38 protein-coding genes and 1 pseudogene (1 of these 39 cut by a window edge) are annotated in these 43,980 nt (G+C 61.4%); 26 read left to right on the forward strand and 13 right to left on the reverse strand.

Annotated features, from left to right (window positions below; genetic code table 11):
* The 6 genes from AMM33_RS10935 to AMM33_RS10960 all read left to right on the forward strand — a co-directional run.
* A protein-coding gene (locus tag AMM33_RS10935) for a bifunctional 3-phosphoshikimate 1-carboxyvinyltransferase/cytidylate kinase (protein ID WP_090141234.1) crosses the window boundary here: on the forward strand, nucleotides 1-686 show its final stretch. Its footprint begins 1,306 nt before the window's first position; only the last 686 of its 1,992 coding nucleotides appear in the window; its start codon lies off the left edge, out of view; the stop codon is at nucleotides 684-686.
* 216 nt (nucleotides 687-902) lie between these two features.
* Entirely contained in the window at nucleotides 903-2,582 is a 1,680-nt protein-coding gene (gene rpsA, locus AMM33_RS10940) for a 30S ribosomal protein S1 (protein ID WP_090141236.1), read from the forward strand.
* 51 nt (nucleotides 2,583-2,633) lie between these two features.
* Nucleotides 2,634-3,011: an integration host factor subunit beta gene (locus tag AMM33_RS10945; protein ID WP_255350690.1), complete on the forward strand. Its 378-nt coding sequence runs from the start codon at nucleotides 2,634-2,636 to the stop codon at nucleotides 3,009-3,011.
* A gap of 135 nt (nucleotides 3,012-3,146) precedes the next feature.
* The gene (locus AMM33_RS10950; RefSeq protein ID WP_090141240.1) at nucleotides 3,147-3,425 is read left to right on the forward strand and encodes a LapA family protein; all 279 of its coding nucleotides are present in this window, start codon (nucleotides 3,147-3,149) and stop codon (nucleotides 3,423-3,425) included.
* The gene (gene lapB / locus AMM33_RS10955; protein WP_090141242.1) at nucleotides 3,415-4,572 is read left to right on the forward strand and encodes a lipopolysaccharide assembly protein LapB; all 1,158 of its coding nucleotides are present in this window, start codon (nucleotides 3,415-3,417) and stop codon (nucleotides 4,570-4,572) included. Before AMM33_RS10950 ends, lapB begins: the two co-directional genes overlap by 11 nt.
* A gap of 104 nt (nucleotides 4,573-4,676) precedes the next feature.
* Nucleotides 4,677-4,979: a ComEA family DNA-binding protein gene (locus tag AMM33_RS10960; RefSeq protein ID WP_090141245.1), complete on the forward strand. Its 303-nt coding sequence runs from the start codon at nucleotides 4,677-4,679 to the stop codon at nucleotides 4,977-4,979.
* 97 nt (nucleotides 4,980-5,076) lie between these two features.
* On the opposite strand, the gene AMM33_RS10965 is transcribed toward AMM33_RS10960, so the two are convergent.
* The gene (locus AMM33_RS10965) at nucleotides 5,077-8,754 is read right to left on the reverse strand and encodes a hydantoinase B/oxoprolinase family protein (protein WP_090141247.1); all 3,678 of its coding nucleotides are present in this window, start codon (nucleotides 8,752-8,754) and stop codon (nucleotides 5,077-5,079) included.
* A gap of 24 nt (nucleotides 8,755-8,778) precedes the next feature.
* Complete coding sequence (locus AMM33_RS10970; RefSeq protein WP_194945392.1) at nucleotides 8,779-9,321, reverse strand: winged helix DNA-binding protein; 543 nt, start codon at nucleotides 9,319-9,321, stop codon at nucleotides 8,779-8,781.
* 205 nt (nucleotides 9,322-9,526) lie between these two features.
* Here AMM33_RS10970 and AMM33_RS10975 point away from each other — a divergent pair, with 205 nt between their 5' ends.
* The 5 genes from AMM33_RS10975 to crcB all read left to right on the forward strand — a co-directional run bounded on the left by AMM33_RS10975 (nucleotide 9,527) and on the right by crcB (nucleotide 13,838).
* Nucleotides 9,527-10,501 (forward strand): TRAP transporter substrate-binding protein, encoded by a 975-nt coding sequence (locus tag AMM33_RS10975; RefSeq protein ID WP_090141249.1) that lies wholly within the window; start codon nucleotides 9,527-9,529, stop codon nucleotides 10,499-10,501.
* Between the two features lie 4 nt (nucleotides 10,502-10,505).
* Nucleotides 10,506-11,015, forward strand: coding sequence for a TRAP transporter small permease (locus AMM33_RS10980; RefSeq protein ID WP_090141251.1), 510 nt, complete (start codon nucleotides 10,506-10,508; stop codon nucleotides 11,013-11,015).
* Between the two features lie 6 nt (nucleotides 11,016-11,021).
* Nucleotides 11,022-12,323 carry a TRAP transporter large permease gene (locus tag AMM33_RS10985; protein ID WP_090141253.1) on the forward strand — a complete coding sequence of 434 codons (1,302 nt, stop codon included), beginning with the start codon at nucleotides 11,022-11,024 and terminating at the stop codon, nucleotides 12,321-12,323.
* Between the two features lie 79 nt (nucleotides 12,324-12,402).
* The gene (locus AMM33_RS10990) at nucleotides 12,403-13,419 is read left to right on the forward strand and encodes a recombination-associated protein RdgC (protein ID WP_255350686.1); all 1,017 of its coding nucleotides are present in this window, start codon (nucleotides 12,403-12,405) and stop codon (nucleotides 13,417-13,419) included.
* Between the two features lie 26 nt (nucleotides 13,420-13,445).
* Nucleotides 13,446-13,838 carry a fluoride efflux transporter CrcB gene (crcB, locus tag AMM33_RS10995; protein WP_090141255.1) on the forward strand — a complete coding sequence of 131 codons (393 nt, stop codon included), beginning with the start codon at nucleotides 13,446-13,448 and terminating at the stop codon, nucleotides 13,836-13,838.
* Here crcB and AMM33_RS21970 read toward each other — a convergent pair.
* The 6 genes from AMM33_RS21970 to xsc form a co-directional block, all read right to left on the reverse strand.
* Nucleotides 13,825-13,965, reverse strand: a complete 141-nt coding sequence (locus AMM33_RS21970; protein ID WP_194945393.1) for a hypothetical protein — start codon at nucleotides 13,963-13,965, stop codon at nucleotides 13,825-13,827. The two genes, crcB and AMM33_RS21970, sit on opposite strands and share 14 nt — an antisense overlap.
* Nucleotides 13,966-14,112: 147 nt before the next feature.
* The gene (locus tag AMM33_RS11000) at nucleotides 14,113-15,039 is read right to left on the reverse strand and encodes a dimethyl sulfoxide reductase anchor subunit family protein (RefSeq protein WP_090141257.1); all 927 of its coding nucleotides are present in this window, start codon (nucleotides 15,037-15,039) and stop codon (nucleotides 14,113-14,115) included.
* A 7-nt stretch (nucleotides 15,040-15,046) separates the two neighbouring features.
* Nucleotides 15,047-15,778 (reverse strand): 4Fe-4S dicluster domain-containing protein, encoded by a 732-nt coding sequence (locus AMM33_RS11005; RefSeq protein WP_369802433.1) that lies wholly within the window; start codon nucleotides 15,776-15,778, stop codon nucleotides 15,047-15,049.
* A 59-nt stretch (nucleotides 15,779-15,837) separates the two neighbouring features.
* A complete protein-coding gene (locus AMM33_RS11010) occupies nucleotides 15,838-18,786 on the reverse strand; it encodes a molybdopterin oxidoreductase family protein (protein ID WP_194945398.1) in 2,949 nt (982 codons plus the stop codon).
* A 34-nt stretch (nucleotides 18,787-18,820) separates the two neighbouring features.
* A complete protein-coding gene (locus AMM33_RS11015; RefSeq protein WP_090141337.1) occupies nucleotides 18,821-20,107 on the reverse strand; it encodes an acetate/propionate family kinase in 1,287 nt (428 codons plus the stop codon).
* A gap of 20 nt (nucleotides 20,108-20,127) precedes the next feature.
* The gene (xsc, locus tag AMM33_RS11020) at nucleotides 20,128-21,948 is read right to left on the reverse strand and encodes a sulfoacetaldehyde acetyltransferase (protein WP_090141261.1); all 1,821 of its coding nucleotides are present in this window, start codon (nucleotides 21,946-21,948) and stop codon (nucleotides 20,128-20,130) included.
* A gap of 164 nt (nucleotides 21,949-22,112) precedes the next feature.
* Here xsc and AMM33_RS11025 point away from each other — a divergent pair, with 164 nt between their 5' ends.
* Genes AMM33_RS11025 through AMM33_RS11040 form a run of 4 tightly spaced genes read left to right on the forward strand, consistent with a single transcriptional unit; the run spans nucleotide 22,113 to nucleotide 26,459 of the window.
* A complete protein-coding gene (locus tag AMM33_RS11025) occupies nucleotides 22,113-22,919 on the forward strand; it encodes an IclR family transcriptional regulator (protein WP_090141263.1) in 807 nt (268 codons plus the stop codon).
* A complete protein-coding gene (locus AMM33_RS11030) occupies nucleotides 22,916-23,863 on the forward strand; it encodes an AAA family ATPase (protein ID WP_090141265.1) in 948 nt (315 codons plus the stop codon). Before AMM33_RS11025 ends, AMM33_RS11030 begins: the two co-directional genes overlap by 4 nt.
* Complete coding sequence (locus tag AMM33_RS11035) at nucleotides 23,860-25,644, forward strand: cobaltochelatase CobT-related protein (RefSeq protein WP_090141267.1); 1,785 nt, start codon at nucleotides 23,860-23,862, stop codon at nucleotides 25,642-25,644. Before AMM33_RS11030 ends, AMM33_RS11035 begins: the two co-directional genes overlap by 4 nt.
* A gap of 8 nt (nucleotides 25,645-25,652) precedes the next feature.
* Nucleotides 25,653-26,459, forward strand: a complete 807-nt coding sequence (locus AMM33_RS11040; protein ID WP_194945394.1) for a sulfite exporter TauE/SafE family protein — start codon at nucleotides 25,653-25,655, stop codon at nucleotides 26,457-26,459.
* Nucleotides 26,460-26,622: 163 nt separating this feature from the next.
* On the opposite strand, the gene AMM33_RS11045 is transcribed toward AMM33_RS11040, so the two are convergent.
* Nucleotides 26,623-26,856 carry a DUF6429 family protein gene (locus AMM33_RS11045; protein ID WP_369802430.1) on the reverse strand — a complete coding sequence of 78 codons (234 nt, stop codon included), beginning with the start codon at nucleotides 26,854-26,856 and terminating at the stop codon, nucleotides 26,623-26,625.
* Between the two features lie 258 nt (nucleotides 26,857-27,114).
* On the opposite strand from AMM33_RS11045, the gene AMM33_RS11050 reads away from it, so the two are divergent.
* The 7 genes from AMM33_RS11050 (at nucleotide 27,115) to bktB (ending at nucleotide 35,023) form a co-directional block, all read left to right on the forward strand.
* A complete protein-coding gene (locus AMM33_RS11050) occupies nucleotides 27,115-27,567 on the forward strand; it encodes a DUF1345 domain-containing protein (protein WP_228768076.1) in 453 nt (150 codons plus the stop codon).
* Between the two features lie 12 nt (nucleotides 27,568-27,579).
* Complete coding sequence (gene argH, locus AMM33_RS11055; RefSeq protein WP_090141271.1) at nucleotides 27,580-29,028, forward strand: argininosuccinate lyase; 1,449 nt, start codon at nucleotides 27,580-27,582, stop codon at nucleotides 29,026-29,028.
* A 184-nt stretch (nucleotides 29,029-29,212) separates the two neighbouring features.
* Nucleotides 29,213-30,826, forward strand: a complete 1,614-nt coding sequence (locus tag AMM33_RS11060; RefSeq protein ID WP_090141273.1) for a DUF4139 domain-containing protein — start codon at nucleotides 29,213-29,215, stop codon at nucleotides 30,824-30,826.
* A gap of 439 nt (nucleotides 30,827-31,265) precedes the next feature.
* Nucleotides 31,266-32,105 (forward strand): class I SAM-dependent methyltransferase, encoded by an 840-nt coding sequence (locus AMM33_RS11065; protein ID WP_090141275.1) that lies wholly within the window; start codon nucleotides 31,266-31,268, stop codon nucleotides 32,103-32,105.
* 102 nt (nucleotides 32,106-32,207) lie between these two features.
* Complete coding sequence (locus AMM33_RS11070) at nucleotides 32,208-32,696, forward strand: bacteriohemerythrin (protein WP_090141277.1); 489 nt, start codon at nucleotides 32,208-32,210, stop codon at nucleotides 32,694-32,696.
* 280 nt (nucleotides 32,697-32,976) lie between these two features.
* Nucleotides 32,977-33,732: an SDR family NAD(P)-dependent oxidoreductase gene (locus AMM33_RS11075; RefSeq protein ID WP_090141279.1), complete on the forward strand. Its 756-nt coding sequence runs from the start codon at nucleotides 32,977-32,979 to the stop codon at nucleotides 33,730-33,732.
* Between the two features lie 106 nt (nucleotides 33,733-33,838).
* On the forward strand, nucleotides 33,839-35,023 hold the full coding sequence (gene bktB / locus AMM33_RS11080; protein WP_090141281.1) for a beta-ketothiolase BktB: 1,185 nt from the start codon (nucleotides 33,839-33,841) through the stop codon (nucleotides 35,021-35,023).
* 157 nt (nucleotides 35,024-35,180) lie between these two features.
* On the opposite strand, the gene AMM33_RS11085 is transcribed toward bktB, so the two are convergent.
* The 3 genes from AMM33_RS11085 to AMM33_RS11095 form a co-directional block, all read right to left on the reverse strand.
* The gene (locus AMM33_RS11085; RefSeq protein WP_090141340.1) at nucleotides 35,181-35,933 is read right to left on the reverse strand and encodes a 2OG-Fe dioxygenase family protein; all 753 of its coding nucleotides are present in this window, start codon (nucleotides 35,931-35,933) and stop codon (nucleotides 35,181-35,183) included.
* Nucleotides 35,934-36,159: 226 nt separating this feature from the next.
* The gene (locus AMM33_RS11090) at nucleotides 36,160-36,636 is read right to left on the reverse strand and encodes an FKBP-type peptidyl-prolyl cis-trans isomerase (protein ID WP_090141283.1); all 477 of its coding nucleotides are present in this window, start codon (nucleotides 36,634-36,636) and stop codon (nucleotides 36,160-36,162) included.
* A gap of 235 nt (nucleotides 36,637-36,871) precedes the next feature.
* Nucleotides 36,872-39,295 carry a UvrD-helicase domain-containing protein gene (locus AMM33_RS11095; protein WP_090141286.1) on the reverse strand — a complete coding sequence of 808 codons (2,424 nt, stop codon included), beginning with the start codon at nucleotides 39,293-39,295 and terminating at the stop codon, nucleotides 36,872-36,874.
* A gap of 413 nt (nucleotides 39,296-39,708) precedes the next feature.
* Here AMM33_RS11095 and AMM33_RS11105 point away from each other — a divergent pair.
* The 4 genes and pseudogenes from AMM33_RS11105 to AMM33_RS11120 form a co-directional block, all read left to right on the forward strand.
* Nucleotides 39,709-41,030, forward strand: a pseudogene (locus tag AMM33_RS11105) (IS1634 family transposase); the annotation flags it as partial.
* A gap of 139 nt (nucleotides 41,031-41,169) precedes the next feature.
* Nucleotides 41,170-41,436 (forward strand): helix-turn-helix domain-containing protein, encoded by a 267-nt coding sequence (locus AMM33_RS11110; protein ID WP_090141290.1) that lies wholly within the window; start codon nucleotides 41,170-41,172, stop codon nucleotides 41,434-41,436.
* Nucleotides 41,437-41,441: 5 nt separating this feature from the next.
* Nucleotides 41,442-42,761, forward strand: coding sequence for a type II toxin-antitoxin system HipA family toxin (locus AMM33_RS11115; RefSeq protein WP_228768077.1), 1,320 nt, complete (start codon nucleotides 41,442-41,444; stop codon nucleotides 42,759-42,761).
* 93 nt (nucleotides 42,762-42,854) lie between these two features.
* A complete protein-coding gene (locus AMM33_RS11120) occupies nucleotides 42,855-43,691 on the forward strand; it encodes a DUF445 domain-containing protein (protein WP_194945395.1) in 837 nt (278 codons plus the stop codon).
* Here the strand turns inward: AMM33_RS11120 and AMM33_RS11125 are convergent.
* The coding region (locus AMM33_RS11125) for a transposase (RefSeq protein WP_194945396.1) at nucleotides 43,663-43,980 on the reverse strand (318 nt) is incomplete at its 5' end. The two genes, AMM33_RS11120 and AMM33_RS11125, sit on opposite strands and share 29 nt — an antisense overlap.

The following is a 43,980-nucleotide window of genomic DNA, read 5'->3' on the forward strand; positions in this document are numbered from 1 at the left end:
CGCACACGGCGGCCTCCAACATTCCAGTGATTTGCATCGACGGCCCCACGGCCTCGGGCAAGGGCACGCTGGCCAGCCGTGTGGCCGCTGCTTTGGGCTACCACTACCTCGACTCGGGCGCACTCTACCGCGTGACCGCCCACGCCGCTTTGCAAGCGGGCTTAACGCTCGAGGCCACCGACGAAGCCAAGATCGCCGACCTTGCCCGCAGCCTGCCCGTGCACTTTGAAGGCGAGCAGGTGTTGTTGAACAATGTGGACGTGACCGATGCCATCCGCAGCGAACAAGGCGGCATGAACGCCTCCAAAGTCTCGGTTTATCCCGCCGTGCGCGAGGCGCTGGTGCAGTTGCAGCACAGTTTTCAGCGACTGCCCGGCCTCTTGGCCGATGGCCGCGACATGGGCACGGTGATCTTTCCAGAAGCCCCTTTGAAGGTGTTTTTGACCGCCAGCGCGGCCCAAAGGGCCGAAAGACGGCATAAGCAATTGATTTCTAAGGGTTTTTCGGCTAACATCGACGCTCTTCGCGCTGACTTGGAAGCGCGCGACGCCCGGGACATGTCCCGCAGCGTGGCGCCTCTGAAGTCCGCACAAGATGCCTTGCAACTGGACAACTCGTCCTTGACCATCGAAGCCTCGGTGGAACAGGTGATGGTCTGGTGGCAAAGTCGGCAGGTTTTCAGTTAACCAACCTGAGTCAATTAACTGAACACAGCCAACCCAGCTTGCCCCCTCGCAGGCTGACCTGAAGTTCCACCCGGCTCTCCTCGTGCAGCTTGCACACTGGCCAGGTGGTTTTTTATCAACTAACCGCGGTTCACACCGCCAAGCAATCGCCACAGTCAGCTCCTGGAAACGACGCATGTCGCGCTCGTCAGTCCTGTTTGTGGATGAGGAAATCACATGTCTGAATCTTTTGCCGCCCTCTTTGAGGAATCCCTGCAACGTACCGAAATGCGCCCTGGTGAAGTCATCACCGCTGAAGTGGTGCGCATCGAACACAACTTCGTGGTCGTCAACGCCGGTCTCAAGTCCGAGTCCTACGTGCCCCTCGAAGAATTCAAGAACGACCAGGGCGAAATCGAAGTCCAAGTGGGCGACTTTGTCTCTGTGGCCATTGGCTCGATCGAAAACGGCTACGGCGACACCATCTTGTCGCGCGACACCGCCAAGCGTCTGGCTTCGTGGATGTCTCTGGAAAAAGCCCTGGAATCCGGCGAGTTCGTCACTGGCGTGACCAGCGGCAAAGTCAAGGGTGGCCTCACGGTGCTCGTCAACGGCATCCGCGCTTTCTTGCCTGGCTCTTTGGTCGACACACGTCCTACCAAAGACCTGTCACCCTATGAGAACAAGACCCTGGAATTCAAGGTCATCAAGCTCGACCGCAAGCGCAACAACGTGGTGCTGAGCCGCCGCGCAGTGGTGGAAGCCTCCATGGGCGAAGAGCGCGCCAAGCTGATGGAAACATTGCGCGAAGGCTCCATCGTTCACGGTGTGGTCAAGAACATCACCGAATACGGTGCGTTCGTGGACTTGGGCGGCATCGATGGTTTGCTGCACATCACCGACATGGCATGGCGCCGTGTCCGTCACCCTTCCGAAGTGGTCACAGCCGGTCAGGAAATCACCGCCAAGATCCTCAAGTTCGACACCGAGAAAAACCGCGTGTCCTTGGGTCTCAAGCAAATGGGCGACGATCCTTGGATGGGCGTGAACCGCCGCTACCCACAGGGCACACGCATGTTCGGCAAGATCACCAACATCGCCGATTACGGCGCGTTTGTGGAACTCGAACCCGGCATCGAAGGCTTGGTGCACGTGTCTGAGATGGACTGGACCAACAAGAACGTTGCGCCTTCCAAGATCGTGGCTTTGGGTGACGAAGTCGAAGTCATGGTCCTCGAGATCGACGAAGACAAGCGCCGCATCAGCTTGGGCATGAAGCAGTGCCGTGCCAACCCCTGGCAAGAGTTTGCTCAAAACACCAAGCGCGGCGACCGCGTCAAGGGCCCGATCAAGTCGATCACCGACTTCGGCGTGTTCGTGGGCTTGGCTGCTGGCATCGACGGCTTGGTGCACCTGTCCGACCTGTCCTGGAACGAAACCGGCGAAAACGCTGTGCGCGAATTCAAGAAGGGTCAAGAAGTCGAGGCTTTGGTCTTGGCTGTGGACGTGGACCGCGAGCGCATCAGCTTGGGCATCAAACAGCTCGACTCCGATCCTTTCACCACCTTCACATCCATCAACGACAAAGGCCAGACCGTCACCGGCAAGGTCAAGACCGTGGATGCCAAGGGCGCTGAAATCGATCTGGGCGAAGACATCGTGGGTTATCTGCGCGTGTCCGAAATCTCGCGTGACCGCGTGGAAGACGCCAGCCACGTGCTCAAAGTCGGCGATGAAGTGACCGCTGTGGTGGTGAACGTGGATCGCAAGACCCGCAACATCCAGCTGTCGATCAAGGCCAAAGACCAAGCTGACCAGCAAGAAGCCATGGCTTCCCTGTCGCAGCAATCCAAGAGCGAAAACGCTGGCACCACCAGCCTGGGCGCTTTGCTGCGTGCCAAGCTCGATAACAACTGAAGTGACAGTTAAGCGTTGAGCGTTTGACGTTGAGCGAAGTGCATGGGTTAACTGCCCTTTTCGCTTAACGCTCAACGCTCAACGCTCAACGCCCAACGTCCAACGCACATGACCCGCTCCGATCTGGTTGAAGAACTTGCAGCGCGCTTTGCGCAACTGACCCACCGCGACGCGGAATTGGCGGTCAAAACCGTACTTGACGCCATGAGCGACGCCTTGGCCAAGGGCCACCGCATTGAAATTCGCGGCTTCGGCAGTTTCTCCATCAACCGTCGCCCCCCTCGTGTCGGACGCAACCCCCGCTCGGGTGAGAGCGTTCACATTCCCGAAAAACGGGTCCCCCATTTCAAACCTGGCAAAGCCTTGCGCGAAGCCGTTGACGCAGGCACCGCCGCCGCCAAAGCGGCATCATCCTCCGCTGTTTTGTAAAACCGCGGCTGAAGTCCCCGAAGAATGCATGCCCAGCCCCCATCGCCGTGGGCCACAGCACCAAAGCGGCACCTTTTGCCAGCCTCCACAGCACGCATGCCCCGTTAGAATGTTTGCAGCTTCCCGAGGTCATTCATGAAACGTCTGCTCAGGCTGCTTCAGTGGCTACTGAAAGCAGCTGTTTTTTTCACCCTGTTTGCTTTTGCGCTGAACAACCAGCAAGAAACACGCGTGAATTTCTTTTTTGGCACTTACTGGGCTGCACCCACCGTGTTGGTGGTCTTGTCGGCCTTCAGCCTCGGGGTGGTGATTGGCGTGCTGGGCATGGTGCCGCGCTGGTGGCGTCATCGCCAGGCTGCGCGTCAACAAATCGTCACCCAGACGCCCACCACCGAGGTACCCCGTGGAATTTGACCTGACCTGGATTTTGCTGGGCCTTCCAGCCGCCTTTGCCTTGGGCTGGGTGGCCTCACGGCTGGATTTGCGCCAGATGCGCATTGCCAACCGCCAAGCCCCACGCGCTTACTTCAAGGGCCTCAATTACCTGCTCAATGAACAGCAGGACCAGGCCATCGACGCGTTCATCGAAGCCGTTCAAAACGATCCTGACACCTCCGAACTGCACTTTGCCTTGGGCAACCTGTTTCGCCGCCGGGGCGAATACGACCGCGCTGTGCGCGTGCACGAACATCTGATCTCCCGCGCTGATTTAAGCGCTGCCGACCGACAACGCGCCCAGCACGGTCTGGCCCTCGATTTTCTGAAAGCCGGTCTGCTCGACCGCGCCGAAGAAGCCTTGCGCAAGCTCGAAGGCACCAGCTATGAAGGCCAGGCCCGCCTGGCTCGCCTGGCCATCTACGAACGTTCACGCGAATGGCCAGAAGCGACCAAGGTGGCCCGCTTGCTGGAAAACTCGGGCGAAGCCAACTTTGGCATCCGCATGGCGCATTACCAGTGCGAGCTGGCCCGCGAAGCGGTTCAACAAGGCGATGCGGTCAAAGCCCTGGACATATTGACGGCAGTCATTCAAAACACACCCACAGCGCCCAGACCCCGCATCCTGTTGGGTCAACTGCAACTGGCTCAAGGCCAGGCACAAGCCGCTTTTGACACCCTGTCAACCCTGTTTGAACGCGCCGATATCACCGCCCCCCTGGCCGCAGCCAGCTTGGCCAAGGCGGCACTATTGGCCCAGCAGACACAGGAAGCCCTGAAGCTGCTCAACGCCCACTACCTGCGCCAGCCCTGCATTGACGTGCTTGAAGCCATCACCACACTGCAAGCCAATGATCCGGATGGGGCCGCTCAAGCACAGCAGCTGTACTTGGATCATTTGCAAAAACAGCCCTCCCTGATGGCCGCCACACGCTGGCTGGCCGGTCAAAACCAGCAGCCTCAGCCCTTGCCCGCACCGGTGCAAAAGGCGCTGGAACAAGCCATACGGCCCCTGGCCCGCTACCGCTGCGCCGCTTGCGGCTTTGAGGCCAAAGAGCACTTTTGGCATTGCCCGGGCTGCCAGGCTTGGGACAGCTACCCGCCCAGAAGGGTGGAGGAACTGTGAAGCAGCCCTGCTCCTGAACAAAGGGTTTGCTCTCTATTTTTTGCGCATTTAAGTTCCCAAAATAAAAACGGCTGCACATTGCAGTCCGCTGAAGGAGAACAAGCATGTTGAAAATAATCGCCACTTTATGGCTGGCTTTTGCGTTTGCAGGACTCAGCATGGCGCAGTCAATTGATTTGAACAAAGCCACGGAAATTGAACTCGACGGCCTGAAAGGCGTTGGCCCCACCTTGACGCGCGAGGTGATGAGTGAGCGCAAAAAAGCCCCCTTTCGCGATTGGCCAGACGTGATGCAACGCGTCAAAGGCATCGGCCCCAAAAAAGCCACCAGCCTGTCTGAGCAAGGTGTCCGGGTGCAAGGCCAAGGCTATGCCCAGGCCCCTGCCAGCACGCCCCCCAAGCGCTGACATCGATGCCTTGGGCAAATTCGGCCATGTCGGACTCTGCGAGTGCCGACCTACAGACTCCCTCGTAGGTCGGTGGTCGCAGACCCCGACGTTGGGTTCAGGCCAGCTCAGGCTTGCCAAATCCGCCACCGCCCGGTGTGTGGATTTCAAACACATCGCCCACCTGCATCTCGACCTGGCCAATGTGACCCAGCTCCTGCACCGTGCCGTCGCTGCGCACCACGCGGTTGATGCCCGGCAGGCCACTGTGCCCACCTGCCATGCCAAAGGCAGGATGAATGCGCCCATTGGACAAAATGCCCGCCGTCATCGGCTCCAAGAAGCGCACGCGTCGCACACCCCCATCACCGCCATGCCAGCGCCCCGCGCCGCCCGAGCCTTGTCGAATGGCATAACTTTCCAGCCGCACCGGAAAGCGGAACTCCAGCACTTCGGGGTCCGTGAGACGTGAATTGGTCATGTGGGTTTGCACCACCGAGGTGCCGTCAAAACCACCGACCAACTGACCTTGCGCATCAAAGCGCCCACCCGCGCCGCTGCCGCCCGAAATCGTTTCGTAGTACTGCACCCGCGCATTGCCAAAAGTGAAGTTATTCATGGTCGGCTGGCTGCCCGCCATCACACCCAAAGCGCCAAACAGCGCGTTGGTGATGCACGTCGAGGTTTCCACATTGCCCGCCACCACCGAAGCAGGGGGGTTGGGGTTGAGCATGGAGCCTTGCGGAATGATGACCTTGAGCGGCTTCAAACAACCCGCGTTGAGCGGGATGTCGTCGTCCACCAGGCTGCGAAACACGTACAGGACAGCGGCCATGCACACCGCCCGGGGCGCATTGAAGTTGTTGGGCAGCTGAGCGCTGGTGCCAGTGAAGTCGATCTCGGCCGTGCGCTCAGCGGCGTTCACCCGCACCGCCACCTGGATCTGCGCGCCGTTGTCCAGCGGCAAGGTGAAAGCGCCGTCTTTCAGGCGCGTGATGACTCGGCGCACCGATTCTTCGGCGTTGTCCTGCACATGGCGCATGTAGGCCTGCACCACGTCCAGGCCGAATTGATCGACCATGCGGCGCAGCTCTTGAACACCTTTTTCGTTGGCGGCGATTTGCGCCTTCAGATCGGCCATGTTTTGCGCCGGGTTGCGCGAGGGGTATTCGCCGCTTTGCAGCAGCGCCACCATCTCGGCCTCACGCAGGTGTCCGGCATCGACCAGCTTGACGTTGTCGATCTGCACGCCCTCTTCTTCGATGCGCGTGGAAAACGGCGGCATGGAGCCCGGCGTCAAGCCGCCCACATCGGCGTGGTGCCCGCGTGAGCCGACATAAAACACGGGGTCTTTGTGGCCGTCTAAATACACCGGCGTGATCACGGTGATGTCAGGCAAATGCGTGCCGCCGTGGTACGGGTCGTTCAGCACGAACACATCGCCCGGCTGCATGCGGCCTTTGTTCTCGTGGATCACGGTCTGGATACTTTCGCCCATCGAACCCAAATGCACGGGCATATGTGGCGCGTTGGCAATCAAGTGCCCTTCGGCGCTGAACAGGGCGCACGAGAAGTCCAAGCGCTCCTTGATATTGACCGAGTAGGCCGTGTTTTGCAGCTGCAAGCCCATCTGCTCGGCGATGTTCATGAACAGGTTATTGAACACCTCCAGCAGCACCGGGTCGGCCTGCGTGCCTGCCGCGTGTTGCACTGCGCGCGCCTGCACGCGCACCAGCAGCAAATGGTCGAGTGACGTGAGGCGTGCTTGCCAACCGGGTTCGACCACGGTGGTGGCGTTTTTCTCGGCAATGATGGCCGGGCCGTCGATCACATCGCCGGGGCGCATGTCTTCGCGCACCACCAGCGCAGCGTCTTGCCACTCGGCCACGCCTTGTGCATTGGCAGCGTAGACACGCACCGTGTCGCGGCGCGGTACCTCGCGCTGCGGGTGCACGGCCAGCACGGCTTCTTCGGGGGCATCGCCGGGCAGCACCGCCTCGACCGACACCGCCTCGACCACCAGAGCCTTGCCCTGCATCAAAAAGGCAAAGCGCTGGCGATACGCCGCCTCAAAACCCGCCACCAATTGGGCCTGATCGCCCCAAGGCACGACCAGCGCCGAGTCGGTGCCTTCGTAGCGCAAATGCACGCGTTGGCGCAGCTCGATGCGGTCGGCATGGGCCGCGTCCACCGCCTGGCCCATTTGCGCCAACAGGGCTTGACGCGTGGTCTCACCCAAGGCTTGCAAGCGCTCGGCCATCAAGGGCATGGCTGCAGCCTCCAGTCGTCGCTCAACAGATTCCTCTCGCATCACGTTTTGGTCGGCCAGGCCCATGCCGTAAGCCGACAGCACGCCCGCCAACGGGTGCACCAGCACCTGCGACATGCCCAAAGCATCGGCCACCAAACAAGCATGCTGCCCGCCCGCACCGCCAAAGCACTGCAAGGTGTAACGCGTCACGTCGTAGCCGCGTGCCACCGAAATTTTCTTGATCGCATTGGCCATCTGCTGCACCGCGATCTGGATGAAACCGTGCGCCACATCTTCGGCGGCGCGGCCGGTTTGCGCGGCCAGTTGTTGGAAGTGCCCATGCACCACCTCAGCGTCCAGGGGCTGGTTCGCCTCCGGCCCGAACACCGACGGGAAAAATTGGGGCTGCACCTTGCCCACCATCACGTTCGCATCGGTCACGGCCAGCGGCCCGCCCCGGCGGTAACTGGCTGGGCCGGGGTCGGCCCCCGCGCTTTGCGGGCCCACCCTAAAACGCGCACCGTCATAGGCCAGCAAAGACCCTCCACCCGCCGCCACGGTGTGGATGCTCATCATCGGTGCACGCATGCGCACACCCGCCACCTGGGTTTCAAACTCACGTTCAAACTGCCCGGCAAAGTGCGACACATCGGTCGATGTGCCGCCCATGTCAAAACCAATCACCTTGTCGTGACCCGCCAGCTGCGCCGTGCGGGCCATGCCCACAATACCGCCCGCCGGGCCGCTCAAGATGGCGTCCTTACCTGCAAACACCTGTGCGTCGGTCAAGCCCCCCGAAGACTGCATGAACATCAGTTTCACACCCGGCATCTCGCTGGCCACCTGGTCCACATAGCGGCGCAAGATGGGCGACAAATAAGCATCCACCACCGTGGTGTCGCCCCGGCTGACCAGCTTCATCATCGGGCTGGTCTGGTGAGAAGTGCTGACCTGCGTGAAGCCCACTTCACGCGCCAGCCGCGCGGCTGCCAGCTCGTGCGCCGTGTGCCGCCAGCCGTGCATGAACACCACCGCCACCGAGCGCACACCTTGCGCAAAACTGTTCACCAATTGCGTGCGCAAATGCGCTTCGTCCAAAGGTTGCAAGACCTCACCATCCACCGCCACGCGCTCTTGCGCCTCAACCATCGCGCTGTAGAGCAACTCGGGCAGCACGATTTGACGGTCAAACAAACGCGGGCGGTTTTGGTAGGCGATGCGTAACGCGTCGCCAAAACCCTGCGTGGTCACCAGCAGGGTGGCCTCGCCCTTGCGCTCCAGCAAGGCGTTGGTGGCCACCGTGGTGCCCATCTTGACGCACTCCACCAATTCGGGCGTCACCGGCTCACCGGGCTTCAAGCCCAACAAATGCCGTATGCCCGCCACCGCCGCATCGCGGTATTGCTCGGGGTTTTCGCTCAGCAGTTTGTGCGTGACCAAGCTGCCGTCGGGCCTTTTGCCCACCACGTCGGTGAAGGTGCCGCCGCGGTCGATCCAGAACTGCCAGCGTTGTTGTCCAGTGAGGGGGCTTTTGGAATCGGTCATAGAGCGCTTGAAGAAAAAGAGACATCACAAAGAAGCAGCCGCACGCGCCGCCTGGTCATACATGCCCGAAAGCACACGCAGCAATCGGGCCAACTCGCCAATGTCGCGGTTCAGGCCATCGTCGGCTTTCAGGGCATCAATCAGGCAGCTTTCGCGGATTTCGCGGTAGCGCTGCACATAACCGCGCCCTTCATCGGTCGCCGCATAAGTCACGTCTTTGCCATTTTTTTGCGACACCACCACGCCCAGGCCTTGCAGCTTTTTCAGGGCGTAATTCACCAAATGCGTGTCTTCGATGTTCATGATGAAACAGATGTCGGCCAGGCGCTTGTCACGCGCACGGTGCGTGACGTGGTGCAACACCAGCACATCGAGTGGCGTCAGGTCTTTCAGGCCCGCTGCCGCCATGCAGTGGATGATCCAGCGGTGAAAGGCGTTGCCCGCCACGATCAGGCCGAACTCGAACTCGCTCATTTCGGCGCTGTCGGGCGAGACCAGATGGGCCGAGGACACGATGGGGCTGGCGGCAGACAAACTGAGGGAATTTTTGCGCGGCATGGGGTCCATCTGGGCAATTGAAGACAGAAAGTCTATGCCCGATGCCGACAATTTGCCAACAATTTGTTGACGTTAAGGGAAAACACCGATCACGAATCGTCAGCAGCATGCCTACAGTGAACACCTGCCAGATGCACCGGATGCGCGCTTGAAGCGGGCACGTCTCTTGCACTGCCCTTTGACCGCTTGTTTCACCACTTTCACAGGAGTTTTCATGCAACGTCGCACCCTTCACCTCAGCCTGCTGGCTGGCCTGCTCGCTGTTTCCGGTTTTGTCTCGGCCCAAACCAAGTGGGACCTGCCCGCCGCTTACCCAGCCACCAACTTCCATTCGGTCAACATGACCCAGTTTGCGGCCGACGTGGACAAAGCCACCGCAGGCAAGCTGAAGATCACGGTGCACGCCAACGCCTCCCTTTTCAAGGCCCCGGAAATCAAGCGTGCGGTGCAAGGCGGCCAAGCCCAGTTGGGCGAGATTTTGCTGGTCAACTTCCAGAACGAATGGCAACCCTTTGGTGCGGACGGCCTGCCCTTTTTGGCCGACAGCTATGACGAATCCATGAAGCTCTACAAGGCCCAAAAGCCGCTGCTGGAAAAGAAGCTCGCCGAGCAAGGCATGATGCTCTTGTACTCGGTGGCTTGGCCTCCGCAAGGCATTTTCAGCAAAAAACCGATCAACAGTGCGGCTGACCTCAAAGGCATCAAGTGGCGTGCTTACAGCCCCACCACCGCCAAGATCGCTGAACTGGTCGGTGCCCAACCTGTGACCGTGCAAGCGGCTGAGTTCTCGCAGGCCTTGGCCACAGGCGTGGTCGAATCGACCATGACCTCGGGCGCCACGGGCGTGGACAGCAAGCTGTTCGAGCACCTCAAGTACTACTACGACGTGCAGGCTTGGCTGCCCAAAAACGCGGTGATTGCCAACAAGAAAGCCTTTGACGCGCTGGACAAACCCACACAAGACGCCTTGCTCAAAGCCGCAGCCGATGCCGAAACACGGGGCTGGGCCGAGTCACGCAAAGTGAACACCACGACCCTGGAAACCCTCAAGGCCAACGGGATGACCATCGCTCCGCCTTCGGCTCAGCTGAAGGCAGACATGAAGAAGGTGGGCGACACCATCATGAAAGAATGGCTGGAGAAATCGGGCGCCGAGGGCAAGGCCATTGTGGACGCCTTCAAGCGTTGAGCCGATGCGCCGACTGCTGAATGCCATTTATGCCAGCACCGCTGCCTTGGCGGCGCTGTGCATGTGTGGCCTGCTGTTCATGGTGCTGCTGTCGGTGCTGAGCCGGCAGTTCCACTTCCATGTGCCCGGCACCGACGCCTATGCGGGTTACCTCATGGCCGGGGCGGGCTTTTTGGCGCTGGCCCACACCTTGAAGCGCGGCGAACACATCCGCGTGACCTTGGTGCTGGGCTTGTTCAAGGGGGCTGCACGCCGGGGCATGGAGGTGTTTAGCCTGTCGCTGGCCAGCCTGCTGGCTTGTTTGTTCGCCTTCTACAGCTGCCGCCTGGTGTGGCAGTCCATCGAGTTTCACGACATCTCCACGGGCAATGACGCCACGCCTTTGTGGATTCCGCAGCTGGTCATGGCCCTGGGCACGGTGATTTTTGCGCTGGCCTTTGTCGACGAGCTGGTGCTCGAAATCCAGGGTCGCCGCACCGCCACCGACAGCGGCGAGATGCTGCGCAACGAATGAACCGCCATGAATGACTTGATGATCACAGGGCTGTTGGTCCTGACCTTGTTTCTGATTTTGGGCAGTGGTGTTTGGATTGGCCTCACGCTCTCGGGTGTGGCCTGGATTGGCATGCAAATGTTTTCCGCCAGACCCGCTGGGGACGCCATGGCAGTGACCATCTGGGGCTCGGCCTCAAGCTGGACCCTCACCGCCCTGCCCCTGTTCATCTGGATGGGCGAAATTCTGTTTCGCACGCGCCTGAGCCAAGACATGTTCAAGGGCTTGGCCCCTTGGATGCAGGCCCTGCCAGGGCGCTTGCTTCACACCAATGTGGTGGGCTGCGCGATCTTTGCCGCGGTGTCGGGCTCGAGCGCGGCCACCTGCGCCACGATCGGCAAGATGACCTTGCCCGAGCTGCAAAAACGTGGCTACCCCGAAGACATGGTCATCGGCACCTTGTCCGGCTCTGGCACCTTGGGCCTTTTGATTCCGCCGTCCATCATCATGATCGTGTACGGCGTGGCGGCCGATGTGTCGATTGCCCAGCTCTTCATCGCCGGCGTCTTGCCCGGCTTGCTGCTGGCTGGGCTGTTTTCGGGCTACATCATTTACTGGTCACTGCGCCATCCGGACCAGATCCCGCCGCGTGACGCGCCCATGAGCTTCATGCAAAAGCTCGAAGCTTCCAGCAGCCTGATCCCGGTGGTCTTGCTGATTGCGGCGGTGCTGGGCTCCATTTACACCGGCTTTGCCACCGCCACCGAGGCGGCGGCTGTGGGCGTGGTGGGCTCCTTGGTGCTGTCGGCGCTGCAAGGCTCCATGAATTGGACCGTGTTCAAAGAGGCCTTGATGGGGGCCACACGCCTGTACTGCATGATCGCCCTGATCTTGGCGGGCGCTGCGTTTTTGACCTTGTCCATGGGCTACATCGGCCTGCCCCGCCACCTGGCCGAGTGGATCGGTGGCCTGGGCCTCAGCCCCTTTGCGCTCATCATGGCCTTGATGGTGTTTTTCATCCTGTTGGGCTGCTTTCTGGACGGCATCTCGATGGTGGTGCTGACCATGGGCGTGCTCATGCCCACAGTCCAAAAAGCCGGCATCGACCCGATCTGGTTTGGCATCTTCATCGTGTTTGTGGTCGAGATGGCGCAGATCACGCCACCCGTGGGCTTCAACCTGTTTGTGCTGCAAGGCATGACAGGCAAGCAACTGCCCTACATCGCCCGGGTGTCCATGCCCATGTTCTTTTTGATGATGGGTGCTGTGTTGTTGATTTACTTTGTGCCCGGCATCGTGACCTGGCTGCCCACCCAGATGAAACTCTGAGCTTGCAGGCAGGTTCATCCTCTATGATTCAACCCGTCCCCAAAGGACGGGTTGTTCATTTGGGCAGTAAGGATTGTTTGTGTTTAAAAATGTGATGGTTTACCGCATCGGCGAGGGCTTTGCGCCCACATTGGCCGATGTGCAGGCGGCCCTGGAGCCGGTGCAGTTTGTGGAATGTGGCGCCAGCCAGGAAAAATCCATTGGCTGGGTGCCCCCACGGGGTGAAGCCCATGGGCCGTTGGTCGAATCGGTGGCCGGGCAGTGGATCTTGAAACTCATGATCGAGTCCAAGGCGGTGCCGGGCAACGTGGTGCGCCGCAAAGCCGATGAACGCATCGCCGAAATCGAAGCAGCCACCGGCCGCAAACCCGGCAAAAAGGAAAAGCGCGACCTGATGGACGACGTGCTGCTGTCGCTGCTGCCTCAGGCCTTTGCCCGCCAATCCACCGTGCTGGTGTGGATGGACCTGGAAAACCGCCGCTTGGTGCTGAACGCGGGCAGCCAGGGCAAGGCCGATGAAGTCATGTCCGCATTGATGAACGTGATGGGTGGCCTGTCGGTCTCCCTGATCCAGACCGTGACCTCTCCGCAGGCCGCGATGACCCAGTGGCTGCTGGCCCCCACCCCAGACGAATGGCCGTCTGATTTGACCGTGGAGCGCGAAACCGTGCTCAAGTCCACAGGCGAAGACGCCGCCAGCGTGCGCTTTACCCGCCACCACCTGGCCAACGACGACGTGCGCAAGCATGTGATGGAAGGCAAGCTGCCCACGCAACTCGCGCTCAGCTGGGACGGCCGCGTGGCCTTTGTGCTGACCGAGACCCTGCAGCTGAAAAAAGTGCAATACCTCGACGGTGTCATGGACGAATCGGGCACCGACAAGAACGAAGACCGCTTTGACGCCGACGTGGCCTTGTCCACCGGCTTGCTGGGGCCGCTGATCGACAGCCTGATCGAAGCCCTGGGCGGCGAGATGGAACTGGGCGCAGCGGCTGCCGACCCAGCGCTTCCCAACCCCATTCCCAAACCGGTGAACTCGTCCGTCGTATCGGGCACAGCGGCAGAAACCGCTGACGACGAAGACCCGCCCTTCTGATGATCCGGCCATAAAGAACCCACACCATGCTGACCGTGATCGCCATTTGCATCGGTGCTTGTGTCGGCGCCTTGTCACGCTGGCAATTGGGCCTGTGGCTCAACCCCAGCACCGCCAGCGCAGGCCTCTTGCCCTGGGGAACGCTGGCCGCCAACCTGATCGGTGGCTATCTGGTGGGCGTGTGCGTGGGGGTGTTCCAGCAACTGCCCGAGCTTGACCCGGTCTGGCGGCTGGCCTTGGTCACCGGATTTCTGGGGGCACTGACCACGTTTTCCAGCTTCTCGGCCCAGGTGGTGGGCATGCTGCAGCAAGGGCGTTTTGCTCTGGCCCTGGGCACCGCCGCCCTGCACCTGTTGGGATCGCTCACACTGACCGTGCTGGGGCTGCAAACCGCCGCACTCTGGTTCAGCCGCAGCTGAAGGGCCACTCAAGCACCGTCATGGCAAGCGATGCACGGCACTCCAGGCCACTGTCCGTCATGGCGAGCGAAGCGTGGCCATCCAGTTCCACATAACCGTTGTAGCTCAGCGGCTTCAGCCCCGACATGAGCCTGTGCCAGAGCCAGAGCCAGAGCCAGAGCCAGAGCCAGAGCCAGCATTGTCGGAGCTCAAGCTCCGACCTACGGAGGACATCCTCCCCGCAGGTCGGCACTCGCAGAGTCCGACGTTGGCAAACTCGCCGCCACAGCGCGCTTCAAGACACGGTTTGGTAATACAGGTTTTGCGGATGGCGGGCCTGGGCGAAGAAGACCCAGCGTTCGGCCAGCAGGCCTACAAACTGCAGCAGCACAGCGCCCAGCCAGACAAACAGGGACTGTGCGCCAAGCAGGGCCAGCAACAACAAAGGCAGCGCAAACAGCAGCAGCTGAAACACCCAGGGCATGCGGCGCACGGTGCGGGCTGTGGCACCGTGGAAGAACTCGCGGGTGTTGAAGGAGCCGGCCGACATGCCCATGGATTTTTGCACCAGTTGTGGCTGGTGGATGCCGGTGGCCGATTGCAGGCTTGACATCGGGGACAGGCGGGCGTTGCGGCGCAAAGCCTGGCGACGCATGAACCAGGCCAGCAAGGTGCTGCCCAGCACCCAGGGCTGCAGCCAAGCCAGCAGCGCGGTTTGCCCCATGCCACTGGCCAGGGCGCACAGCAGCACGCTGCCCGAACTCATGCCCAGCAGGGTGAAGTTGATCACCGTGAGCGGGTGCGCCCACTCTTGCAAAAAGCGCAAGCAAGCGTAGATCATGGCGGTGCACACCCACAGCGCCAGCGTGACCACCACCACCGCCGCAGACAATGCCTGCAAGGCAAGGGTTGACGCGCCCAAGTACAAACCCAGCCACCACAGCGCCACCAACCCCATGAGCAGGGGCAGCACGATGACTTCGCGCGACATCCACGAGGTGCGCCACATGGCCGCCGCCCGCCAGGCGCGGGCTTTTTGACCCAGGTGAAAGAACGAGGCCAGCAGACCGCCGACCAGCAGCACTTCGGCCAACGCGATGGCCGTGAGGGCAAAGCCCGTGTCCAGGGGCATCAGCCAGCTGGCCACGGCCAGCGCCAGCAGCAAGCCCTGGGCCGTGCCGGACAGGGTGGTGAACAAAAGGATGGACCAGGCAGGACGCATGAAGACCTCAATGATGAGAAGTTTTGCCCGCAGGGCTTGGCAGGGGCGACACCGCTGCCGGGGTGACTCGGCGCGGCAGGTATTGGTTGGCCGGCCGGGTGTTCCATTCGGGCATCAGGGCATAACCACCCCGATCGCGGATGGCCTGGCTGACTTCGCTGTTCGGGTCTTTCACGTCGCCAAACAGGCGGGCGTTGGTCGGGCAGGCTTTGACGCAGGCGGGCTTGCGGTCGGCTTCGGGCAGCAGGGGGTTATGGATGCGGTCCACGCACAGGGTGCACTTGGTCATGACGCCGCTGGCTTCGTCAAACTCTCGCGCACCATAAGGGCAAGCCCAGGCGCAGTATTTGCAGCCGATGCATTTGTCGGCATCGACCAGCACAATGCCATCCGCCTCACGCTTGTAGCTCGCGCCCGTGGGGCAGACCGGCACGCAGGGCGGGTCTTCGCAGTGCAGGCAACTTTTGGGAAAGTGCACCGTGTCGGTGTTCGGAAAGCTGCCCGCTTCGTAGGTCTGCACGCGGTTGAAAAAGGTGCCGGTGGGCTCGGCCGCATAGGGATTGACGTCGCTCAGCGGCCCGGCCATGCCCGAGGTGTTCCACTGTTTGCAGGCCGTCACGCAGGCGTGGCAGCCCACGCAGACGTTGAGGTCGATCACCAGCGCCAGCTGACGCGCCAGCGTGGGCGTGTCGGTGTCCACCGCCTGCGCCGCGCCACCGCCACCACCGCCGGGCTCCATCAGATGGGGGCTGACAGGGGCCGGAGCATGGCCTTGCATGAGGTCTTTGAGCCACTGGATCATGGTTTGGATTTCCCTGCAAAAAAACGCATCACCTGGGCCACTCCACCGCGCACACCGGGCACGGGCTGCATGGTGTCCACTTGCGGAAAACTCTGGGCCGCCTCTTCAGGCTCGGCTGGGCGGATGCGCACCCGCACGTCGTACCAGCCCGCCTGGCCGGTGATGGGGTCGGAGTTGCTGACCTTCGCACCGGCTGGCGCGCCCGCACCTTGGGGAAGCGGCAATTCTTCCGAGATCAGGTGGTTGAGCAAAAAGCCTTTGCGCGCTTCGTCCGAGCCGGGTGCCAGATGCCAAGCGCCATCGCCTTTGCCAATCGCGTTCCAGGTCCAGACGGTGCCCGGCTCCACGGCTTCGCTGTAGCGCAGCATGCAGCGCACCTGGCCCCAATGGCTTTCCACCCAGGCCCAGCCACCGTCGGCCACGCCCGCCGCCTGCGCGGTGCTGGGGTGCACATGCAGGTAGTTGTGGCTGTGGATTTGCCGCAGCCAGGCATTTTGCGAGTCCCACGAGTGGTACATGGCCATGGGCCGCTGGGTGATGGCGTTGAGCGGGAAGGCCTTCAGGTCAATCGCTGCGTCTTCGAGTGGTGCATACCAAAAAGGCAAGGGGTCGAAATAGGTGTTGATGCGCTCGCGCAGATGCTCGGGCGGCTGACGCCCTTGGGTTTTGCCTTGCGCGGCCAGGCGAAAGGACTGCAGGGTGTCGGAATAAATGGCCAGTTGCACCGGGTCGTTGCGCTGACGCCAGCCTTTGTCTTTGGCAAAGTCCAGGTAGTCGCGGTTCCAGTTGCGCATGTAGTGCATGTTCTCGGGCAGGGTGTAATGGAACACGCAGTTGTTTTGCGCGTAGGCCTCCCACTGCTTGGGGTTGGGCGCGCCGCGCAGGTGCTGGTCACCGTTTTCGCCGCGCCAGCCCATCAAAAAGCCAATGCCCGGCTGGGGCTCGAAGTTCACGATGAAGTCGGTGTAGCCCTTGAACTTGCGCCCGCCTTCGGGCGTGGTGAAGGCCGGAAACTTCAGGCGCGAAGCCAGCTCCACCAGCACCTCCTGAAACGGCTTGCATTCGCCCAGGGGCTGCAGCACGGGCACACGCACCGAGTCCACCGGGCCGTCAAACTCGGAGATGGGCCGGTCCAGCATGCTCATGGTGTCGTGCCGCTCCAGGTAGGTGGTGTCGGGCAGCACCAGATCGGCAAAGGCCACCGTCTCGCTCTGGAAGGCGTCGCACACCACCAAAAACGGGATCATGTACTCGCCCTGCTCGTCCTTGCGGTTGAGCGATTCGCGCACGGCCATGGTGTTCATGCTGCTGTTCCACGCCATATTGGCCATGAACAGCAGCAAGGTGTCGATGCGGTAAGGGTCGCCCTTGACCGCGTTGGTGATGACGTTGTGCATCATGCCGTGGGCCGACAGCGGGTGTTCCCACGAAAACGCATGGTCGATGCGCATCGGCGTACCGTCGGCATGGATAGCCAACTCTTCAGGGCTGGCCGGAAAGCCCAGCGGCGCGGCGTTCAGCGGCGTGTTGGGTTTGACCATGTCCGGGTCGTTGAAGGCCCGGTAGTTGGGCACGATGTGGCGCGGGTAAGGCGCTTTGTGCCTGAACCCCCCGGGCGCGTCGATGGTGCCCAACAGACTCATGAGCACGGCCAGCGAGCGCACCGTCTGAAAGCCGTTGGAGTGCGCGGCAAGACCGCGCATGGCGTGAAAAGCCAGCGGACGCGCCTGGGTGGTGGGGTGTTTTTTGCCCCAAGCGTCGGTCCAGGGAATGGGCAGCTCAAAGGCCTGCGTGAGGGCGGCGTGGCCCAACTCTTGTGCCAGCAGGCGAATGCGATCTGCCGCAATGCCGGTGATGGCCTGCGCCCATTCGGGCGTGCAGCTTTGCACCCGCTGGCGCAGCAAGGCAAAGGCGGGCACCACCCGCGTGCCGTCGGCCAGGGTGTAGTGGCCTTCGGGCGGTGCGTCCAAAGCCGGGTCGCAGCCTTCGGCAATGCCCTCGGGGTAGGCATTCAGAATTCGGCCGCTTGTGCGGTCAAACACCAGTTTGTTGTGCGGGTTGCGGCCGTCACCGGGCGGGCCTTTGGCCGGGTCGGGATCAAAGGCAAACAGGCCTTCGCGCTCGCCTTCGTCCAGCACCACCAGTTGCGGCGCATTGGTGAAGCGCTTCAGAAAGGCATGGTCCAGCGTGTCGGTGCGGACCAGCTCGTGCAGCAAGGCCATGAGCAGTGCGCCGTCGGTGCCGGGCTTGATGGGAATCCACTCATCAGCAATGGCCGAGTAGCCCGTGCGCACCGGGTTGATGGAGATGAAGCGACCGCCTGCGCGCTTGAATTTGGACAGCGCGGTTTTCATGGGGTTGCTGTGGTGGTCTTCGGCCGTGCCCAGCATCACAAACAGTTTGGAGCGCTCCAGGTCTGGCCCGCCAAACTCCCAGAAGCTGCCGCCCACGCTGTAGATCATGCCGGCCGCCATGTTGACCGAGCAAAAGCCGCCATGCGCGGCGTAGTTGGGCGTGCCGAACTGGCGGGCAAACAGCCCGGTGAGGGCCTGCATCTGGTCGCGCCCGGTGAACAGCGCAAACTTTTTCGGGTCGGTGGCCCGGATGTGCGCCAGACGATCGCTCAGGATGTCAAAGGCGCGTTCCCAGGAGATGGGCTCAAACTCGCCCGCCCCGCGTTCGCTGCCCGGTTTGCGCAGCAGCGGCTGCGTCAGGCGTGCGGGCGAGTACTGCTTCATGATGCCCGCCGAGCCCTTGGCGCAGATCACGCCCTGGTTGAGCGGGTGATCCGGGTTGCCGTCGATGTAACGCACCTCGGGGCCTTTGTCACCCTCGACCAAATGCACCCGAATGCCGCAGCGGCAAGCGCACATGTAGCAGGTGGTGCATTTGACGGTGGTCTGCGCCGTGGGGTTGGGCTCGGACAAGGGGTCTTGCAAGGGCATCTGTTCAGAGGCCTTAGAAAACAGTTTCAGCATCTCATGAGTCTCCTGGGGCGAACGCCATACGCCAGGTGTGGCGGGCAATCACGGCTTCTTCGTTGGTGGCCAGCACATACACCGGCACACGGCTGGTGGGCGTGCTGATGAGGGTGCCGCCCGGGCTGGGGCGGCCACTTTGGCGGTTGCGCGCCTCGTCCAGTTCGCAGCCCAGCCATTGCAGGCCCTGCACGATCTCACCGCGCAAGGCATGGGCGTTTTCGCCAATGCCACCGGTGAAGACCAGCGCATCCAGACCCTGCAAGGCAGCGGCCATGCCCGCGATTTCGCGCCGGGTGTGTTCGGCAAAATAGTCCAGCGCCATGCGTGCTGCGGCGCTGTCTGACTGCGTCAGGCTGCGCACATCGCTGGAGGTGCCCGACAGGCCCAAAAGGCCTGACTGGCGGTAGAGCAGATCGGTGATAGCCTCGGCACCCAGGCCCTGGGCCAAGAGGTGCAACACCACGGCGGCATCGAGCCGACCACAGCGCGTGCCCATGGGCAGCCCATCGAGCGGCGAAAACCCCATGGTCGTGGCCACCGAGCGCAATCCGCGCAGGGCACACAGCGAAGCGCCGTTGCCCAGGTGCGCCACTACCACACGGGCGTCCGGCTGGGCCAGCTCGGGCCGCCCCTGACGCAACTGGGTGGCGATGGATTCATAAGACAGGCCATGAAAACCATAGCGGCGTATGCCTTGCTCAAAGCAATCCTCTGGCAAGGCGTAGCGCTGGTGCAGCTCGCTCTGGCTGCGGTGAAAAGCGGTGTCCGGACAGGCCACCTGCGGCACCTGGGCAAAAGCCTGCCGCGCCGCATGGACCCCCGCCAGGTTGTGCACCTGGTGCAGCGGCGCCAGGGGGGCCAGGGTCTGCAACTGGGCGATCAGCGCATCGTCCACCCGCACAGGCCCAGCCAGCTCGGGGCCGCCGTGCACGATGCGGTGGCCCACCGCCACCACCCGGGCGCTTTGGGCGTGCACCGAGAGCCACTGCAAGATGCTGTCCAGAGCTGCGGTGTGGGCCGAAGACTCAGGCTTGTCACCAGCGCTTGGGGCCGACACCAGCGGCACGCTGTGCTGCAAACCGCCCGGCCCCTGAATGTCCAGCCGCGCCAAGGCTTGCCCCAAGCCCTGGGCCTGGCCCCAGTACACCGGCACATCGTGGATGGCTGCAGCGTCAGGTGCATCGCCCGCTGCATCATCCCCATGGTCCGATGCATCCGCCACAGCAAACAAGGCGAACTTGAGCGAAGAAGACCCCGCGTTCAGCGTGAGCACATGGTCATGCATGGTCATGCGCCCAGTTGTGCTCAGACGTAGTCCTTGTACTTGTCCAAAAAGCGGATCGGCTTGGCCAGCGCGTCGCGGCGGAAGGGGTCACCCAGCTCGCGGTTGCACATGATCTCAATCACGCAGGTCTTGCGCTGGTTCATCTGCAGGTCAATGGCTTTCTTGAGCGCCGGGCCCACGTCTTCGAGGCGGTCCACCACAATGCCTTCGGCGCCCATGGCCTGGGCGATGCCCGCAAAGCTTTCGCTTTCCAGTTCACCGGCCACAAAGCGGCGGTTGTAGAAGTCCACCTGGTTTTTCTTTTCGGCGCCCCACTGGCGGTTGTGGAAGACCACCGCCGTCACCGGAATGTCGTGGCGCACGGCCGTCATGACCTCGACCATGCTCATGCCCCAAGCGCCGTCACCGGCATAGGCCACGGCGGGGCGGTCGGGCGCGGCGCACTTGGCACCGATCATGGTGGGCAGCGAATAGCCGCAGTTGCCAAAGCTCATGGGCGCAAAAAAGCTGCGCGGTTCGTCAAAACGCAGGTAGCTGTTGGCCACGGCGTTGATGTTGCCAATGTCGGTGGACACCATGACACGCGGCGGCATGGCTTTTTCCAGCTCGCGCAGCACCTGGCGTGGCGACAGGTAGCTGCCGCCCGTGGGGGTGCGCTCGCCCTTGGCCTCTTCCATCATGTCCAGGCTGAAGGGGTCTTTTTCGTGGGTCCAGGCGTCGAGTTCCTTTTCCCAGGCGTCTTTTTCGGCCTGGATTTTGGCGGCGCGCTCGGCCTTGTTGGCATCACAGGCCAGGGTGCGGGCCGACAGGCGCTTGAGCAGCTCAATGGCCACGGCCTTGGCGTCGCCGTGGATGCCCACGGTGATTTTTTTGACCAGGCCCAAATTGGTGTGGTCGGCTTCGACCTGGATGATCTTGGCCTCTTTGGGCCAGTAGTCCATGCCGTGCTGCGGCAAGGTGCCAAACGGCCCCATGCGCGAGCCCAGCGCCACCACCACGTCGGCCTGGGCGATCAGCTTCATGGCGGCTTTAGAGCCCTGGTAGCCCAGCGGGCCGGCCCACAGCGGGTGGCTGGCCGGGAAGGAGTCGTTGCGCAGGTAGCCATTGGCCACGGGAGAACCCAGGCGCTCGGCCAGGGCCACGCACTCCTTGACCGCGTCACCCATGACCACGCCACCGCCCGACAAAATGACCGGAAATTTGGCATTGGCCAGCAACTCCACGGCGGCGTTCAGGCTGTTTTCACCGCCCGCGCCACGTTCCACGCGCATGGGCTGCGGAATTTCGCAGTTGACTTCGCCGTAGAAATAGTCGCGTGGAATGTTCAGCTGGGTCGGCCCCATTTCCGAGATGGCACGGTCAAAGCAGCGGGCGGTGAACTCGGCCATGCGCTTGGGGTTGTTCACATGGCCCTGGTATTTGGTGAACTCCTGAAACATCGGCAGCTGCTGCGCCTCTTGGAAGCCGCCCAGGCCCATGCCCATGGTGCCCGTTTCGGGGGTGACGATGACCACCGGGCTGTGCGCCCAATAAGCCGCCGCAATGGCCGTGACGCAGTTGCTGATGCCCGGGCCGTTCTGGCCTATGACCACGCCGTGGCGGCCGCTCACACGGGCATAGCCATCCGCCATGTGCGCCCCGCCCTGCTCGTGCACCACCGGAATCAATCGGATGCCTGCGGGGGCAAAGATGTCCATGGCGTCCATGAAGGCCGAGCCCATGATGCCGAACATGTCGGTCACGCCATTGGCGACCATGGTTTCCACAAAGGCCTCGGAGGGCGTCATTTTCTGCACGCCGCTGGCCACGGTGCGTTTGTCGGTTTTTGGGGGGGTGGTCATGGGCTGCTCCTGAAAAACTAGAAAAAAAACAAAGAATCGAAACCAAGGGTTCCGAAATCCGAAACTGGGGGTGACTATAGACAGCTCGTTGATTCAAATCAATCTAAATTTCACTTATCGATGTGATTTGTTCCATTTTTCGGGTTTTCCACTATGATGCAGCGATGTCACTTGCCTCCGTCCCCCTGCCCGCATCGGCCCCCACTGAGATCAATGGGGACACGCCCACCCTTCGCCTGTTTGCCTTGCTGGAGGTAATCGCCAGCAAAAGCAGCTACTTTTCGCTGCAAAACCTGGCCGACGAAACCGGTCTGCCCAAGGCCACCTTGCACCGCATGCTGCAGCAACTCGAAAGCGCCCATTTGCTGGAGCGCACGGCCGACGCTCGGCTTTACGGCACGGGCAACCGCCTGCGCAAACTGGCCGAGAACCTGCTGATCAACGACACCGCCCACGGCGCACGCCACGCCGTGCTGCGCCAGCTGGTCAACGAAGTGGGCGAGAGCTGCAACCTGACGGCCTTGAGCGGCAGCGAGGTGATCTACCTGGACCGGGTGGAAACCTCGGCCCCCTTGCGCTTTTACCTGCACCCGGGCTCGCGGGTGCCCGCCCACTGCTCGGCCAGCGGCAAGGTGTTTTTGTCCCAAATGAGCCCCGCCCAGCGCCAGCGCCTGCTGGCCCATGCGCCGCTGGACACCTACACCCCCAAAACCCTGACCGATCTGCAAACGCTGGAGCAAGAGTTCAAACAGGTCAAGCGCCAGGGCTTTGCCCTGGACAACGAAGAATTTTTGCCCGGCCTGATGTGCGTGGCGGTGTTGGTGCCTTCGGCACAGGGCAGCTCCAACCTGTGTGTGGCGGTGCAAGCCCCTGTGCTGCGCCTGACGCCCGAGCGCTGTCTGCAGCTCTTGCCCGCGCTGCAACGTGCCGCGCAAGCCATCAGCGCCATTGAAACCGAGGCCATGCCATGAACACGCCCCCTGAACTGAACCGCCTGGACGTGCGCAGCGTCTTTGGCATCGACAGCCCGCTGAAAGTCACCGCCTTTCGCGAACGCTCCGAGCATGTGCCCGACATCGACCCCGATTACCGCTTCAACCGCGAAGTCACGCTGGCCCTGCTGGCGGGTTTTGAACACAACCGCCGGGTCATGCTGCAAGGCCTGCACGGCACGGGCAAGTCCACCCACATTGAACAAGTGGCCGCCCGGCTGAACTGGCCTTGCGTGCGCGTCAACCTCGACGGGCACCTGAGCCGCCTCGATTTGGTGGGGCGCGACGCGGTGGTGCTGCGCGACGGCCAGCAGGTGACCGAGTTTCAGCCCGGCATCGTGCCCTGGGCACTGCAGAGGCCGGTGGCGCTGATTTTTGACGAGTACGACGCAGGGCGGCCCGAGATCATGTTCGTGATCCAGCGCCTGCTGGAGCGGGATGGGCAATTCACCCTGCTCGACCAAAACCAGGTGCTCAAGCCGCACCCGCAGTTTCGCCTGTTTGCCACCAGCAACACGGTGGGGCTGGGCAACCTCAATGGCCTGTACCACGGCGCCCAGCAGCTCAACCAGGCGCAGATGGACCGCTGGAACATTGTGGCCACGCTGAACCACCTGCCGCCCGAGCAGGAAATGGCCATCGTGCGCGCCCGTGTGCCCGCCATGCGCGACGAGGCCCGCCAGGCGCAGCTGCAGGCCATGGTGCAGTTTGCCAACCTCACGCGCCAGGGCTTCAAGGTGGGCGACCTGTCCACCCTCATGTCGCCGCGCAGCCTGATCAGCTGGGCCGAAAACCTGGACATTTTTGGTGACCTGCAGCTGGCGCTGCACCTGAGCTTCATCAACAAGGGCGACGAGTCCGAACGCCCGGTGCTGGGCGAGTATTTCCAGCGCTGCTTTGACCAGGAGCTGGGCACGCCATGAGCGAGCCGGGCTTGGCGGCTGTGCCTGGCTCGGGCGCGGGCGCAGACCAGGGCGGCCCGAGCGAGCAAGCCCTGCTGCGCCAGCAGCATGCGCAAGACGATTTGTGCGCCGCCAGCGTCCGCGCCCTGAGCGCCGACGCTGATTTGCATTACCGCCAGCGCCGCCTGTACCGCAACAATTTACGCCTGCCCGACTTTGCCCCCCATCTGCACCCGGTGCATGGCCAGGACGACTGGCGCTCGTTTCGCGCCGCCAGCGATGGCGCGGCGCTGCGTCTGCGCCATTCCGATGCAGCGCTGCACCGCGCGCTATGCGAGCGCCAGCCCCTGATGCCGCTGGAGCGGCTGATCGTGGAGATGCTGGAGCAAATCCGCGTCGAATCACTGGCCACCGAGCTGGGCCTGCCCGGTGCCGCGCACAACCTGCGCCACCGTTTCGAGGTCTGGGCCGTGGCGCTGGGCCAGTCGGACCTGGCCGAAACCGTGCAGGGCCTCACGCTGCTCACCGTGGCCCTGATCTGCCGTTCGCGGGTGCTGGGCGAGGCCGTGCCCGAGGCACTGATGGACCTGATCGAGTCCACCCGCTTTGCCTTGTCCGAAGTGATTGGCCACGATGTGCGCGGCCTGCGCCTGACGCGCCACGACCAAGCCCTTTATGGCGAGCACGCCCTGAACATTGCCCGCAGCGTCGCCCAGCACACGGTGGCAGGCCAGGTGCAGCCCCCGGCCACGCGCATCAACCCGGTGCAGCCCACCCGCGAGCGGCTGTCGCTGTGGATCGACTTTGAAGGCGGCGAGGACAAGGACGCAGCCATCGCCGCACCGGGCCGCAGCCTGAGCCCGGACGAGGTGTTGCGCGGCTACACCGTCTTCACCACCGCCTACGACCGCACGGCGCAAGCGGCCGATTTGGTGCGAGAGGCCGAGCGGCAGGCCCTGCGCACGCAGCTGGATGCGCGCATCGCCCAGCAGGGCGTGGCCTTGCAGCCGCTGGTGCGCCAGCTCAAGGCGCTGCTGAGCCCGCCGCGCTGGCAGGGTCAGGACAGCGGCCAGGACGAAGGCCGCATCGACGGCAGCCGCCTGCCGCAGCTGGTGGCCAATCCGCTGCAGCGGCTGCTGTTTGTGCGTGAGCGCCAGCGCCCTGTACCCGATGCGGTGGTGTGCTTTTTGATCGATTGCTCGGGCAGCATGAAGGCGCAACGCGAGCCCATCGCCTTGCTGGTGGACGTGATGAGCCGGGCGCTGGACTTGGCGGGCGTGCCCTGCGAAGTGTTGGGTTTTACCACCGGCGCCTGGAGCGGTGGGCGTGCCCTGCGCGACTGGCGCCGCGCCGGTCAGCCGACCGCGCCGGGCCGCCTGAACGAGCGCTGCCACATCATTTTCAAGCCCGCCGAAAAAGCCTGGCGTCTGGCCAGGCGCGACATGGCGGCCCTGCTCAAACCCGAGCTGTACCGCGAATGCCTGGACGGCGAAGCCCTGCTGTGGGCCGAGCAACGCTTGCTGGCGCAAAAGGCCTCTCGGCGCATCTTGCTGGTCATCTCGGACGGCTGCCCCAGCGACAGCGCCACCGCGCAAACCAACGAAGCGCAGTACCTGGAACAACACCTGCTGGCCGTGACCGAGCGCATCGAGCGCAGTGGCCACATCGAGCTGACCGCCCTGGGCGTGGGCCTGGACATGAGCGGCTATTATCGAAACAGCGACATGCTGGACCTGTCAGACCTACAGGGCCAGCGGGTCTTCGCACAAATTCTGGGGGCCTTTCGACCCCCAAGACGATGAATTCAACCATGAACCTGCTCAACCCCTTCACCCTCCCCGACAACGCTAACGCCATGAGCCTGCTGCTCAGCAGTCTGGTCGTGCTGTTTGCCGGATTTGTGCGGGGGCTGACAGGCTTTGGCTTTTCGGCCCTGTGCGTGAGCTGCCTGTCGGTGTTCCTGCCACCTGCACAGGTGGTGCCTGCGCTGTTTGTGCTAGAAATTCTGGCCAGCATCAGCCTTCTCAAAACCTGTTGGCCCGATGTGCACTGGTCCTGGCTGCGCGTGCTGCTTGTGGGTAATTTGGTGTTTATTCCGCTGGGCGTGCTGACCCAGCAAAGCCTGACCGCCGACACCCTGCGCCTGTTGATTGCGGGGGTCATTGGGGTGATAGCACTGGCACAGTTGCAAGGCCTGCGGCCTCAAGGCCCACCTGGCAAAGCCTTGCAATGGGGCACCAGCATGCTCAGTGGCTGGCTCAACGGGCTGGCCGCCATTGGCGGCATTGCGGTGGCCATGGTGTTCAACCAGACTCGCCTGGCCCCGGCGGTGATGCGTGCCAGCCTGGTGGTGTTTTTCTTGTTCACCGACCTGTTTGCCCTGCTGTGCCTGGCCCTCATGGCCCATCTGGCCATCGTGCCCACTTCGCTGCACGACATCAGCGGCCCCACCGCGTTTTGGTCCGCCGCCTGGCTACCTGCCATGCTGCTGGGCATCTGGCTCGGACACCGCCAAAGCGCCCACATCTCGGCAGACCATTTCAGACGCCTGGTGCAGCTGCTGCTGCTGGTGATCGCTGCATTGATGGCGGGGCGGGTCATCAGCGACGGGGCATAGGGACACCAATCCCCTGCCCGCTTTATCGCCAGCAGCACTGGCTCCTCCCACAATGCGCTGCTTTGGAACACACAGCTCAAACTTCATGGGACCGTCTTCAGGGACACTGGGGGCACAGCTGCTAAGCCACAGCCCGCGAGGCACTCAGGCAAAGAACTGTGATTCAGGACTTTTGGTCATCTGATTCGAACAACAGCCGAAACAATCGATCCGACTCCTGCAAGCCCTCATCGGTCAACACCACTGACTTGGCCTTGCCAACCGGGTTCGAGATAAAACCCTTGGCATGGAGTCTCTCCATCACCTCCCAATCAAAGCCTTTCCATGACCTGTTGCTGTCATGCAAACCCAACTGCAGCAATGCCAGCACCGCTTGGTCAATGCGCTCTGTGTTCATCTTGATGACTCCTGTGTTGATTGATGTCCGTGCGCTTGCTGCCATGGTCCACATGCAGCAAGGCCCGAAGTTTGCCCTAATTGCCCCCATGAAACGCCCCCTGCACACGTTCATGCTTCAGCTCAACGCCCACATCCGTCTGGTCAGTGCCGCCCTGTTTGGCGTGGCACTGCACCTGGCGCTGTCCCCCACTGGCCCACGCTGATCACCTCCCGAATTTTGCCTTGCTGGAACACCGCTGTTGCGCTGTACCTTCTGATGGCCTTGTGGGTCATGCGGCAGTCTGACGTGGCGCACATGCGCCAGCGGGCTTACCGCCAAGACGAAGGCCAAAAGACCATTCTGCTGCTGCCCATTGGCCTCACGGGCGCCACGGTGGCCAGTTCCTGTGTATTCATGCACCTGATGTTTGCCATGCATTACGCCCAGGACGACTACCTGAGCGGGCGCCACGGGCGCGAACCCGGTTTGACCTTTCCACAGGAACCCATGCCGGACTACTGGGACTTTTTGTACTTTTCGGCGGTGATCGGCACCTCGGGGCAAACGGCCGATGTGTCCTTCACCTCCAAGGCCATGCGCCGCACGGGGCTGGTGCACTGTGTGCTGGCTTACTTTTACAACACCAAACACCACGGTGCTGGCCCTGACCATCAACATTGCGGCCAGCCTGATGTGAGCCCTGCCGGGAGCCTGCCCGGCGCCCGATAAAATCCCCCACCTATGACAAACCAACTCGACAAAAAATCCCAAGCCTGGTCCGCGCTCTTTTCTGAACCCATGAGCGAGTTGGTCAAGCGCTACACCGCCAGCGTGTTCTTTGACAAGCGCCTGTGGCAAGCCGACATTCAAGGCTCGCTCGCCCACGCTGAGATGCTGGCCGCGCAAAACATCATCGGTGCCAGCGACCTGGCCGACATCCAGCGCGGCATGGCGCAGATCACGCAAGAGATCGAATCCGGCGCCTTTGAATGGAAGCTCGACCTGGAAGACGTGCACCTGAACATCGAGGCGCGCCTGACCCAACTGGTGGGCGACGCAGGCAAGCGACTGCACACCGGCCGCAGCCGCAACGACCAAGTGGCCACCGACGTTCGCCTGTGGTTGCGCAGCGAGATGGACCTGATCATCGAGTTGCTGGCCGACCTGCAAAAGTCGCTGGTCGATGTGGCCGAGCAAAACGTCGAAGTCATCCTGCCCGGCTTCACCCACCTGCAAGTGGCGCAGCCCGTGAGTTTTGCGCACCACCTGCTGGCTTATGTGGAGATGTTCAGTCGGGATGCCGAGCGCATGGTCGACGTGCGCCGCCGCACCAACCGCCTGCCCCTGGGCAGCGCCGCCTTGGCCGGCACCACCTACCCGCTGGACCGCGAGCGTGTGGCCCGCACGCTGGGCATGGTCGATGAAGCAGGCAACCCGCAGGTCTGCCAAAACAGCCTGGACGGCGTGAGCGACCGCGACTTCGCGATTGAATTCACCGCTGCGGCCAGCCTGTGCATGGTGCACATCAGCCGCTTCTCGGAAGAGTTGATTTTGTGGATGAGCCAGAACTTCGGTTTTGTGCGTATTGCCGACCGCTTCACCACCGGCTCGTCCATCATGCCGCAGAAGAAAAACCCCGACGTGCCCGAGCTGGCACGCGGCAAAACCGGCCGCGTGGTTGGCCACCTGATGGGCCTGATCACCCTGATGAAAGGCCAGCCCCTGGCCTACAACAAGGACAACCAGGAAGACAAAGAGCCGCTGTTCGACACGGTGGACACGCTCAAAGACACGCTGCGCATCTTCAGCGAAATGGTGGGCGGCCAGGTCAACCCCGCCAGGGGCGTCAAAGAAGGTGGCATCACCGTCAACGCCGCAGCGATGGAAGCGGCTGTGAAAAAAGGTTACGCCACGGCCACCGACTTGGCCGACTATTTGGTGAAAAAAGGCCTGCCGTTTCGCGACGCACACGAGGTCGTGGCCCACGCGGTCAAGACCGCGCAAGGCCTGGGTGTGGACTTGTCAGAGCTGCCGCTGGAAACCCTGCAAAAGTTCGACGGCCGCATCGAAGCCGATGTGTTCGGGCCACTCAGCCTGCAAGGCTCGCTGAACGCCCGCAATACCTTGGGCGGCACGGCGCCTGCGCAGGTGCATCTGCAGATTGCGCGGCATCGCGTCCGTTTGGGCTGATACCCCGCAGGCCGCAAGCTTGAGCGCCTGTCATGCGGGCTTCGACAAAGGCCCATGTCGGGGCTGAAGCCACCGACCTACAGGGAAGTAGCGCTATCGCAAAGTCCGACCTTGCCTGCATCGCCCTGTCGTTGAAGTACGATGCGTGCAAACCACGGCTCCCCATATCCCAAGAGGTCGGCAGATGAACTTTGCAAACAATCACGCTCTCCAAGCTGTACGTATCCATGCCAGTCAGGTGTGCAAACTGTCGCTGCTGTTGTTGGCTGGCGCAAGCTGGGCGCAGTCGCTGCCGACCGAGGTGCCTTCCACCATCCAGAACGTGACCGTGTACCCCGGTGTGGCGGTGATTGAGCGTGTGGCTAAAGTGCCGGCCAATTCACGCCAGCTGGTGCTGCCCTGCCTGAGCACAGCGTTTGACATGTCGGCCCTGCGCGTCGAGGGGGGCCCCGGCGTCAAGTTGGGCGCCATCAGTGCTGTAGACCTGCCCCGCGCCGAAGCACCAGCATGTGCCCGCAGCCCACTGGACACCCAAATTTCGACACTGGAACAGCGCATTGCCGCTTTGCGTGCAGAAGAAGCTTCTCACGACCTGGTGCTGAACTATCTCAAAAATTTGGGAACCAACGTCACACCACGTAAAACCAAAAAGGGCATGACGACGATGATGGCGCATGTCCAACGCAGCGGACTGGCAACCAGTCTGCAACAGCTTCGCGTGGTACGTGAACGCGAAGCACTGGAACGTGATCTCAAACCCCTGCAAAGCCAACTTGAGCGCCAGCAAGCGCAAGCGCACGTTCGGCAACTGAGCGTGCAGTTGCATGCCGAACAAGACAGTGAATTGCGACTGAGCTACCCCGTGCAAGCCGCGACATGGGCACCGGCCTACCGTGCCACGCTGGACAGCCCCAATGCCAGCGTGCAGATGGAACGCCTGGCCCAGGTCAGCCAAAACAGTGGCGAAGACTGGCGTGGCGTGAGCTTGCGGCTGTCAACAGGCTCCCCACGCTCTGCACCTCAAGGACCTTTGCCACGGGCCTGGATCATTTCACCCCGCCCGCTGTTGCAAGAAGGCCGAGTGATGATGCTCGCTCCAGCATCAGCGCCAGCACCTGCGCTGTCTGAGCGCAACGGCTCAGCCCCTGCTCTGGACTTTGCTGTAGAAATTGTGCAAGGTGAATACGCCACCGAATTTCTGGTGCCCGGAAAAGTGAATGTTGCCAGCGGTCAAGAACGTGTGGCCTTCAGCCTTGAACGCCAAAACTGGCCTGCCAAAATATTGGTACAAACCAGCCCGAAATCCGAAGCCAGCGCCTGGATCAAGGCCGAAGTGGCCCGCCCCGAGGGAGTCTGGCCTGACGGATCACTCCAGCTGTTGCGTGGCCAACAAACCATCGGCCAAAGCACCTGGCGCATGGGCAACGAAGCCCAACTGACGCTGCCCTTCGGACGCGATGAGCAAGTGCGCGTCCAGGTCAAATCGACCCCCGAACAAACCGCAACCACGGGCTTCATCAGCACCCGTCAGGAACGGCGTGAATCGCATCACTATGAAGTGCAAAACCTGCACCGCACCCCTATTGAGCTGGAGGTCCTGGAGGCGCGCGCCCTGGGCACTGATGCGCAGATCAGCGTTGAAGCCGTATTTGATCCGGCGATAGAGCCTCAGCCTTGGCGCCCCGCAACGGGCATCGTGGTCTGGAGAAAAACCCTGCCTGCTTCTGCAACCGCCACATTCAAGGCCAACTACCTGATCACCCACCCCAAAGACGTCCCCATCAGCGAAAACCGTTGACGGACACGGCTAAAACACCTGCAGCAAGTCCTATAGATTCGGCCCGATGAAGTCTGAGCCGTGTGTTGCCCGTTGGGAGGATTTTGTGGGAGCTTGCCAGCCAGGCGAAAAGACTGTGCTCCACAAGCGTCTGATCGCCAGCAGGGCTAGCGCCCACAAGGTGCAAGGTTGAAGTCACCCTGCAAACTTCACAGGGCCGGATCAATAATGGTGTTGCGGCATGGGGGCGTCTGAGGTGCCAACCAAAGCTCGTATTCCAAGGCCCTGTCCATGGGCTGACATGTCCAGCCTTTGCATCGTCCAGAGAAGCTCCTCAGCGTGCAGGTAAACACAGACACCCTTCCTGAACAGGGCAAGACTGGGGCTTTTGACACGTCTGCCAGCGGAATTTCATCCACGGGGGTGACAAAGTCGGCTGGACCCAGCAGGAGAGCCGGCCATGCAGTTTCAAACCGATTTCCCCATTGTGGATGCACTGCAAGGCGTGCCGCGAACCTCGCTGGTGCCACTGGTGGCGCGTGCCCGAGCTGGGGCCTCGTATCCGGCGCTGGACCCACAAGACCGCTACGCCCAGGACCTGCTCACCGCCATGGGTGTGCAGGTCCACACCGGCGCCGAAGATACCGCCGCCCTGGTCAATGTGCTGTGGCGCACGAGCCGCATCAAACAGCTGGGGCTCGCCTTTTTTGCCCGCCACCCCAAATGCTCGGGATTGAATCTGGGGGCGGGGCTGGCGCATTATTTCCAGTGGCTGTCCAACGGCAAAAACGCCTGGTTGGACGTGGATTTAAAACCGGTGATCGAGCTCAGGCAATCATTCATCCCTCAAACCAGCGGGACTTGCAACAACCAGGTCATCGACATCACCAAGCCAGGCTGGTGGAAGCTCTTGAAGCTGTCAGGCCATCACAGACAACCCGTGTTCGTGGTCTGCGAAGGGGTGCTGATGTACCTGCAGCCCAGGCAAGTGGACCGCATCCTTCGGGAAATTGGCGACAACGCCCCACAGGACTCCGAAATCGTGGTGGACTTCATGACACCTTTTGCCGTGGGTCAGTCCGTGCTGGCCAAGGCAGTTAAACCCATGGATGCCCCCTTCACCTGGGGCGCATACAACGGCCAGGAAATCGCACAGACGCACCCTCGGCTGGAGTTGCTGTCGCAGCTGAGCGTGTCTCAAGCCTATGGTTGGGGCGCCGTCTGGGCAGAGATGTTTTGGGGTCCAATCATGGGTGGCCCGCTATACGGGCTGGCGCATTTGCGGGTCAGCGATCCATGAAGGCCCGTCAGGGGTCTTGACAGGGGCGGGACAAGGCCTGGCGGGCACTTCCGCGATAATTTGCACCAACCTTCGCTCCATACCCTCTATACCTTGCCCCACATGACCACAGCCACCCCCACCCTCATGCCCTGGACGGAATCCCTCTGCACCGGCGATGTGCGCATGGACGAAACCCACCAGGAGTTTGTGGACATGATCAACCAGATCCTGGCCACCCCCGAAGACGAACAATTGCCGCTGTACAAGGCCTTCCTGGACCACACGGTGGAGCACTTTGCCCAGGAAGAGCGCTGGATGCTGGCGACCGGGTTTTCCGCTGACAACTGCCACGCCGAGCACCACGCCACCATCTTGGAGACCATGCGCGTGGTCGAAGCCCATTATCTGGAAAGCGATAAATCCATCATCACGCGCCTGGCCGAAGCACTGGCCGAATGGTTTCCGGGCCATGCCAACAGCATGGACGCCGGATTGGCTGCACACCTGAAGTCGGTGGGCTTTGACAGCGTGACCGAGACGCTGGCCGACGCCTCGGTGATCCAGAATGTGACCATGTCCGGCTGCGGCAGCGTCAGCTGCAGCAGCTGAAAATCCCCCCGGCAACCCCACCCAGCCGCCTGGCGCTGTCAACTGCGGCACTCATTGCGTGCGGACGCACTTTACGCGCAAGGCATGAGGCCACTATGGATTCGGACCGATGAAGTCTGAGCCGTGTATTGCCCGTTGGGAGGATTTTGTGGGAGCTTGCCAGCCAAGCGAAAAGCCTGTGCTCCACAAGCGTCTGATCGCCAGCAGGGCTAGCTCCCACAAGGTACAAGATTGAAGTAACCTTCAAACTTCACAGGGCCGGATCAATAACATGCCTATCATGACAAAACACCTTTACATCCTTACAGGCGCCTCTCGGGGCATGGGCTTGGCCATCGCTGAACAGCTGCTACAAGCGGGCAACAGCCTGCTGTGCATCTCGCGCCACAGCAACGACACACTGGCGACTGCCGCCCAAAAAGCCGATGTGCCTTTGTTGCAATGGACGCAAGACCTGGCGGACGGGCAAAGCGCCAGTGAACGCCTGCGCCAGTGGCTGGCCTCGCAAAACCCCGCCGAGCTCAGTGGTGCCACCTTGATCAACAATGCCGGCGTGATTCCGCCCATCGGCCCCTTGAGCCAATCCCAGCCTGCCGATCTGGCCCTGGCCCTGCGCGTGGGTCTTGAAGCGCCCATGCAGCTGTGTGCCGCGTTTTTGGGAGCAACCGACGCGTGGACCATCCCGCGCCGTGTGCTCAATATTTCTTCAGGTCTGGGGCGCAGCGCCATGGCGTCGCAAGCTGGTTATTGCGCGGCCAAAGCGGGCATGGACCACTTCACCCGCTGCATGGCACTGGACGAAGCCCTCAAAGCCCACGGCGCCAAAGTCTGCTCGCTGGCCCCCGGGGTGATCGACACCGACATGCAGGTGCAATTGCGAGGCGCAGCGGGCAAGGCCTTCCCGGACCAGGCGAAATTTGCCCAGCTCAAGGAAAAAGGCCTGCTCAGCTCGCCTCAGCAGGCGGCCCGTCAAGTCCTGTCGTTCCTGGCCCGGCCAGACTTCGGGCTCAACCCCATCGGGGATGTGCGCGACTGAGCCACTGCCCGCCCACCAAAGCGCCGCCCATGTCAGGTCAATGTAGCGATTGCCCCTGACACTGAGCCGTTGTTTCAATTTTTATTTTTCTACTGGAGATTTTCTTATGAGCCGTGAAGTTGTTGTTGTCAGCGGTGTGCGCACCGCCATTGGTACCTTTGGTGGCAGCCTCAAAGACATCCCGCCCACCGAGCTGGCCGCGCAAGTCGTGCGCGAAGCCCTGTCCCGCGCGGGCACCGACGGCAAGGATGTCGGCCATGTGGTGTTTGGCCATGTGGTCAACACCGAACCCAAAGACATGTATTTGTCCCGCGTGGCGGCCATCAACGGCGGCTGCGGCGAAACCACCCCCGCTTACAACGTGAACCGCCTGTGCGGCTCGGGCCTGCAGGCCATCGTGAACGCCAGCCAGTCCATCTTGCTGGGCGACTGCGACATCGCCATTGGCGGTGGTGCAGAAAACATGAGCCGCGCGCCTTACGCCAGCCTGGCCACCCGCTTTGGCGCACGCATGGGCGACACCAAAATGATCGACATGATGATCGGTGCCCTGCACGACCCCTTCCACAACATCCACATGGGTGTGACCGCCGAAAACGTGGCCGCTAAATACGGCATCACCCGCGAAATGCAAGACGCATTGGCTCTGGAAAGCCATAACCGCGCCGAGCGCGCCACCGCCGCCGGTTACTTCAAAGACCAGATCATGCCGGTCATGCTCAAAAGCAAAAAAGGCGACGTGGCCTACGCCACCGACGAGCATTTCCGCCCCGGCTGCAAGCTCGAAGACATGGCCAAGCTCAAGCCCGTGTTCTTGAAGGAAAACGGCACCGTGACCGCGGGTAACGCCTCGGGCATCAACGACGCGGCGGCTGCCGTGGTGCTGATGGAAGCTGGCGCGGCCAAGGCCCGTGGTGCCAAGCCCATGGCCCGCTTGGTCGGTTATGCCCACACAGGCCTGGACCCCAAGATCATGGGCGTGGGCCCAATCTCTGCCACGCACGCCGTGCTCAAGAAGACTGGCCTCACCGTGAACGACTTGGACGTGATCGAGGCCAACGAAGCCTTTGCTGCGCAAGCCTGCGCCGTGACCCGCGAACTGGGTCTGGACCCCGCCAAAGTCAACCCCAACGGCTCGGGCATTTCGCTGGGCCACCCCATCGGCGCGACGGGCGCGCTGATCACCGTCAAAGCCCTCTACGAGCTGCAACGCGTGAACGGCCGCTACGCGCTGGTGACCATGTGCATCGGCGGCGGCCAGGGCATTGCCGCGATTTTTGAACGCATGTAAAGCCTGTCGGTGCGGAAGCTGCCGAGCAACAGGGAGACATTTGTAGGTCGGCGGCTTCAGCCGCGACATGGGCCTGCGCCAAATCCAACAATGTCGGACCTGAAGGTGCCGGCCTACGGGTAGAGATTGGTAGGTCGGTGGCGTCGGCCTCGGCAGATCAAGCCTTGGCGCTGGGCTCGTCCAGAAAACTGTCTGATCGCAAGGTGATCACCAGCGTATCGCGCCAGCCGCCATCCTGCTCGGGCTGAATGGGTGTGGTTTCGTGGATAACGCGGGTATCGTCCATCAAGAGCAGCGACCAGGGTTCGTCAAGGGTGAAACGCTGACCGCGTGGGCTGTCCATGTCAAACACACGGGTCTCGCCCCCTTTGATGCCGTGTCTGCCAATCAGAAACACGGCCACCCAATTCACGCCATCGCGGTGCGCACCCTCGGGTGTGGGGCGGCCAATGCCGTCGGTGGTGTCGATGCGAAACTGGTGCGCTTCGGTGAACCAGGTCTGCTGCCCTTGGGCTGCAGAAGCCACACAGGCCAGCCATCGCAGCAGCGCCGACCAGGCCGCTTGCTGCACCACCTCTGGCGCCATGGGCTCAAACCAGCGCTGCATGCCGCCATGCAAGGCGTTGTAAGACAAAGGCTGCCAATGCGCACGGTGGGGCACGGCCTGCAGGGCCTCTGAGGTGACCTCGAAACTGGCGTGGCGCCGACGGCGATAGCGGCCGCCGTCCTTGAGGTACTGGTCCGGCGGCAACTCATTCCAACTGGGCTCCAGCGCCTGCAAATCAGCGGTGGACACCCCGGCCAAAGCACACACACTGGCCGCACTCAACACGGCAAAGCCTTGGGCCGACAAAGTGGCATTGAGCTGATCAGGGGCGGTCAGCGGCGGTGGCAAGGTGTTTTGAGGCATGAAAACGTCCGGGCAATCAGGCAAAGCTGCAAGCATAACGCCCAATCGGCCCACATCTTGAAGTGCAAAGCTCGGCATTCGAATCGCCTGACCTTTGCACAATCACCGATACGGATCACACACCTGCTTTAGGTGAACAAACCTTTGTCGGGGCAAAAGTCACCGACCTACAAGGCAGCAGCGGCATCCCCGTAGGTCGGCACTCGAAGCGTCCGACGCTGTCGCCTCAATGGTGGTGACCGTGCGCGCCGTGGGCGTGGCGGTGGGTCACTTCTTCGGCCGAGGCGGCGCGCACTTCGAGCACTTTCAGGGTCAGGCTCAGGTTTTGACCCGCCCAGGGATGGTTGGCGTCCAGAATGACCTGGTCGCCCTTGATCTTGACCACGTTGAAGACCTGCTCTTGGCCATCGGCAGAGCGGCCACGCAGCTGACCGCCGACCTTCACGCCCGGGGGGAAGTCCTTTTTGGAGATGGTCTGCACCAGACTCTCGTCGCGCTCGCCAAAGGCATCGGCCGCTGCAAGCTTCAAGGTGGTCTCAAAACCCACTTCCTGACCTTCCAGCGCTTCTTCAATCTTGGGCAGGGTGTTGTCATAGCCACCATGCAAATAAGAAGTCGGCTCTTGCGCCTTGTCGAGCAACTGGCCTTGGGCGTTCACCACTTTGTAGTGCATGGTGACGACGGTGTCTTGGGTGATTTTCATGCGGGCTTTCGAAGTTTTCAAAAGTGAAGATTGTCGTTCAGTCTGGCGTCCGCCAAGTCAGATCAAGCGGGCTATCGCCAGCAGGGCTGGCTCCTACACATGCACGCCAGAAGGTTTTTTTTAGGAGCTTGCCTGCAACCGATGGCCTGCAGGGCTGACTCCTACACATGCAAGCCAGAAGGTATTTTTGTAGGAGCTTGCCTGCAAGCGATGGCCTGCAGACCCGCGCATCGGCTCACACCACCGTGAGTTTGGCCACGCTCAGCGCCAGCCATTTCACGCCGTGGCGCGGAAAGTTGACCTGCGCCCGGGCATCGGTGCCCGTGCCCTCCACAGCCAGCACCTTGCCTTCGCCAAACTTGTTGTGGAACACATTTTTGCCTGCGCTGATGCCGTGCTCGGGCTCGGCTTTTTGCACCGGCACGGGCGGGCTTTTGTAGGTTTCGGTGCTCAGGCTGCTTTGGCCCCAGGCCGGGCGGGCATGGCGGTTTTGCGCCGGGGTTTGCCCCCATGCACCGCCCCCTCCAAAGCCACCCCCACTGGACGAGCCCAGATTGGAAAAGCCTGCGTTCTTGGGCGTTATCCACTTCAAACACTCTTCGGGCAGCTCTTCCAGAAAGCGGCTTTTCATGTTGTAGCGGGTCTGGCCGTGCAGCATGCGCGTTTGCGAATGGCTCAGGTACAGGCGCTTGCGGGCGCGGGTGATGGCCACATACATCAGGCGGCGCTCTTCCTCGAGGCCGTCAAAATCGTTCATCGCGTTTTCGTGCGGAAACAGGCCTTCTTCCAGTCCGGTGATGAACACCGCGTCAAACTCCAGGCCCTTGCTGGCGTGCACGGTCATCAGCTGCACCGCGTCTTCACCGGCCTGCGCCTGGTTGTCCCCAGCCTCCAGCGAGGCGTGCGTCAAGAAGGCCGCCAGCGGGCTCATGGTCACGCCGTCTTCACTGAATTCATCCGTGGTCACAGCTGCACTGGACTGCCGCGCTTCGCTCGCAGTGACGTTCATGCTCAGCCCCTGACTGGCCGGGCTTTGTGTCAAACCTTGCGGCAGGGCCACCGCGCTGCGGCCAAAACCTTCTTGGGTGACAAAACTCTCGGCTGCGTTGACCAGTTCCTCCAAGTTTTCCACCCGGTCCGCGCCTTCTTTTTCGGCGCGGTAGTGGTTGACCAAGCCGGTCTTGTCCAGCACCAAGTCGATGATCTCGCGCAGCGTGAGCCCTTCAGTCTGCTCGCGCAGCACATCGACCATGGCCACAAACGCCGCCAGATTGGCCCCGGCCTTGCCGGTGGTGGCGCTCACCGCATCGTGCAGCGAACAGCCTGCGGCACGGGCAGCGTCTTGCAACTGCTCGATGCTTCGTGCCCCGATGCCACGCGGCGGAAAGTTGACCACCCGCAAAAAGCTGGTGTCGTCGTTGGGGTTCTCCATCAGGCGCAAATAGGCCAGCGCGTGTTTGATTTCAGCCCGTTCAAAGAAGCGCAGACCGCCATACACCCGGTAAGGGAACCCGGCATTGAACAGCGCGGTTTCCAGCACCCGGCTTTGGGCGTTGCTGCGGTACAGCAGCGCGATTTCCTTGCGTTCGAAACCGTCTTGTTTGACCAGATTACGCAACTCTTCCACCAGCCACTGCGCCTCTGCAAAGTCGCTGGTCTGCTCGACCACGCGCACCGGCTCACCAGCGCCTTGGGTCGTGCGCAAGGTTTTGCCAAGGCGGGTCTTGTTGTGGCTGATCAGATGGTTGGCCGAGTCGAGGATGTTGCTGTAGCTGCGGTAGTTTTGCTCCAGCTTGATCTGGTGCTGAACCTGAAACTCGCGCACAAAGTCGGCCATATTGCCCACGCGCGCCCCGCGAAAGGCGTAAATGCTCTGATCGTCATCCCCCACGGCCAACACGGCGCCCTCGCCCCCCTCACCGGGCAAACCCACCAGCTGCTTGATCCAGGCGTATTGCAGCTTGTTGGTGTCTTGAAACTCGTCGATCAGGATGTGGCGAAAGCGCCTGCGGTAATGCTCGCGCACATGGGCGTTGTCGCGCAGCAGCTCATACGAGCGCAGCATCAGCTCGCCAAAATCCACCACACCTTCGCGCTGGCACTGCTCTTCGTACAGCTGGTACAGCTCCACCTTGCGGCGGGTTTCCTCGTCGCGCACCGGCACATCACCGGGGCGTTGACCGTCTTCTTTGCAACCCGAGATGAAGTACTGCAACTGCTTGGGCGGAAAGCGGTCTTCGTCCACATTGAACTGCTTGCACAACCGCTTGATGGCCGACAGCTGGTCCTGCGTGTCCAGAATCTGAAAAGTCTGCGGCAAACCCGCCAGCTGGTAATGCGCCCGCAAAAAGCGGTTGCACAGACCGTGAAAGGTGCCAATCCACATGGCGTTCACATTGACCGGCAGCATGGCCTGCAGACGCAGCTTCATTTCCTTGGCGGCCTTGTTGGTGAAGGTGACTGCCAAAATGCCGCCGGGCGAGACCTGCGAGGTCTGCAAAAGCCAGGCGATCCGGGTAGTCAACACCCGGGTTTTGCCAGAACCCGCCCCCGCCAAAATCAGCGCATGCTCGGACGGCAAAGCCACGGCCCGGTGTTGCTCATCGTTGAGCTGGGCGAGCAAGGGGGAGGAAGTGTTCGGGGAGGTGTCAGGCAGCATAGGGGGAGATTGTAGGAGGGGCATTCCCATCGGATGGGATTGGCGATCCACACACTGGCAACGTCACCAAACTTGTATGTTTGACCCGGATTCCGATGGAAGATACGCCATGAGACCGTCACTTGCACTGCAAACTCACCGAGCCACCATCCGCAGCGTGGTCGAAAGCCACCGTGCCGGACTATCTGGGCCACATGCTGGCAGCCATCGAGCGAGTTGATCGTCACACGGTGGGGATCAACGAAGCCATAAGGGCAGCTGTCATTGCGAGCGAAGCGCGGCAATCCAGCAGCGACGCCCACAACAGGCTTTGGTCCCAAACGCCATCAATCTTTCAACTTATCGACAAGCCAACGACGAAGCGGATCAAGTCGAGAGCGCACAGGCTGAAGACGGCATAGCCTATCGGCTGTTGGCTCCAAACGGTGAGCATGCCGCAAGTCGATACAGCTGCTTTGACACACCAGCACTTGCTGCGCAGCCTGGACGCGTTGATGGATCACCAAGAAGCTGTGGACGATGTGGTGGCCAGTTTGCTGCGCCCTTTGGTCGATCAAGACTTGTCGCTGGTGTTTTATGACCTCACCACCATCCGCGCCGCCGGCCTGTCCGAACAAGCGGGCGATGTGCGCCAGTACGGCATGGCCAAAGAGGGGCTGATTGCCCGGCAATTCATGCTCGGCGTGGTGCAGACCGCAGAAGGCTTGCCGATTTACCACGAGGTGTTCGATGGCAACCAGGCCGAGTCACCCACCTTGATGCCCACGCTCAAGAAGGTGCTGGCGCGCTTTGGCCACATCAAGCGCTTGATTGTGGTGGCCGATAGGGCTTGCTGTCTTTGGACAACATCGATGAGTTGGGCAAGATCACGCGGCCCAATGCGACAGGTGGCCAGGCCCTTGAATTCATTCTGGCCGTGCCAGGCAGGCGCTACGGTGAATTTGTGGATGTTTTGCAAGACTTCCAGGCCAAGGCGGCCAAGGCCGAGCCAGAGAACATCGAAGAGCTGCCCTGGCAGGGCTTGCGGCTGGTGGTGGCGCACCACCCCGAGCGGGCCAAAGAGCAAACGCAGTTGCGCAGTGAGCGCATTGCCGCTTTGGAGGCCCAAGCACAAGCTTGGGCTGGCAAGCTCGATGGGCAAGCCGGCGCACCAGACGGCACCAAAGTGGGCCGAGGACGCAAGCTGTCTGACAGCGGGGCCAAGGCGCGGCTGTACCACGAGGTCAAAGAGGCGCATCTGGCCAAAATCGTCAAAGTAGATTTGAAGGGCGAGTTGTTCAGCTTCGCCATTGACGAGGCAACGCTCAAGCAAGCGCAGCTGATGGACGGCAAGCTGATGCTGGTGACCAACGTCAACGACTTGAACCCCGCAGAGGTGGTGCAGCGCTACAAGGCGCTGGCCGACATTGAGCGGGGCTTTAAGGTGCTCAAGTCGGAGATAGAGATTGTGCCGGTGTACCACCGGCTGCCCCAACGCATGAGGGCACATGCTTTTGTTTGTTTCTTGGCCCTGATCGTGTACCGGGTGATGCGCCAAAGGTTGAAGTTAGCCAAGAGTGATTTGTCGCCGGAAACAGCGCTGTCGCAGCTGAGCCGAATTCAGCGGCACAAGGTCAGGATCAACAACGCGCAACCGATAGAAGGAATATCGAGTATCAATGACCTGCAAGCGCAGGTGCTGGAGAGTTTGAAGATCAAAAAACCGACACAAGACGCCCAGATGACCCTCTTGTAGTGGCAAGTTTCGAGCTGGCCCTATATGAATCAAGGACTTACGTCAGTTGGTGTCGAACTCGGGTGTCCAACAGCTTATCTTGTGTAAACAAGATTTACAGCACATAATATGTATCCCACATATACATACTGGATGCTGTATGAACGGCTACGCGATTCAAACGCCTGATCAACTCAAGCACGTCATTGTCGGCTTTAGAAAAAGTGCTGGCTTGACCCAGGAAGATATGGCGATGCGTTTGGGCGTCGCGCAGCAGACGTATTCCACCAGCGAACGCAATGCCGCCAATATGAGTGTGACCAAGTTGCTCTCCGTCCTCCATGCATTGGGGGTGGAGTTGGTGCTGCAGCCGAAGTCGGCACCCAGATCTTCAGCCGACTCCGGCGTGAAGACTGCACAGTGGTGAACATCATGAATCGCCTTGTGCTGTGGATGAACGGTGTGAAGGTCGGTACCTGGTCCGTTTCGCAGGGCAGGCACCAGCTTCAGTATGAAGACAGTTGGTTGCAGTCCCCGCAGGCGCGCCCACTGTCGCTGACATTGCCCTTCACGCCTGGCAACCAGCCTCATCGTGGTGACATGGTGGCGGCATGGTTTGACAACCTTTTGCCAGACAGCCTCAGCTTGAGGGAGCGCATTGCCACACGCTTCAAGACCAAGGGGCAAAGCACATTCGATTTGTTGGCAGAAGTTGGCCGTGACAGTGTGGGTGCCATACGTTTGTTGCCAGAAAGCCATGCACCCGGTGATAACAAGACCATTGAGGCCCAGCCCTTGGCTGAAGCTGAAATCGCCCAACTGCTGACCAGTGTCTCCAGTGCTCAAGGATGGCTGGATACGGACTTCAAAGCAGACGACTTCAGAATTTCACTGGCCGGGGCACAAGAAAAAACGGCACTGCTCAAAGTCAAGAATCAGTGGATGCGCCCTTTGGGACCGACCGCCACGACACACATTCTGAAGTTGCCACTGGGCATGGTTGCCAACATGCAGCTGGACATGTCGGGCTCAGTAGAAAACGAATGGCTTTGCGCCCAACTGATGCAGGCCTATGGTGTCCCTAGTGCGCATTGCACGATGGAACAATTTGAAGACATCAAGGTGCTGGCGGTTGAGCGATTTGATCGCGTGTGGTCCGAAGACACATCATGGTTGATTCGTTTGCCACAAGAAGACATGTGCCAGGCTTTGGGCTACCCCAGTCACTTGAAATATGAGGCCGATGGTGGCCCTGGGATGGACAAAATTCTGAACTTGCTCAACGGTTCTATTCAAGCAGCGCAAGACAAGTTCAACTTCATCAAGGCGCAGTTCTTGTTCTGGTTGCTGTGTGCCAGCGACGGTCATGCCAAGAATTTCAGCATCCACATCAAAGCCGGTGGCAGCTATGCCATGACGCCTGTGTATGACGTGCTTTCTCTCTACCCCGTGTTGGGGCATGGCCCCAATCTTGTGCCACCTCAAAAAGTCAGGATGGCAATGGCTTTGACGGGAAAGAATGCGCACTGGAAGATGCAAGAAATTCAACCCCGACACTGGCATGAATTGGCCAAGCGACATGGCATGGCGCCAACGGGTGCTGACAGCCCCTATGAGCAAGTCATTGAACAGACACCTGCTGCCATTGCAAAAGTCCAAGATCTGCTTGCGCAAGGCTTTCCAGACCACATCAGCACAAGCATCCTGCAAGGCTTGGGTGCCGCGGCCAAACGTTATGCCCAATCTCAATAGGATTCCTTCAGTTTCAAGCTTTGCAGCACCAGCAAGCTGCTCAATCACATGAAGCATCAGGACCCAGCCCTTCTCGCCCCTCTTCTCCTCTTATTGGCCCTCACCCTCCTGGCCCTGGCCGAGTTCATGGGGGCTTCGGGCTATTGGGCCTGGGTCAAGGCGGGGGCCGAAGCGGCGGCAGTGGGAGGCATGGCCGATTGGTTTGCCGTGGTGGTGCTGTTTCGCCACCCTTTGGGCATCCCCATTCCCCACACGGCCATCATCCCCAAAAGCAAGGCGCGCATTGCCGACAGCATGGCCGAGTTTGTGCACGCACATTTCTTGCAGCGCGACAAGCTGCTGGCCAAGTTGGCGGATTTCAATGTGGCCCGGCATTTGGGCGAGTGGCTGCAGCAAGCCATGCAGGTGCAGCATTTTGTGCAGGGCGTGCGGAAGTTGTTGCTCGGTACGCTGCACACCCTGGACGACGCCCCCATGCGCCAGGCCTTGACCGATGCACTGACGACGCAGGCGCAGCGCTGGAACGCCGCCAGCACTTTGGGGCAAACGCTGGATTTGGTGACCAAGGACAACCGGCATCAGCAGGTGCTGAACATGGGTCTTGAGAAAGTTGCCGCCCTGCTGGAAGCTCCGCAGGTGGGCGAGTTTTTGGGCCAGCAGATCCATGAATTCCTCAAGAAGGATTACCCCAAGATTCACTGGGCCGTGGATGCGCTGCATTCCGCCGCCGATTTAAGCCAGTCTGCCGCCGACAAATTGCGTGATGCCGTGATCCGCTACATGCAAGCGGTCTTGTCCAACCCGGCGCACCCGCACCGCGAAGATTTCTCTCGATGGGTGGCCCAGTACACGGACCAGTTGCGCACCGATGCGGATTTGCAAAAAGAGGCTCTGATGAATTTCAAGTGGGTTGCCCAGCATGAGGATTGATAGCGTGGAAGTCGAGTCTCCCGGCGATCAAGAAGATGACAGTCTTGATCGTTGTGATTCGCGTAAACCCACGCGCACGACGCTTGGATGCCTGGAACAAACCGTTGATGGCTTCGAGGAATCCGTTGGTCTGGCGTGTCTGCGCCCAGGCCACGATGCCTTCCATATGAGCGCGGATCATCTTGGCAACGTCCTTCATCGGTTCGACCTTGGAGCGCATCACGCATGTGCACCAGTGATCCAGCATGGTTCGCACAACGTTGATCTGCTTTCGATCAAGGATCTCACG

Source organism: Limnohabitans sp. DM1 (assembly GCF_001269385.1).
Lineage (GTDB): Bacteria > Pseudomonadota > Gammaproteobacteria > Burkholderiales > Burkholderiaceae_C > Limnohabitans_A.

Bases quoted from the DNA above. Each gene is read 5' to 3' on its own strand.
- rpsA (WP_090141236.1), top strand. From the start codon at position 903: ATGTCTGAATCTTTTGCCGCCCTCTTTGAGGAATCCCTGCAACGTACC.
- AMM33_RS10950 (WP_090141240.1), top strand. From the start codon at position 3,147: ATGAAACGTCTGCTCAGGCTGCTTCAGTGGCTACTGAAAGCAGCTGTT.
- AMM33_RS10960 (WP_090141245.1), top strand. From the start codon at position 4,677: ATGTTGAAAATAATCGCCACTTTATGGCTGGCTTTTGCGTTTGCAGGA.
- AMM33_RS10965 (WP_090141247.1), bottom strand. From the start codon at position 8,754: ATGACCGATTCCAAAAGCCCCCTCACTGGACAACAACGCTGGCAGTTC.
- AMM33_RS10970 (WP_194945392.1), bottom strand. From the start codon at position 9,321: ATGGACCCCATGCCGCGCAAAAATTCCCTCAGTTTGTCTGCCGCCAGC.
- AMM33_RS10975 (WP_090141249.1), top strand. From the start codon at position 9,527: ATGCAACGTCGCACCCTTCACCTCAGCCTGCTGGCTGGCCTGCTCGCT.
- AMM33_RS10980 (WP_090141251.1), top strand. From the start codon at position 10,506: ATGCGCCGACTGCTGAATGCCATTTATGCCAGCACCGCTGCCTTGGCG.
- AMM33_RS10985 (WP_090141253.1), top strand. From the start codon at position 11,022: ATGAATGACTTGATGATCACAGGGCTGTTGGTCCTGACCTTGTTTCTG.
- crcB (WP_090141255.1), top strand. From the start codon at position 13,446: ATGCTGACCGTGATCGCCATTTGCATCGGTGCTTGTGTCGGCGCCTTG.
- AMM33_RS21970 (WP_194945393.1), bottom strand. From the start codon at position 13,965: ATGTCGGGGCTGAAGCCGCTGAGCTACAACGGTTATGTGGAACTGGAT.
- AMM33_RS11000 (WP_090141257.1), bottom strand. From the start codon at position 15,039: ATGCGTCCTGCCTGGTCCATCCTTTTGTTCACCACCCTGTCCGGCACG.
- AMM33_RS11005 (WP_369802433.1), bottom strand. From the start codon at position 15,778: ATGGAGCCCGGCGGTGGTGGCGGTGGCGCGGCGCAGGCGGTGGACACC.
- AMM33_RS11010 (WP_194945398.1), bottom strand. From the start codon at position 18,786: ATGCCCTTGCAAGACCCCTTGTCCGAGCCCAACCCCACGGCGCAGACC.
- AMM33_RS11015 (WP_090141337.1), bottom strand. From the start codon at position 20,107: ATGCATGACCATGTGCTCACGCTGAACGCGGGGTCTTCTTCGCTCAAG.
- xsc (WP_090141261.1), bottom strand. From the start codon at position 21,948: ATGACCACCCCCCCAAAAACCGACAAACGCACCGTGGCCAGCGGCGTG.
- AMM33_RS11025 (WP_090141263.1), top strand. From the start codon at position 22,113: ATGTCACTTGCCTCCGTCCCCCTGCCCGCATCGGCCCCCACTGAGATC.
- AMM33_RS11030 (WP_090141265.1), top strand. From the start codon at position 22,916: ATGAACACGCCCCCTGAACTGAACCGCCTGGACGTGCGCAGCGTCTTT.
- AMM33_RS11035 (WP_090141267.1), top strand. From the start codon at position 23,860: ATGAGCGAGCCGGGCTTGGCGGCTGTGCCTGGCTCGGGCGCGGGCGCA.
- AMM33_RS11040 (WP_194945394.1), top strand. From the start codon at position 25,653: ATGAACCTGCTCAACCCCTTCACCCTCCCCGACAACGCTAACGCCATG.
- AMM33_RS11045 (WP_369802430.1), bottom strand. From the start codon at position 26,856: ATGAACACAGAGCGCATTGACCAAGCGGTGCTGGCATTGCTGCAGTTG.
- AMM33_RS11050 (WP_228768076.1), top strand. From the start codon at position 27,115: ATGGCCTTGTGGGTCATGCGGCAGTCTGACGTGGCGCACATGCGCCAG.
- argH (WP_090141271.1), top strand. From the start codon at position 27,580: ATGACAAACCAACTCGACAAAAAATCCCAAGCCTGGTCCGCGCTCTTT.
- AMM33_RS11060 (WP_090141273.1), top strand. From the start codon at position 29,213: ATGAACTTTGCAAACAATCACGCTCTCCAAGCTGTACGTATCCATGCC.
- AMM33_RS11065 (WP_090141275.1), top strand. From the start codon at position 31,266: ATGCAGTTTCAAACCGATTTCCCCATTGTGGATGCACTGCAAGGCGTG.
- AMM33_RS11070 (WP_090141277.1), top strand. From the start codon at position 32,208: ATGACCACAGCCACCCCCACCCTCATGCCCTGGACGGAATCCCTCTGC.
- AMM33_RS11075 (WP_090141279.1), top strand. From the start codon at position 32,977: ATGACAAAACACCTTTACATCCTTACAGGCGCCTCTCGGGGCATGGGC.
- bktB (WP_090141281.1), top strand. From the start codon at position 33,839: ATGAGCCGTGAAGTTGTTGTTGTCAGCGGTGTGCGCACCGCCATTGGT.
- AMM33_RS11085 (WP_090141340.1), bottom strand. From the start codon at position 35,933: ATGCCTCAAAACACCTTGCCACCGCCGCTGACCGCCCCTGATCAGCTC.
- AMM33_RS11090 (WP_090141283.1), bottom strand. From the start codon at position 36,636: ATGAAAATCACCCAAGACACCGTCGTCACCATGCACTACAAAGTGGTG.
- AMM33_RS11095 (WP_090141286.1), bottom strand. From the start codon at position 39,295: ATGCTGCCTGACACCTCCCCGAACACTTCCTCCCCCTTGCTCGCCCAG.
- AMM33_RS11110 (WP_090141290.1), top strand. From the start codon at position 41,170: ATGAACGGCTACGCGATTCAAACGCCTGATCAACTCAAGCACGTCATT.
- AMM33_RS11115 (WP_228768077.1), top strand. From the start codon at position 41,442: ATGAATCGCCTTGTGCTGTGGATGAACGGTGTGAAGGTCGGTACCTGG.